35 protein-coding genes (1 of these 35 running past the window's edge) are annotated in these 40,869 nt (G+C 38.9%); 3 read left to right on the top strand and 32 right to left on the bottom strand.

The features are described 5' to 3' along the window. From I2F89_RS07735 to I2F89_RS07675, 13 genes are all read right to left on the bottom strand, one after another. The coding region (locus tag I2F89_RS07735) for an ABC transporter ATP-binding protein (protein WP_195514107.1) at positions 1 to 344 on the bottom strand (344 nt) is incomplete at its 3' end. Continuing rightward, positions 331 to 1,584: an efflux RND transporter periplasmic adaptor subunit gene (locus I2F89_RS07730; protein WP_195514105.1), complete on the bottom strand. Its 1,254-nt coding sequence runs from the start codon at positions 1,582 to 1,584 to the stop codon at positions 331 to 333. The genes I2F89_RS07735 and I2F89_RS07730, both read right to left, overlap by 14 nt. A gap of 64 nt (positions 1,585 to 1,648) precedes the next feature. After that, on the bottom strand, positions 1,649 to 1,879 hold the full coding sequence (locus I2F89_RS07725) for a hypothetical protein (protein ID WP_195514130.1): 231 nt from the start codon (positions 1,877 to 1,879) through the stop codon (positions 1,649 to 1,651). A gap of 233 nt (positions 1,880 to 2,112) precedes the next feature. Beyond that, positions 2,113 to 2,472, bottom strand: a complete 360-nt coding sequence (locus I2F89_RS07720) for an MmcQ/YjbR family DNA-binding protein (protein WP_195514103.1) — start codon at positions 2,470 to 2,472, stop codon at positions 2,113 to 2,115. A gap of 130 nt (positions 2,473 to 2,602) precedes the next feature. Then, a complete protein-coding gene (locus tag I2F89_RS07715; RefSeq protein WP_195514100.1) occupies positions 2,603 to 3,229 on the bottom strand; it encodes a pentapeptide repeat-containing protein in 627 nt (208 codons plus the stop codon). Between the two features lie 537 nt (positions 3,230 to 3,766). Beyond that, positions 3,767 to 4,921, bottom strand: a complete 1,155-nt coding sequence (gene fucO, locus I2F89_RS07710) for a lactaldehyde reductase (protein ID WP_229078067.1) — start codon at positions 4,919 to 4,921, stop codon at positions 3,767 to 3,769. 40 nt (positions 4,922 to 4,961) lie between these two features. Beyond that, the gene (locus I2F89_RS07705) at positions 4,962 to 6,746 is read right to left on the bottom strand and encodes an L-fucose isomerase (protein ID WP_195514098.1); all 1,785 of its coding nucleotides are present in this window, start codon (positions 6,744 to 6,746) and stop codon (positions 4,962 to 4,964) included. An 18-nt stretch (positions 6,747 to 6,764) separates the two neighbouring features. Beyond that, positions 6,765 to 7,856, bottom strand: coding sequence for an ABC transporter substrate-binding protein (locus tag I2F89_RS07700; protein ID WP_229078066.1), 1,092 nt, complete (start codon positions 7,854 to 7,856; stop codon positions 6,765 to 6,767). Between the two features lie 46 nt (positions 7,857 to 7,902). After that, entirely contained in the window at positions 7,903 to 8,910 is a 1,008-nt protein-coding gene (locus tag I2F89_RS07695; RefSeq protein ID WP_195514096.1) for an ABC transporter permease, read from the bottom strand. After that, positions 8,911 to 10,410, bottom strand: a complete 1,500-nt coding sequence (locus I2F89_RS07690) for a sugar ABC transporter ATP-binding protein (RefSeq protein WP_229078065.1) — start codon at positions 10,408 to 10,410, stop codon at positions 8,911 to 8,913. A gap of 20 nt (positions 10,411 to 10,430) precedes the next feature. Further along, entirely contained in the window at positions 10,431 to 10,847 is a 417-nt protein-coding gene (locus I2F89_RS07685; RefSeq protein WP_115357331.1) for an RbsD/FucU family protein, read from the bottom strand. Continuing rightward, entirely contained in the window at positions 10,840 to 12,312 is a 1,473-nt protein-coding gene (locus tag I2F89_RS07680) for a rhamnulokinase (protein WP_142433242.1), read from the bottom strand. The genes I2F89_RS07685 and I2F89_RS07680 overlap by 8 nt, the downstream gene beginning before the upstream one ends. A gap of 18 nt (positions 12,313 to 12,330) precedes the next feature. After that, positions 12,331 to 13,017 (bottom strand): class II aldolase/adducin family protein, encoded by a 687-nt coding sequence (locus tag I2F89_RS07675; protein ID WP_195514094.1) that lies wholly within the window; start codon positions 13,015 to 13,017, stop codon positions 12,331 to 12,333. A 183-nt stretch (positions 13,018 to 13,200) separates the two neighbouring features. Here I2F89_RS07675 and I2F89_RS07670 point away from each other — a divergent pair, with 183 nt between their 5' ends. After that, entirely contained in the window at positions 13,201 to 13,974 is a 774-nt protein-coding gene (locus tag I2F89_RS07670) for a DeoR/GlpR family DNA-binding transcription regulator (RefSeq protein WP_195514091.1), read from the top strand. Positions 13,975 to 14,083: 109 nt separating this feature from the next. Here the strand turns inward: I2F89_RS07670 and I2F89_RS07665 are convergent, their stop codons facing one another. The 8 genes from I2F89_RS07665 to I2F89_RS07630 all read right to left on the bottom strand — a co-directional run bounded on the left by I2F89_RS07665 (position 14,084) and on the right by I2F89_RS07630 (position 20,650). After that, positions 14,084 to 14,230 (bottom strand): hypothetical protein, encoded by a 147-nt coding sequence (locus tag I2F89_RS07665; RefSeq protein WP_185953861.1) that lies wholly within the window; start codon positions 14,228 to 14,230, stop codon positions 14,084 to 14,086. Positions 14,231 to 14,344: 114 nt separating this feature from the next. After that, positions 14,345 to 15,121 carry a DeoR/GlpR family DNA-binding transcription regulator gene (locus I2F89_RS07660; RefSeq protein ID WP_195514089.1) on the bottom strand — a complete coding sequence of 259 codons (777 nt, stop codon included), beginning with the start codon at positions 15,119 to 15,121 and terminating at the stop codon, positions 14,345 to 14,347. A gap of 68 nt (positions 15,122 to 15,189) precedes the next feature. Then, positions 15,190 to 16,236, bottom strand: a complete 1,047-nt coding sequence (locus I2F89_RS07655) for an alcohol dehydrogenase catalytic domain-containing protein (RefSeq protein ID WP_115357327.1) — start codon at positions 16,234 to 16,236, stop codon at positions 15,190 to 15,192. Beyond that, entirely contained in the window at positions 16,237 to 17,259 is a 1,023-nt protein-coding gene (locus tag I2F89_RS07650) for a Gfo/Idh/MocA family oxidoreductase (RefSeq protein ID WP_195514087.1), read from the bottom strand. A gap of 8 nt (positions 17,260 to 17,267) precedes the next feature. Continuing rightward, a complete protein-coding gene (locus tag I2F89_RS07645; RefSeq protein WP_195514079.1) occupies positions 17,268 to 18,644 on the bottom strand; it encodes a PTS fructose transporter subunit IIC in 1,377 nt (458 codons plus the stop codon). Between the two features lie 15 nt (positions 18,645 to 18,659). Beyond that, a complete protein-coding gene (locus I2F89_RS07640) occupies positions 18,660 to 19,106 on the bottom strand; it encodes a PTS sugar transporter subunit IIA (protein WP_195514077.1) in 447 nt (148 codons plus the stop codon). Continuing rightward, positions 19,106 to 19,789: a deoxyribose-phosphate aldolase gene (gene deoC / locus I2F89_RS07635; RefSeq protein ID WP_071866717.1), complete on the bottom strand. Its 684-nt coding sequence runs from the start codon at positions 19,787 to 19,789 to the stop codon at positions 19,106 to 19,108. The genes I2F89_RS07640 and deoC overlap by 1 nt, the downstream gene beginning before the upstream one ends. Before the next feature lie 477 nt (positions 19,790 to 20,266). After that, complete coding sequence (locus tag I2F89_RS07630; RefSeq protein WP_071866716.1) at positions 20,267 to 20,650, bottom strand: DUF7006 family protein; 384 nt, start codon at positions 20,648 to 20,650, stop codon at positions 20,267 to 20,269. A gap of 1,038 nt (positions 20,651 to 21,688) precedes the next feature. Here I2F89_RS07630 and I2F89_RS07625 point away from each other — a divergent pair. After that, the gene (locus tag I2F89_RS07625) at positions 21,689 to 23,176 is read left to right on the top strand and encodes a helix-turn-helix domain-containing protein (RefSeq protein ID WP_195514075.1); all 1,488 of its coding nucleotides are present in this window, start codon (positions 21,689 to 21,691) and stop codon (positions 23,174 to 23,176) included. Between the two features lie 250 nt (positions 23,177 to 23,426). Here I2F89_RS07625 and I2F89_RS07620 read toward each other — a convergent pair whose 3' ends face one another. From I2F89_RS07620 to I2F89_RS07605, 4 genes are all read right to left on the bottom strand, one after another. Further along, positions 23,427 to 28,304 carry a WxL domain-containing protein gene (locus I2F89_RS07620; RefSeq protein WP_195514065.1) on the bottom strand — a complete coding sequence of 1,626 codons (4,878 nt, stop codon included), beginning with the start codon at positions 28,302 to 28,304 and terminating at the stop codon, positions 23,427 to 23,429. A gap of 13 nt (positions 28,305 to 28,317) precedes the next feature. Next, positions 28,318 to 29,403: a DUF916 and DUF3324 domain-containing protein gene (locus I2F89_RS07615; protein ID WP_195514057.1), complete on the bottom strand. Its 1,086-nt coding sequence runs from the start codon at positions 29,401 to 29,403 to the stop codon at positions 28,318 to 28,320. Positions 29,404 to 29,478: 75 nt separating this feature from the next. After that, complete coding sequence (locus I2F89_RS07610; RefSeq protein ID WP_195514054.1) at positions 29,479 to 30,282, bottom strand: WxL domain-containing protein; 804 nt, start codon at positions 30,280 to 30,282, stop codon at positions 29,479 to 29,481. 22 nt (positions 30,283 to 30,304) lie between these two features. Then, positions 30,305 to 30,676: a hypothetical protein gene (locus tag I2F89_RS07605; RefSeq protein ID WP_074801954.1), complete on the bottom strand. Its 372-nt coding sequence runs from the start codon at positions 30,674 to 30,676 to the stop codon at positions 30,305 to 30,307. A gap of 265 nt (positions 30,677 to 30,941) precedes the next feature. Here I2F89_RS07605 and I2F89_RS07600 point away from each other — a divergent pair, with 265 nt between their 5' ends. Then, complete coding sequence (locus tag I2F89_RS07600) at positions 30,942 to 32,459, top strand: helix-turn-helix domain-containing protein (RefSeq protein WP_115357319.1); 1,518 nt, start codon at positions 30,942 to 30,944, stop codon at positions 32,457 to 32,459. A 216-nt stretch (positions 32,460 to 32,675) separates the two neighbouring features. On the opposite strand, the gene I2F89_RS07595 is transcribed toward I2F89_RS07600, so the two are convergent. The 7 genes from I2F89_RS07595 to I2F89_RS07565 form a co-directional block, all read right to left on the bottom strand. After that, positions 32,676 to 33,839: a hypothetical protein gene (locus I2F89_RS07595; protein WP_195514053.1), complete on the bottom strand. Its 1,164-nt coding sequence runs from the start codon at positions 33,837 to 33,839 to the stop codon at positions 32,676 to 32,678. A gap of 154 nt (positions 33,840 to 33,993) precedes the next feature. Further along, positions 33,994 to 35,127 carry a pectate lyase-like adhesive domain-containing protein gene (locus I2F89_RS07590; protein ID WP_195514051.1) on the bottom strand — a complete coding sequence of 378 codons (1,134 nt, stop codon included), beginning with the start codon at positions 35,125 to 35,127 and terminating at the stop codon, positions 33,994 to 33,996. A gap of 192 nt (positions 35,128 to 35,319) precedes the next feature. Then, on the bottom strand, positions 35,320 to 35,688 hold the full coding sequence (locus I2F89_RS07585; RefSeq protein WP_074802050.1) for a hypothetical protein: 369 nt from the start codon (positions 35,686 to 35,688) through the stop codon (positions 35,320 to 35,322). A 41-nt stretch (positions 35,689 to 35,729) separates the two neighbouring features. Continuing rightward, entirely contained in the window at positions 35,730 to 36,311 is a 582-nt protein-coding gene (locus I2F89_RS07580) for a hypothetical protein (RefSeq protein ID WP_195514049.1), read from the bottom strand. Between the two features lie 26 nt (positions 36,312 to 36,337). Further along, on the bottom strand, positions 36,338 to 36,856 hold the full coding sequence (locus I2F89_RS07575) for a hypothetical protein (RefSeq protein ID WP_195514047.1): 519 nt from the start codon (positions 36,854 to 36,856) through the stop codon (positions 36,338 to 36,340). A gap of 31 nt (positions 36,857 to 36,887) precedes the next feature. Then, on the bottom strand, positions 36,888 to 39,359 hold the full coding sequence (locus I2F89_RS07570; protein WP_195514045.1) for a BspA family leucine-rich repeat surface protein: 2,472 nt from the start codon (positions 39,357 to 39,359) through the stop codon (positions 36,888 to 36,890). Between the two features lie 267 nt (positions 39,360 to 39,626). Next, positions 39,627 to 40,869, bottom strand: partial view of a helix-turn-helix domain-containing protein gene (locus I2F89_RS07565; protein WP_195514124.1) — the 3' portion only. Its footprint extends 233 nt past the window's final position; 1,243 of the gene's 1,476 nt are visible here — the last part of the coding sequence; the start codon falls outside the window, past its right edge — the gene reads right to left on this strand; it ends in the stop codon at positions 39,627 to 39,629.

Genomic DNA, 40,869 nt, shown 5'->3' with positions numbered 1-40,869 from the left:
TTATTGACTTTTTTATACGTTAATGGCATTTCCACATTTTGCGAAACGGTTAATTTTGGCATGAGATTGAAATTCTGAAAAACAAAGCCGATTTTTGCATTACGAAAATCAGCCAATGAATTGTCCGCTAACGTTTTGACATCCGTTCCTTCAACGATATAATCCCCTGATGTAGCTGTATCCAGACACCCAATGATATTCATCAACGTCGACTTTCCTGACCCCGATGGCCCCATGATTGCGACCAGTTCTCCTTCATTGATTTGCAAAGAGATATCTTTAAGGACTTTTAGTTCTTTCCCGCCTTGCCAATATGACTTCTGAATGTTGTTAAGCGTCAACACTTGCACCAACCTCCATTCCCTCGACCATTCCTGTTTGAGGCAAAGCAAGCTGATCTTCAACAGTCAATCCTTCGATTATTTCTGCGAGTTCATTATCCATCGGATTTACCTTTACTTCATGCTCTTTGATCCGATCATTTTCTACTTTCCATACATAATATTTTCCATCTTTTTCCATGAGGTATCTTTGGTTGATGATCACTTTTCCTGGCACAAAATCTTTCGGTAAAACATTGACATACACATTGGAACCAATCAGTGGCATTTCTTCTTTTGGATCGATCTTAACTTTATAAGGAAACTTAGATAAATTAGGATTCTCTTCTTTTTGGTCCTCTTGTTTTTCATCTCCAGTTAAGTTTGCCACCTGTACAATATTTCCTTGCCAAGTTTTCTCTGGGTCTTTACGATCCATGATTTCAACTCGCTGATCGACAGCGACTTTTTCACGATCAAATTCAGTGACTTGACCATCCACATACAAGTTCGAATCATCAAGGATCTCCATAAAATTATCTTCTTTTTGACGTTCTTTTGATTGATTGACTAAGTCACGATTCAACGATTTGATTCTTCCTGAGTGATCAGCTGTCACTGTGTCTTCATTCAGTCGTTCTTTTTCGTTTTCCTGAAGTAACTGTGCCCTTCTTAGTTCTGTTTCGGCATTCTTCACTTCATTGTCGCCAGCAATAGCTTCTGCATGTAGACCTGTGATTTCTCCTTCTAATGCTTTGATCGTACTTTGTAACTCTTCCGATTTTTCTTTTGCATAATCCTGTCTTACTTTTCCAAGCTCTGCTACTTTTTGGTTATGTGCTGTCCATTTTTGATTTGCAGTCACTCGTGCTTGTTCTACTGCTCTCACTTTGATTTCTACGTCCATTTCAGCTTCCACAACTTTTCTCTGTTGATCCGTTTGGTATGTAAACAAAGGTTGCCCTTTTTCTACGACATCTCCTTCATTTACCAGAATATCTTTCACTGTTCCTCGTTCTGGATCAATTTTGATTTTGTTGCTATTGTTTGGCATGACTTTTCCTGCTAAAATCAAATTCGCCGCTTTCACCTCATCAATAAGGGATTTGACAGACCGAGCTTCAATATTTGTTTCTGAATTTTCTTCTTTTGTTTTCCCACTAGAAGCAACCAGACTGACCGCACCAACTACTAGTAAAACGGTGAGGACAGCTACTGGCAAATACCACTTTCGATTAAATTTTTTTCTTTTTTTTTTATTCATGTGTTTTCTCCCTCATTAAGATCAGTCATTAATAAAAATTGCGCTTAGAACATTCGATCCATACTTAATCTTCGTCTTTTTCCGACACTTGTTCATCAAACTCTTGAACAATCGTTCCATTATCCAAAACTTTTTCCGTCCCTTCCTTTCCATCAATGGTTACTTTTCGTTCACTTTTTACTTTTGGTATCTCTGACTCACTCGTATCTTTAGTCTCTGAACTGCATGCTGCTAAAAGACCGACAGAACATACTAATACCAGATAACCTTTATACTTTGTTCCTTTTTTCATCATGAAAAACCATCCTCTTCTATTTGTTTTAGTTATGTTTCTCTTGTTATATTTACTATCATACATAACAGACCTATTCTCTTTCTAAAGCTAATCTGTTTTTTGTGTAATTTTTTTGGTAATTTTTTTTGAACAAAAAGATAGCGCTTAAATTTCAAAAAAAAAAAAACAATCCAAACGATTGTTGGATTGCTTTTGGCTAAATAGAGATATTCTACTATTATTTTGATTTTTTATTAACCATTTGTTAAATCATAACTCTCTTTCAGCAGATAAAAGAGTTGCTTTTCTGCGACTGCGCCATTCAAAGCTACACTTATCCAATGGTTTTTGTTCATATGATAAGCAGGATAATAGCCTTTACTCTTTTTCAGGATGGAGATGATTTCTGGATCTGCTTTGACATTGACGAGGGGAACTTGACCTTCGCCTTCTATACCTAATTTGTCTTTTTCAACACATACGATCAAACCAAACCATTTACCTGTCGATTGATGGCGGAACACGATATAATCTGGAAATTTTCCAAAAGGATGATCCATTTGGACACCTTCCAAGGTAGTAGCAAAATTGATAAGTTTATCTGTCAAATCCATCGGTAAGTTCTCCTTTCTGCCAATAAACTAAACTGAGTGGTCATGAAACAATTTAACTATGCTCTAGGTTAATTCTAGGATGTATTCGATCAGATTGACTAATTTCTTAACATTGTTCGTTCTGTTTTATCTACTCAATCACCAACCCCAAACCCGCCGCAATAATGATCGCTTGTTCTTGATTGACGATCAGTCCTCGAAGTAGCTCCATAGATAGATTGATTTGAGAAAAAGTATTCGTTGTAACATCTAATCCTTTCAGTGGCGTATTGACCCAATTTGAGCCTGAAAGGTCATTGTTTTCTACTACTAGATCTTTCCAATTGCTATCAAAAAAATCAGTATTTTTCAATTGATTGTCGCTAAACCTGACAAACTTCATATTCGTGTAGCTAAAAGAAGAGAGATTTGCTACACACTCTTCGAAAACACAATCACGCAAGAAGCTGTCTGAGAAATTGGTTCCGGTCAATTTGCATTGCTTGAAATGCACACGATGAAAGCTTGCACCAAACCATTCTAAATTTGAGAAATCACACTTTTCAAAAATGACATCGCTACATTCAAACCGCTCCAACCGAGATTTTTGCATCGCTAATTTTTTGATATGGCTATTCTTCAACACGATATTGCGAGAACTAAGATAGCTTTGGTCTTCCCCTTCAGAAACAATACCTGAAAAGGTTGTTTCATCCTCTAAATAAAAGTTTCCCTCAACTAATTCGGGCAGCTCTGGAGAAGCAATTTTCTTTGCCATACATTCAGCTCCTTTCTATCTGTTTGTTTTACTATCCTTATCATAACAGAATAAAGAAAAGATGACGTGATTTATTTCATAGTTAAACTTGCTTTTACTCGTATCTCCTGATGAGCGATTTAGCTTTGTTCCCTGTAGGAATTTGACAATGAAATAGCTTTCACCGTACACTATAGTTAAAGAGTAACTTATTGATAAAATACAATATCTATCTTTCTGGAGGCTTATATTTTGACTAATTATCATTCCAAACCATTCACATTCCTACGCTTGGCATTATACACCCTTTGTAGTTTAAATTTATACTACCAATTCATCACAAATTCGATCTTTACTTGGGCACTTTATTTGCTTGCAATGGGATTTGTAGCTTATGACGTGTATGATATGATCAAGAACCGGAAATAATGAATCATCGAAAAGATTATTTTATAAATATAAAAGAATCAAGCTAAACTGGAATGTTTTAGCTTGATTCTTTTACTTTGTATTGGTGTACTAAAGTGCTTGATTGTTTATACTTTTCCCTTTTAGAAGTTACATCAAACGCTTATACAGTTCAATGATTTCTGGTACTGAGGTATCTCGTGGATTGCCTGGTGTACACACATCTCGAAAGGCATCTTCTGCAATACTTGGAAGATCCTCGATTTTTACACCTAGTTCTGAAATTGTTTCAGGTATGCCAACATCTTTACTCAGCTGAGCAATTGCTTTGCAAGCGCCATCACGTACTTCTGACAAGCTCATTTCAGCTGCATTTGGAATCGCCAACGCTTTAGCGATTTCTCGATATTTTTCAGCTGTAAAGTCCTTATTGTACCGCATGATTGTCGGTAGTAGGGTCGCACATGCCACACCATGAGGAATGTTGTACCAAGCGGACAATGGATGTGCCATACCATGGACTAAACCTAACCCAACGTTAGAAAATCCCATGCCGGCAATATATTGACCTAAAGCCATTTCTTCACGAGCTTCTATATCACCAGTGACTGAATGTCGTAACGAGCGCCCAATGATTTCGATTGCTTTTAGGTGAAGCATATCGCTCATCTCCCAAGCGCCTTTTGTAATCAATCCTTCAATGGCATGAGTCATCGCATCCATTCCTGTGGCCGCTGCTAATTCTTTAGGCATGCCCATCATCAAGTCACTATCCACAAAAGCAACCAGTGGAATATCATGTGGATCGACACACACAAATTTGCGGTGATTTTCTTCATCTGTGATCACGTAATTGATCGTCACTTCTGCTGCTGTACCAGAAGTGGTTGGAACAGCAAAAATAGGTAAAGAAGGATTTTTGGTGTTCGCAACACCTTCTAAACTGAGCACATCTGAAAATTCAGGATTCGTGATGATCATACCGATTGCTTTGGCTGTATCGATCGGTGATCCCCCACCGATTGCAATGATACAGTCAGCAGTTGTCTTTTTGACGAATGCTACCCCTTGCTTCACGTTTTCGATGGTTGGATTTGGAATGATCCCATCATAAATTTGATACTCGATTCCTTCGTTGTCCAATAGTTCAGTTACCTTTGTTGCAACCCCAAACTTGACAAGATTTTTATCAGTTACGATTACTGCTTTTGTGAACCCTCTATTCTTGAATTCTATAGGGATTTGAGCAATAGCACCTTTACCAAAATAAGAGGTTTCATTTAAGATCATACGATTCACTGTCATTTGTTTCATCCTTTCGTTCGTTCATGGGATTTTTTTCACTCTATTTATATAGCGGTCCGAAATACTCACAGGCACGATAATCAGCACTTTCAAGATCTTTTGTACCAAAACCACTAAAGACATGTGGTCTGAAAATTCGGTCTTCAGAAACATTATGCAAGGCAACTGGAATGTGTAACATACTTGCCAGTGTGATCAATTCATCGCCGATATGACCATGTACTGTTGCACAGTGATTCGATCCCCAATGGTTCATGACTTCATACACTGTTTCAAATCCTGGTAAACCTAAAATCGGTGCAAACCAAGTAGTCGGCCATGTTTTATCTGTTCGTTCATCTAAAATATGATGGATCTCTTCATCTAACACACAGGTATATCCTTCTGCGATTTGCAGTGCTGGGCCGACACCATCTACAATATTGAGTCGGATCATGGTAACTGGCATTTCTGCATTCGTTCTGAAGTGGGAGGAAAAACCGCCACCACGGAAATACTCATAATTTGCTCGACACCAATCTGTTGCTTTTAAACAACTATCGATATCTTCTTGTGTCATGTTCCAGAATTCTTTCATCGTTCCATTGCCGGTTTCATCTTTAGCTGCGGCTGTTCCATCTAAGGCAGATGCACCTGAATTGATCAAATGAAGAATACCATTCCTAGCATGACCAGTTAATGTTTTGCCAGTTGTCTTCTCCACAGATTCTGGACTCCAGTAGGTTCGAACATCTGAAAAAATAGGCGATTTGTTTGTCAATAGTGTCCCAAATAGCATAGAAGCTGCGTTCAATGTATCATTTTCAGTTGCAAAAGCTGTCACGGGTCGCGGACCGTTCCAGTCAAAAGTCGAAGCCATGATTGCTTCAGTGAAATCTCCATTCGGTAGCCAATCTGTCCACTGACGCTGACCTTGGAAGCCTCCTGCGATCGCATCACGTCCTCTGGCTTCTTCCTCCCATCCGAGTTCTGCTAAGTTTTCATTCCCAAACATGATATCGCGAATGATGATTGCTTGTTTGGCAATAAATTCCCAATCTTGATCCGCAGGGACGACTTTAGATTTTGTGATGATCTCTGGGAATTTTTTGCCTTCGTTGATATCGATTCCTTCTTGGCAATTCTCTTTGATCCAATCCAATGCTTTTTTGTATTCTTCTGGGTCATAGATCTCAAGCGTTATCCGACGTAGGATTTCTGTCATATCCACAAATTCGATCGGCATGCCTAAATATTCTGTGAAAAATTTGCTATCCACTTGTGAACCGGCGATCCCCATACAAGATGAACCGATATTCACGTATGATTTGCCCTTCATTTGACCGACAGCAAATGCGCCACGTGCGAACGATAGGATTTTACGTTTCACGTCTAGCGGAATGGTGTTGTCATCTAATTCTTGGACATCATGACCATAGATCTTAAATGCTGGGTAGCCTTTTTGTGCATATCCTGACATCGCGGCAGCAAGATAGACTGCTCCTGGTCTTTCTGTCCCGTTAAAGCCCCAAATCGCTTTGATCGTATCTGATTCCAGATCCATCGTTTCCGTTCCATAACACCAACTTGGCGTCACAGATAATGTCGCTATGATGTTCTTTTTCGAAAAGTGGTCACGTACTTTTCCTGCATCTCCGCGCCCACCAATTGTCCGATCTGCAATCACACATTGTACGGGGGTTCCGTCGGCATAATACAAACTACTCTCAATCAATCGCTTTGCTTCTTGCGCCATGGTCATTGTTTTTTCTTCTAAGGATTCTCTGACTCCTCCTTGGCGTCCATCAATCACTGGTCTAATACCGATTTTAGGATAATTCTTCATATGATCTATTCCTCCTATTTATTGATAAAGTAATTCTTGGATCTCTTGAGAATCAATATTGTCTTTGTTGTACCATTCCACACCGGTATCGACATCACTTGCTGGCTCTCCTTTGGCAGCTTTTACTGCTAAGGACACTGCCTCATAACCTATCTTTACAGGGTTTTGTGTGACTGATCCGTAAAACCGCTCATTTCGAATCGCATCTTGTTGCAATGCTCCCGAATCAAAGCCAATGGCAATCACTTTATCTTCTGTGATGCCAATGCGTCCACCTAGTCCATCATCCGCATTGATGATTGATTTTGCGCCATATTCATTCGAGCCGTAAACACAGATGATGTCCGATTTCTCAAGTAATGCTTGCGCCTCTGTTTTTCCGGCAGCATCGGTTACTTCAGCTGGCACGCGTAATTCGATCACTACTTTTGCATCCTTTTCTTGGATGTCATTTCTAAATTTATCATGTCCAGTGACTGCTATTTTGCCCTGACCAACCCCACTATCCGCTTCTAGCAATTCGACCATCTTATCAATAAATCCACCCGTTCTTTGTGAGATCGAAAGTGAATTCACTTCTTGAGAAACAATGCCGATTCGAGAGACATCATTTGCCGCAATTCGATCTTTGATTGCTTCATACGCATGTTCTGCGGCAATCGCACCAGCCTTATAATTGTCAGTGGCAGCGGTCGCCTTCACTGCGCCATCTGGTGCATCAGGAACACCTGAGTCAAAACCAATGATTGGGATCCCTTTACTTTGTGCTTGTTGTATCGCATCCAATTGCGCATTGGTATCTAACGCTGCTAATGCAATGGCTCCTGGATTTTTATTGATCGAATTATTCAACATCTCAAGTTGTTCTGCAATAGCTGTTTCATCCTTTGGTCCAACAAAGTTCATCCGAACCCCATGTTCATCTGCTGCTTGTTGGGCACCAGACTGTACCGCTTTCCAAAAATCATGTTGAAAGCCTTTGGCAACAACTTCGATCACCGTACCATCACCTGAATTTCCAGTGTCAGATGCGCTGTCCCCATTACTACAACCAATGATCCCAAATAAAACACTTACTCCTAGAACGAAACTCCACATACGTTTTTTCAATTTGATTACCTCCAAACGTTTTTTGTTCTAAAAAATAGATATTCGATTATTTTGCTTTCTTGCGATTCCGATAGATATCGACATAAACGGCAAGTATCACAACAAATCCAGTGATAAAAATTTGGTAATGAGGCTGTAGATCAAGATAAGGTAAACCAATTTTTAACACAGTCATGTTGAATACACCGATCATCGTTCCTAAAATCGAACCGACCCCACCGCTTAACGAAGTCCCGCCAACTACTACTGCCGCAATCCCATCCATCTCAAATCCCGCGCCTGCTCCTGGCATGATCGTGGTGTATGTTGCGGCATAAGCAATGGCTGCAAGTCCTGCAAAGAAACCGGCAATCACATACGCGGTTGCTTCACTTCGGACAATGTTCACTCCTGATAAGCGAGTTGCTTCACTATTACTCCCTATTGCAAAGATATATCGACCGATTTTTGTCTTATTTAAAACGATTGCTGCAATAATGCCCATAACGAGTAATAAGATGACACCAGTCGGGAAATTATTTCCCGTCCGAAAAATCGACTTGTACCAACCATCCCCACTATCTCGTAATGGGAATGTCTCTGTTTGGACATTTGAAAGAATCGAACTTAATCCCCGCGTGATCATCATCGTTCCTAGAGTAGCAATAAAAGCTGGTAACTTTAGTTTCGCCACCAACAGACCATTCAGCAGACCGAACGCTGTAGCCATTGCGATGATCGCTAGTAATGCGAGCCATAGCGGGGCGCCGAAACGGTTATAGATGACACCTCCTGTTATCGCTGCACACATCATATTCGTACCAATCGACAGATCGATTCCTCCAGTGATAATGACGAATGTTACCCCTAAAGCTAAAAAGCCAACGTAATAAGACGCATCTAATATACTGGTCAATGTATTGCTCGTACGAAAAGCTGGACTCATAAAAGCAAAGAATCCATAAATAAAAAATAAGACGATCAAAATGATCAATTGCTGCAATCCGATCCGATTAGTGATTGATTTTAGCCAACTGTTTTTTTGAGATGGTACATTTTCTAGTTGATTTTCCATCTAAACAACTTCCTCTCTCAATGTTGCATAATGTAGAATCTTTTCTTGTGTTGCTTCCGAGATTGCCAACTCAGCTGTTTTCTTTCCTTCACACATGACAATGACCCGATCGCTCATTCGCAAGATCTCTGTCAATTCAGAAGAGATCATGATGATCGATTTACCCATTTTCGTTAATTCTGTCATTAACTCATAAATATCACTCTTGGCGCCCACATCGATTCCTCGTGTTGGTTCGTCAAAAATCAGAATATCACTGTTTTGTTCTAACCATTTTGCAATGACGACTTTTTGCTGATTTCCTCCAGATAGATTACGAATCAGTTGTTTGCCTGACGGTGTTTTGATCTGAAGAGATTTTATATATTTTTTACTTTCCTGTTCAATTGCTCGGTCATCGATCAATGCGCCTCGAACATACTTATCTAAATCGGTCATGACAATATTATCTGCCACAGACATACCAACGATCACTCCATATTGTTTTCTGTCTTCTGATAGATAGCCGATGCCATGTGCCACTGCATCTTTTGGCTCTTGGATCTCGACTTTTTCTCCATGGATAAAAATTTGTCCACTATCTCGTGTATCGGCTCCGAAAATCAATCTGGCCATTTCCGTACGTCCGGCTCCCATCAGCCCAGAAAAACCAAGAATTTCTCCTTTTTTCAACTGGAAGTTCAAGTCTTTTACACGCTTGCCGATGCTCAAATTCTTCACTTCAAGTACTGTTTCAGCATCATCCGGTATCTCAGACTGGGATTTGGGATCTTCATAAATGACGCGTCCGACCATCATATTGATGATCTCGTCTTTTGTAGAAGATTTGGTGTCGATCGTCCCGATGTATTCGCCATCTCGCATCACTGTTACTCGATCAGTGATTTGTTTAATCTCATCCATCCGATGAGAAATGTATACGATTCCAATTTGACGTTTTTTTAAATCATCGATGATTTTAAATAGTTCTTTTATTTCTGAATCAGTAAGGGCCGCTGTTGGTTCATCAAACACAACGATTTTCGCATTCATTGAGATTGCTTTGGCAATTTCTACCATCTGCATTTTTCCTACGGTTAGATTTCCAACCTTCTCTTTTGGATCGATATCCATATTCAGCCGATCGAACAACGCTTGTGTCTGTTTGTTTATCTCATCATCATTCGTAAAAAAGCCTGTCATTGATTCTCTACCGATAAATACATTTTGCGCAACCGTCAGATGATTGATCATGTTCAACTCTTGATGAACGATGACCACTCCGGCATCCATTGATTCCTTTGGGCTTTTGAATGCCACTTCTGCTCCATTGTAGACGATCGAGCCAGTGTCTTTTCCATGAATCCCTGTTAAAATTTTCATGAGTGTCGATTTGCCAGCGCCATTTTCCCCCATCAATGCGTGAACTTCTCCTTTTTTCAAATGGAGTGCCGCATTTTTTAACGCTTGCACAGGACCAAAGTTCTTGGAAACATCTTTCATATCTAATATCGTCTCCATATTATCCCCGCTTCCTAAAATTATTTCACAACGCCTTTCTTCAAAAGAATATTTGCATAGATTGCTTCTTCCCCAGTTGCGACGATGGCATACGCTTGTTTTCCTCTCTCGTAAAAGGCCTGTCGTTCGATTGATTCAATCGATACGCCTTGATCAAGAAGCGCCTTATACTCCTCCCAAATCGCAGGTTTAGTCTCATCACCTTTAGCTACAGCCATCAATGCTACTGGCTGTTCGACGTATTGATCCAAAGGAAATAATTCTAAGATGCTTTTCAAGAGTTCTGGCATCGGTAGACCATCACAGCGTATGAGTTTTTTTGCATTGGAAGCAGCTGGATAGTTTCCGTCAGCAAGAACAATCTCATCTCCATGACCCATCTCCATCAGAACTTTGACTAACTCTGGTGATAAATTTTTAGGAATATTTTTAAGCATTTGCTTTCTCCCCCGATTTTAAAAGTTGTTGATACTTAGAAAACTGTTTATCCCATTCCCTTTTTTTGGTACTCGGAAAATAGGATTTGACCGCTATCAATTCTTTTATCCACTCTCTCACTTCCTTCACATCTTTAAATACGCCTTCTGCCAATAATTGCACCGAAATATTTCCAATAGCAGTTGCTTCCACTGGACCTGCGCTTACTCGCATATTGGAAGCATCCGCCACCATTTGACAAAGGATTTCAGCCTGGGAACCACCACCGACGATATTGACCGTATCAAACTCTTTTCCAGCAGCATCGATGATTTCTAAAATACAATACTTGTATTTCATTGCTAAACTTTCATAGACGCACCGCACCAATTCGCCATCTGTTTGCGGAATCCCTTGGTTCGTCTTTGCAGCATAGTGTTGGATTCGCTGGATCATATTTCCAGGAGCAACAAATGTCAGATCATCCGTATCGATCAAACATTTAAATTCCGATGCATCATCCGCCAAATTGGCAAGTTCAGAATAGGAATACACCCGACCTAATTCTGCTAAATTTCGTTTCACTTCTTGAATGATCCAGAGTCCAGTACAATTTTTTAGAAAACGCGTCGTGTGGTTGATTCCAGCTTCATTTGTTAAATTATAGTTATATGCCTTTTCGTTGATGATCGGTCTAGCTAATTCTGTACCGACCAACGACCAGGTTCCGCAAGAGATAAACAGAAATTCTTGGTTACAAGGTACACTAACTACTGCACTAGCGGTATCATGACCACAGACATTCACCACTTTTATTGGTGGTAATCCTAGATCTTTTTTTATCATTCCTAAAGGCTTCCCGGAAGATACCAATGGTGGAAATATGCTCTCCGAAAAAGCAAATGATTCTAGCACTTTCTCATCCCAACGACCAGTCCTCGGGTTGACTAATTGGGAAGTTGAGGCAATACTTCGTTCTGCAACTATTTTCCCAGTGAGTAAATAGTTGAATAAATCAGGCATAAACAAAATAGTCGCCACTTGATCAAACTCCGGATTGTTTTGCCGTTCTGCTAACAGCTGATAAAGCGAATTGATCTCCATCATTTGGTTCCCCGTTTGCTGATAAACATCTTTGAGCGGCATATACTTCTCGGCCTCCGCCAGAATTCCCTGCGTTCGAGGATCACGGTAGTTCACTGGTCGTTTGATCAATTGACCCGCGCGATCCAATAAGCCGAAATCGACGCCCCATGTATCGATTCCTAAACTATCGATCGAGTATTCATCTGTTGCTCGTCGAATGCCTATTTTTATTTGTTCAAATAAATAATCAATATCCCAGTAAAGCGAGCCATTTTCTTCCAAAGGATAGTTTGGGAATCGATGGATTTCTTTTAATACCAACCTACCGTCTTCGTAAATACCAATGATGGCACGCCCAGATGATGCGCCAAAATCAAAAGCGAGTACATTTTTCTTCAACGCTCTTCCCTTTCTTTCTCAGCTATATTTTTTATACCCAGGATGCTTGCCGGTCACACCATAATTTTTTCTCATTTCAAATAGCTTTTGAAGTTTTTCTTGTGGGATCTCAGCTTCTGCTTCACCGCCCAAAAGCATTCTTGCATGGAAAGAAGTTTTAGCAACTAACTCCAAAGTTTCCATACGATAATATGCAGTGATCACATCTGAGCCCATCGCTAATGCCCCGTGATTTTCGAGTAACAAGACATCATGTTCAGGTAAATAGGGCGTAATAGTCTCTGGCACTTCATCAGTCGAAGGAGTACCAAAAGGTGTGATCGGTACAGAACCAATAACAATAGCATTTTCAATCAATGAATAAGTGTCTAACGGGATTTGAGCTAAGGCAAACGCAGTTGCTACAGGAGGATGCGCATGAACGACTGAGCCAACATCTTCTCTTTCTTGATATACCCGTAAGTGCATTTTGATTTCGCTTGATGGCTTGTAGTCGCCATTTGCTACTAAAATTTCTCCCTTACGATTGATTTGGATCAACTTGTCCGGTGTAATAAAACTTTTACTAATGCCAGTTGGCGTACAAATAAAGATGTCTTCTGCTAATTTTGCTGAAACATTTCCATCATTGGCTGCTACCCATCCCAGCTGCCACATCTTGTTACATACATCACAAATCTGCTGTTTTACTAATTCTTCATTCATCATTGACCTCCACGATTTTATTTGTTACCGTTTACAACACCATTATAGTTGCTATCTTTTATTTGTGATGATTTAAACCGAAGATTGATTTTTTGTCATTAGTTTCGTTCTTTTTTATTCAGATATGTTCAAAAGTGTTCAATCACATGCTATACTCGACTAAACCAAAAAGGAGGCGCTTACATGGAATCAGAATTAAGGTTGGATGATATCATGGAGTTTCTGAGCAAAAAAAAACAAGCTTCAAATAAAGATCTCTGCCAACATCTGCACTGTAGTATTTCTACACTTAGGAGAGATTTATTGAAACTAGAAGAACGTGGTGCGATTAAGCGTACTCACGGCGGAGCTATTTTAACGAAAACAACGAATACCGAATTTTCTCACATCATACGACAAGCCTCGAACATCAAAGAAAAACAGATCATCGCTGATTTAGCTCAAGATTTTATTGCCCCTGGTATGTGTATTTTTTTGGATTCGAGTAGTACCGTCCAACAGCTTGTGCCTTTATTGAAAACAATCCCAAATTTAGTGGTGATTACAAATGGATTAAAAATCGCTTTGGATTTAAGTGAAGGGAAAAGTGAAGCATTGAAGGTTTTTATTATTGGTGGAGAAGTCAAAATAAATTCAAGTGCAGTCATCAGTAACTCGTATGAATCGCTCTTTGATTCTTTTCAATTTGACTTAGCATTTTTTTCATGCAGAGGATTAGATCGAGAAGGTGTTTATGAAGCAAGCTTCAGTCAAGCACAAGTAAAAAAAGAAATGATGAAACAATCGAAACAAACCATTCTTCTGATTGACTATACGAAATTTGGTTCCAGTCACTTCTTTAAAATTGGTGATTTCCTTGATTATAACGCTTTAGTTACAAATTGTGAGCCTAGCAAAAATTACTTAGCTACTTTTGATGATCATGGCTTGGATATCGTTTTTCCTTATCAAAATTAATGTTTGCTTCTAGCACACTTTTTTATACGATTTAAGAAATGAGAGTGGGTTGGTGGTACAGTCTTATCAGTTTGTGGTGGGAGAAAGTTCCTCCTTCTCCCACCCTTTTTTAAACTAATGCCACAGCTTCTGCTCTTTGACCTCTAACCGATTGCTTGTCAGTAAACTGTTCATTCGTGCGTTCATCAAGTGTTTGCGTCCAGAAAGATTTTTTGTATTGTCTATCTTGGCTAACGAATAAGACACTTACAAGCACCAACTCCTACGCAAAATAAGACGGCAGCCAAAAAATTGAACAAGCAATTTTCATGGACATCGTCTTATTTTAGTCAGATACTTCCGGAATGAGCACTTCGTTCCAGTATCCTTTCTATACGATCAATAAATTGATCCCTAGTGCATTGATTTCATTTTGCTGTTCTTGCGTAATATGGGCATCCGTGACTAAATAATCACAGTCTTCAGGTTTCGCAAATTGCTTGAAGCTGCGTTGATTGATCTTACTCGAGTCACTTAATACGATTTTTATGCGCCCAATATTGATCAAACTTTTCTTCATTTCTGCTGTTTCGTAATTAGGGGTTGAATAACCATAATCTTTATCAAATGAAGTGGTCCCCAAAATAACTTTATCTACGGAAAATCTAGCCAACCCAAGTGCTACGGAACTTCCTGACACATAAGGATAGCCATTTCGAATCGTCCCACCGATCACTTGTACTTGATAATTTGTTTTTTCACTTAATAACAAGGCAATCTCAAGATCATAAGTCAAGATCGTTAACTGTTTCAATGGACTAGTGATCAATTTTTCGACGAATGCACGGCAAGATGTTCCTGTATCAATCGCCAAGATGTCATTTTCTTCAATCAATTGAACCGCCTGTTCAGCAATTTTGTATTTTTCACTTGTCAACTCACGACTTTTCGGAATAATTTCAACACTTCGCTGAAATTCTCGTTTAATGACCCCACCGTGCGTACGTGTCACTAGACCTTCATTTTCAAGTTCTCGCAAGTCATTACGAATCGTTGACCCAGTCACATTGAAAAATTCTACAAGTTCTGAGACTTGCATTCGCTTTTTCTCATTGACCATATTTACGATTGATTGCTTTCTTTCTTCTGCATACAATTGATCGTCCATCTTTTATCACCTTTTTTTGTTTTGCTTCATTATAAAAGAAAATGAAAATGTAAGCAATAAAACGCCATTTACTCCTTGAAGATAATCACATTTTTTAGACCAACAGCATTCTTTGCATTTTCCAATGCTGAATCGAAGTCATCAATGGAATAGCGACTCGTAATCAACTCTTTTAGCGGGATACGACCATTCGCAACTAGCTGTGCAGAGGTTCGATAACTTATGAGACTAGCACGTGTACAACCAAAAACCCGTAACTGTTTATAGTGAAGGATATTCGTATTCAATTTCACTTCTTCTTTTTCCTTAGGTAATCCACCAAAAAACAGACACCGACCATTCATTGCCATATAGCTAAAACTTGCTTCTTGCGCTTGTGGAGCTGGTGCAGCAATAATACATAGATCGACTCCTTGATTGTTTGTTTCAGCAAATATTTTTTCTTTTAAGTTCTCAGACGTTAATGTCACAAGATCTGGGATGATCTTCTTCGCATCTGCTAAACGATCCTCTGATAGATCGTTCATCATGACTTTACTCGCACCTCTTGCTCGGACTAACTGCGCGTGCATGATCCCAATTGGTCCAGAGCCGATGATCAACACATTATCCCCTGGATTGTTCCCAGCAATCTCTTGTCCGTTGAATACACAACTGAATGGCTCAATCAGCGCTGCCTCTTCATAAGATAATCCATCAGGAATCAACGAGATATTTCCTTGACGTACTGCTTTTTCTGGAATCACTAAATATTCTGCAAAACCACCTGGAAGATTGATCCCAAATGCTTCATAAGTTTCACATAAATGTGTGTACCCGCGGACACATTGATCACAGATCCCACAGCCCATATTTGGTGCAATCGCTACGCGCATTCCTTTTTTGTAAAATTCCACAGATGCGCCTACCTCAATGATATCCCCCGAAATTTCGTGTCCCAAAGTCAATGGAGTTGTCTCGCTTGCTGTTGGATAGCCATTTTTATACATCCGAACATCGGTCCCACAGATCGAAGCTGCTCTGACCTTTACTAACACTTCTTTCTCCGTTATCTCTGGTCTGGGTATTTCATTTATTTGGATATTTTCTTTCCCTAATAATTGGACCGCTTTCATCTATTCTTTCACCTCTACAATTCTATTTTCTAACAGTGACGTCAACCCTGCGTTTACCAGTCGTACTGCCATCAATCCATCATAGCCTGTACATTGAGGTAGCGTGTCATTCAAAATACAATCAACAAAGGCTTGATCTTCTGCTACATAAGCTTCTCTGAAAAGATACATCCAACTGTGCATCGTCGGTCGTGTCAGCTGTTGATTATTAGTTGCCACTACGATAGTGTGCTTTCCTTGATCTCCGACTAATATGCTTCCTTTTGTGCCAAGGATCTCCGTCCGTGCATCATAACCATATTGAACATATTGTGCGCCATCGATCAATCCAAGTTTTCCATCTTTGAAGCGTAAATTCATTGCTACTGTGTCATAATACTCAGGAAATTCATCTCTCACTTCTGGCGAACGATAGTTGCCGCCATTCGCATAGATGCTACTCACTTCACTACCAGTCAGCCAACGTAACGTGTCAAAATCGTGACTATTGACCTCCCCAATCGGTCCATTACTTTGGTGGATATCATACATCCATGGTTTTGGTTCACTTGGTCCATGAGTCAAAGATTTTACCAATACGATTTCTCCAATGGCCCCGGAATCGACTACTTTTTTTGCCTCTAGAAAGCTCGCATCGAAACGACGCATGAAGCCAACTTGCAATTTCACCCGATTTTCCTCTGCTGCTTGTATGATCGCCAAACATTCAGCTTCGTTCATTGCTAACGGTTTTTCACATAGAATGTGCTTTTTTGCAGCCGCAGCTGCCAAAGCAATCTCCTTGTGATAGCTAGTTGGTGTAACGATCACAACTGCGTCTATCTCGGGATTTTGCATCGCCTCCCGATAATCTTCATAAATATATGGGCAATCCACTTCTTTTTGAGCTGACGCTAAGCTTTCCTTTGAGGGATCACATAGAGCGATCAATTTTGCATTTTCCACTCGTCGTGCAAAATTTTTGCCATGGATCATCCCGGCTCTACCTGTGCCTATCAAACATACTCGAATCATTTCTTTCATCCTGATCATTACCCCTTAGTCGCTTGTTGTTTCTGCGAGAATACTTTTACAGCTGTTATCAAAAATCCACTGACCATCGTGCCAATTGCTAACGCTAATACATATAATAGAACATTCTCTACTGCTCCCGGAATCAAGAAGACGAAGAAACCGCCATGAGGAACCGCGATCCCACACTGAAAAATCATGGACAACGCTCCAGCAACCGCAGATCCGACTGTCACTGATGCCAGTACACGTAGCGGGTCTGCTGCCGCAAAAGGAATGGCTCCTTCAGAGATAAAAGATAACCCCAAGACCCACGCTGATTTCCCAGCTTCACGTTCTTCCTTACTATATAAGTTTTTCCCTAAAATAGTTGAAGAGAGAGCCATCGCTAGTGGTGGTACCATGCCAGAAACCATGACTGCTGCCATGACTATGCTTGTTTCTCCAACACCTAAGTTTGTCAATGAAGCAACGCCAAAGAAATATGCAGCTTTTCCGATCGGACCTGCCAGATCAATTGCCATCATGCCGCCCAAGAGCAATCCAAGCAGCACTGAATTCATACCTGATAAATTATTCAACCAATTGGTAATTCCTTCATTAAGGGCTGTGATTGGGATACCTACGACAAACTTCATGATAAGCCCGACAAAAAGGACCGAGATAACTGGTAGGATCAACACTGGTAGTAATCCAGAAAGCGCAGGTGGTAATTTAAGAATTTTCTTCAACCAATAAACTGTATACCCTGCTAAAAATCCTCCCAATAATGCACCCAAAAATCCCGCATTCATTGTCGAAGCGATCATTCCTGCCGCCATTCCCGGAACAAGCCCTGGACGATCAGCGATCGAGAAAGCGATATACCCGCCCAAAACAGGCCACATCAAGCCCATGGTTATCCCGCCTAGCTCATTGATCGATGAAGCTAACTCACCTTCAGCATTGATACCGCCAAATGCAAAAGCTAATGCGATACATATCCCGCCGGCGACGACAAACGGGATCATATAAGAAACGCCGGTCATTAGGTGACTATAAACTCCGCTTTTTTCTGCCTTGGCTTCCGATTTTACCTCTGTCCCATTTGAATAGATAGCGGCGTTCAACGCACGATCAAGTAAATCATCTGGGTGATTGATTGCTTCTGTCACATCTACTTCCAATAAACGCTTGCCATTGAAACGATCTTTATTTACTGAAGTACTTGCTGCAATCACAACAGCATCTGCTTCAGCGATCTCTTGCTCGGTCAAAACATTTTCTGCTCCAATCGATCCTTGTGTTTCTACCTTCATTTCAATCTGTCGTTTTTTGGCAGCTATTTCTAAGTTCTCAGCTGCCATATACGTATGTGCAATGCCAGTCGAACAAGAAGTAATTCCCACGATTTTCATTTTCCCAGCCCCTTTCTATTCAAAAATCTGATAGATTTCTTCTACATCAGTGACAGCCATCAACTTTTGGCGCACGTCCTCATGCATTAGTTTACGAGATAATTTACTTAAAATTCTTAGATGCTCATCATTGGACGTTTCGGGTACAGCAATCAAGAACATCAGATGAACAGGTTTTCCATCCATTGAATCGTACGTGATCCCTGCTTGGCTTCGCCCAAATCCCAACGCAGGTTCAGTCACGGCAGCACTCTTTCCATGAGGAATCGCTATACCAAAGCCAATCCCTGTCGTACTTTCTTCTTCTCTTTTCATGACCGCATCAAAGTAAACGCTATCATTTCTTACTACACCTTTTTTGACAAAAGTGGTTGAAAGCTCATTGATTGCCGCTTCCTTTTCTGTTGCTTTCAACTCAAAATTTACAAAAGCCGATTTTAATAGATCTCGAATTTCCGTCATCAATCTGCTCCTTCTAACTGTTTATATTCTTCGATGATCTTGATACCAGCGCTTGTTCCTAAACGTTCAGCCCCTGCTTCTACCATCTGAAGTGCTGTATCTAAGTTACGTATCCCTCCTGCAGCTTTCACTTTCACTGTTTCACCGACCACTTTTTTCATTAACCGTATATCTTCTACTGTTGCACCTCCTGTACCAAACCCTGTTGATGTTTTGACAAAATCAGGCTTTACTTCCTTAGCAATTTCACAAACGGCTATTTTTTCCTGATCTGTTAAATAGCAATTTTCTAAAATGACTTTACTAATGATGCTACCTTCACGAGCAGTATTGACAATCGCTTTCATTTCTTCACGAATATAGTCGCTATCTCCTTCTTTTAACTTACCGATATTGATGACATAATCGATTTCGTCTGCACCATTTTTGATTGCGTCCTCTACTTCAAAAACTTTTGTCTCAATTGTTGTTTGCCCTAATGGAAAACCAATCGCAGCGCCCACATGCACATCGCTATCTCGTAAATAATTACGACACATCGCTACAGGATAAGAATTGATCGCAACCATTTTAAATCCGTAGTTATCCGCTTCTTTACAAAGCTGTTCAAATTCTTCTTTTTGAGCACCAGCCTTCAATAATGTGTGATCTACCATGTTCGCTAATGTTTTTAACTCGATCATTTGCTTGCTCCATTCTTTATTCATTTTCACTTACGGTTATATGCTATCATTTAATTTTAAATTGTCAATATATAAAAGCAAATAAAAATATTAGGTTAGTCAATTTCGTTTTTTTAATCTTTCAATTTAAAACAAAAAAATCCCTAGACGATAGACCCCTGAAAAAACTGTCAGTGGATTCTATCATCTAGGGAATGTTGTTATATGATCAATGAAAATGATGGTTATAGCTATCTATGGTTACAAAATGATTGGAATAATGAAGGATCTCTAGTCACAGAGGTCGAGGCAAGCTAAGGGAACAGAAGTAACCTCTACTTATTTCTCGAGATTAACCATTTCTGTCCCGCTCTTTGTTCTTTTACTTGCGATTGGCACACCTTTGTTAACCGTTTGTTTAGTTTTCTCTGTCATGACGTACATCTTTTTGTACCAAAATAATTCATTTAGCTTTTTATCAATGAATCTCAAGCTCCCTCAAGATTCACTAAGATAAATCAACTGCCAAGGTACTGAGTGGTTCATGTCAAGACCTGTTAATTCTCTGTAAAAACATTTTTTATCTTTGGCGATCATCGAAATGATTTCTGATTCTGTCATCCCTAATTCTTCACATAAACTTTTGTTGGTACTTTTGATCAATTCTAATAGGATCTGTAGCTGTGCATCAATATCTAATAATGTTGCTAATTTCAGAAAAAGAGTGGCATCTGTTTGCTGATAAGTCATTAGGAATTTTGTTCGTAAATCAAGATAAAATTCAAACATTTCTGGATGTTTACTGATAAAAGAATGATTGATTACTCTCTGATCATAATAGGCCAAGTATTCTTCAGGCGTTTCAATTCTTTTCGTTTCCATTCGCTCCCTCCTTAAAACATTAAAACCTACATTAATGTTTCTTTTAAGATTTATTTGTCAGATTGACCAAATTTAATTACGCTTACATTTTGATACTTCACTCAAGAAAATAATTACAAAAAAATATATCTTTCTTCACAGATTATTTTTATATTTACTCATTAATGAAAGTAACAGATTCTATATTTTATGTGTTCCATAATAACATTTAATGCAGAGAACATCTTACTAGATCCAAATCAGTTTTCCCCATTACTTGAAAATTGTTTATGTGAGACTACCTTAAGAACAAGCCTCTTTCGTCTCAATAATTAACAAACAAATTGAACTAATAACACTCCTAATTTCTAACTTCTTCATGCAATTTTACAGTATTCAAATAATACTTCAATTGAATAATTTCATAGTTTTCTGAAATTTATAGATTGTTGTCATTAAGTTATTTTAATATAGTTATTAGGTAATATTAATTATCAATCTGAAAGCGATTTGTTTTTTTACCTTACGCTAGTGCAAAAGTGGATCGCTAAAAATAATAGAAAGGACGAATATCCGGTAATTAATGGTATTTGTAGCTCGTTTATCTACTGAACACTTTGAACCACTATCAAAAACTGATCATAGAAGTGAAACCAACGACCATTTGATACTGATTAAAATAACCATGTAAAATCGAACGCTCCAATAAGCAAATAAAAAACGTTAACCTTTCACTCAAAAGATAACATAAGTTACTTTTAATTTATATGAATGTCCACTACTCAATTTGAACATTACTCTCATATTCAACATGTAAGAAACTTAGATCTAATGAGTTCCTAACTAAATGAATACTATGATAAAAGCAATTCTCCTTTACTCTTTTATTAAAAACATACATCTGAAAATATTCTAACTTTTTTTGAATTTCTATCTCACTTGTTAACAAATAAGAAATTGGAAAATTCCAAAAATATATCTTTAACTTTCGCAATGGATACAAGCCTATGTTCTATTTTCTATTCCCTAGAAAGATTTAGATAGGAGGTAAAAGTTCTATTGAAAAATTTTCAATTAAATTTTATAACAGATAAAGTAAAATTACGTTGGTTCCAAATCTTGAAAGAGTTAGAGTCTACTGGAATCTGTACGACAGCCCAACTGATTGGCATGACAAACAGTACAGCCAGGACATTAGTCAACGACATCAATTATTTGAGAGAATATTTCGAGAACGTCGCGGATATCCAATCCTCGAAACAAGGTTATTCTTTAAACATCCATTCTTCAGAAACCTACCTAGAAAAAAAAAGAGCGATTCTCGAAGATGAACCACTCTTTATTATTCTTGAACAAATTTTTTTCAACGAACTTCAGTCTATTTATGATTGGGCAGATTATTTTCATATCTCTGAGAGCACGATGATCACGTACGTTAAAAAAATTGCAGATCAAGTAAAAGAATTCAATATCACCCTTGAGCTAAATCCCGTCAATTTGGTCGGATCAGAAGCCGATATTCGAAATTTTTATTTTGCTTTCTATTATGAATCAGATATTACACCCCACACGGTTTTCCCATCAATTGCGACGCAAGAAGTAGTGATTAAAATTGTTAACCTATTGGAGCGTCCTAATCAAAAAGTTTCTTCATTTGGTTATTTTAGTTATTTATTATACCTCTCTATTGAACGGATATTATGTGGTTGTATGGTGGAACTCGACCCTGAATTAAAAGATATTGTCCTTAATGATCCAGAGTTTCACCGACTTTCACCTGCCTATTCGATTGTGAAAGATTATTTTAATATTGACCTAACACAAGAAGAAGCCATTTTTATTTTTAGTTCTGTTTTATGCCGTAGAGGTATCGAAAATCCGAAACAGGAAAAATATTTTTGTGAAAGGTATAATCGATGGCCTAGAATAATAGCGCTTACAAGCGACTATTATCAAATGATCAAGAGAAATACGCACACACAAGCACACGAGTTAATCTTATTAGAATCTTTTTTCACGTCCATCAAGCTACGTAGTCTATTGTCTAAAAGTGGAAATAAAAATATCCAAGATACCAATGAGTATGCCAAAACCTTGTTTAGCAATGAATATAAAAAAAATCGAGCTTTTTTAGAAAAAAATCCCTCCTTCCATCATTTGTTCTCTGATGATCATTTGGACGATATCTGTGCTAGTTTAACGATATTCACTGAGTCAATCAAAGAAAAATATTGGAAAAACCCTACGAATATCGCATTTATTTTTGAAGGAAACGAGTATATCAGTCAACATCTCGAAGCCTTAGTTCGAAAATATTTAGGGGGATTTCAAAATATCTACTTTCTTCGTCCAAATGAGCTATGCGCCTCTTATATTGAAAATCATGAGATCGATCTCTTAGTCACGAATTACAATGAATACTTGACATTTTCTTCGTTAGGTCTAGAATGTCTTTTATTAAAAACAGTACCTGATGCCTCAGATTGGAAAAAATTACTAAATAAAATTGATCCTCAATTATTACAAAAATTTAGAACGCAACATTAGTAAAACTTACAGTTATTCATTTTTTCTACTGCATAATGTGGTGATCCAAACAAGTAAATACAATTCCACCGACTCGGAGTAGATGGTCTTCCGACGACTCTTTCAGTGCATTTATATTTATACTTATAATCATCACTTGCCACATCTTACATCTAAAAAAGGAATTCAATTGACCTTAATGTACCGATCAATTGAATTCCTTTTTATGTTTTTTTTCATTTCCAGTCGATTTTAATCACCACTGACTGGTTCATTCTATTCGATTTTTAGGAGTGGCTTGAAACGAGTAATTGATGTGCGTCGTATAGTTTGTTGCTTTTGCATTTGCTGTATTCGGCACATTTAGAAAGATACTGCTCTCTTTATTCGAATCATCCCCAAAATTATAAAACCATGTTTGCTTCTCTATGAATAGATTGGCATCGATCAATTGGATACTATTATTATTAGGAATCAAGATCCCACTCGTGCGGATGATACCTAAATTATCTTCATTGCCGATTTCTCCAGTGCTTGAAATGGCTTGTCCATTTTTCCAACTAAGTTGTGCACCTTTCAATTCACCTGTTTTTTGATTAGAAAATTGTTCTTCTTGTTTGATGAACAAACTCCAGCCACTTATTTCTGATACCGGTCGCTCATCTGTCACCTGAACAAAATTCGGTCTGGAAGTTCCCTGCTCCGTACCGCCTATCTGACTCGGTAATGCATGGTACGTTTGTGTTTTAGTCGTAAGCGGTTGGGTCCCAAAGTCCCAATTACTTGCTTGATCGATCGTTAGCTCTCCATCGACCATACCACCGACAATCAATGTGGTAGCAGGAACAAACGTTGCATCCCGAAATGCTAATGGCGTTTTCGGATTGATGTTTCCTACGTGATTATTCGTCTCTGGTGGATTCATGACACCCGCTTCACTAGCAGAACCTTGGCGATCTCTTAAGAAGACTTGGATGACATCATCTACTGCTAAGTTTAATTTCTCAACAGCAATCCTGATATCCCCTTTATCATCTATGGTAATGAGGGTAGGATCGATTGTTTCTCCATTATGAGTCGCCGTAACCTCTACCTCAGGATCGTCGGAATGACCTGAAATAACCCGCGCATTTGCCGGAACTAAATGATTGGAAAAAGTCGCAGGTGAAGGTGGTATGATAGGAAATACGGTGACATCTTCCACTTCATACACATTTTCAAAATCGCCTTCCATTTCACCTGCTAAAACCTCAACATCTGTGATACGTACAAGATCGCCTGGTTGTAAATATTCGTCAAGTTCGATTTCAAAAACGCCGCCTTGTGGCTCTTCATCATAGATACTAATACCTGGTTTTTCCGCTGTGTGACCATGTGTCAAGGTTTCGTATGTCTGGATCACTGCCCCATCTCTTTCGATTTCCACAGTTACCTTCACTTCATCTTGCCACGCGGGGCGGCTGTCATGGAGACCAACTGGCATACGGATCAACCCGTGGATTTTTTTATCCGCATTCGTCGGTACTCTCAATTCATTTACGATTGCCCAACGTGCATTGTTTGAGCTGAGTCGAGAATAAGAAGTTAAACCCGATGAACCAAATGCATCAAAATCGAAACGTTCTGCTGGTTCCATTGAAGTGAGCGTAGAAAAGTTAGTGCCAGAGAAAGTATAATCCATATTGTTCGAGTGAAGATAGGGATCGGCATCTAAGTCTGTACCATCTTTCCAAACAGCAAAATCACTTGCAGTAGCAGTTAAAGTGGAGCTCGCAATATTACTAAAAATATTCCCGCCACCTACACGATTATTCCGATAGTCCATAAATAGCGGATTATCGAAATTCACAGTAGTTGAACGACCACGAAAAATACCTGCATTTGCGCTTGCCGTACGACCGGAAGCTTCAAAATAACCTAAATTACTCACTCTGATCTCACCATTTCCACCGACGGTATTTCCACCGGCCACTGTCGCATCACTCATATCCAATGCGGGACCATCATTCGCATAGATTCTTACTTCTGAACCCGGATCATTGACAGAAAACCCATTATTTGATCCCGCAGTATAATGGATTCCTTGGTTTCCACCACCTGTATTCCCATCGTGAGCAATACCAGTCCCCTCATTGACTACTAACAATCGCCCCGCATTACTAACAGTCACTTGATTATTACTGCCCCACATCCGGATTGCTGGCGCCATTTGCGCTGCACCCCCTGCGTTACCTTTTCGCTTAGTCACGGTCATATCTCCACCATTGATATTGAATTGATAGCCACCGTGCGTCGTTCCTGTATTATTTGGACCGGAACGTAAAAATCTTAAAGTAGCATTCGCATTATTTGCTTCAAGTTGTCCAGAAGGACCTGAATCTAACTTTAATGTCGCCTTGCTATTTACATTGAACTGTCCATTGATTCCTTGTAATACTAATGCAGAGGATGAGTTCGCCCAAAGTGTGATATTTGCTGAATCGGATGCTCCTACAATTGGCTCACGCCCAATTTTTTCTGTTTCTTCTTCGCCTAACTTCACAGTGGATACACCATTTACAGTGGTTGCGATATAGTTACTTTTCGCATTGATACTTGTCTCTTTATTCTCTGCGAGGAGTTTGACATAATCACCATTCAATTGTATCGCTGTCGCTGCTTGCGTTTCCGCAGTTAACTTTCCGCCTTGATTAAGTGATAAAACAGCATTCGCACCGTCTAAGCGAATCCCTCTCTTCGTACCCGAGCGGACCAATACATCCACGCTAGCTCCTCGAGTAATTTCCATGGTAGGAGCATTTCCCTTTAAATAGATACTATTATTCGTTATGACAGTGTCAGCTGAATTAGTACTTGGAACTGCGACGGATAGTTGTGATTGGTTGTCAACAACCATTTTTGCTTGATTTCCTTGAAGAGAGACATTAGCAATTGCTCCGCCTTCATTTTCTACACTCATATTACTTTGGTTATCTAGGGTAAATAAACTAGTTTCACCTGTCAGAAGAACAGCTCCACCGGTACTTGTTGATTTCGTTGTCAAGTCACTTCTATCTAAATGGACAGATGGCTCAGCCCCAGATAGTTCCACCGCTCTTCCTGTCACTGTCTGTATGTCAGCTTTAGAATCTGCAAATGTAATACCCGTTTTCTTTCCTTGTAAATATATGCCATTTCCTGTTCCACTGTTGACTGTCAGATTCAGTTGAGCATTTTCTGAAAGAGTTGCTTTTGCCTCTTCCCCATAAAGTCCAATCAAACTATTCGCACCTGCGGTAGATACTAACGCACCTTGAACGTCTAGCGTTGCACCATTTTGCATACGTAACGTAGAATTTTTACCTAATGTGGTGGTGCCGAGTTGATTGATATCCTCGGTTCGGTTCCCTGTATTTGTAATAGCAACAGCACTATTATCAACAGTTAACATCGCTTCTTGATTCAACAATCGAATACCTGCCCCAGTTGTCGCAGTCATCTTCAAATCACTGTCATTGATCGTCATTGTCGGCGTTGTACCAGTCATTGTCAGCCGATTGCCTGTACTAGAGTTGATCGTTACATTACTTGAGTCATTTACTTCAAAAGTTGCATCGTTTCCAGACATGACTAGACTATTTCCTGTAGTCGATTGGATTACCGCCGTTGATTTAGCTATGTTGAATGCGCCATTTGCACCTGTAAGGTTGATGGAATGCGCTGTATTCGATTGACTTTGCCATTGACTACCTGATGCCACATCAATTGTTGGGTTTTCCCCTGTCATGATAATTGCCTGTCCACCTGTAGTTGTCGCATTTAACCTTCCATTTTCCAGCTCAATGCTCGACTGATTCCCTGTCATCGAGAGCGCATTCCTACTTGTAGCGTCTGACGAAGTAGATGCTGCACCATCCGCTTGGATTTGTAAGTTACCGTTGTTTTTAACAGAAACTGTCGCATTGCTCCCCGTAAAATAGACGGAATTTTGCAAAGCAGTTGTTCCACTGTTCGTAATAAACAGTTCTGCTCCGTCTGCGACGGTCAGTTTAGCATTCGCTCTCGTAAATGCCAACGCAGAATTTTGAGTATTCCCCAGCTTCACGACTGCCTGATTTTCTACGATAAATTCTTTTGTCGTAAACAGCGCGCCTGGTAGATTGATCCTATTATCTATGGTTAACTCACCGCCAGTTATTCGTACCACTGCGCTTGAGATATCAGCTACTCTAAAATAATTGATCGATGAGCTGTCTCTTGAAACATCTTCCATTTGAAGGGTCCAATATTCACCAGACGATTGCCCGATAACAAAGGGATTGGTATCTGTTTTATTAAGAAAAGTATTTTCAATTCTTAAAGTTTTGCTCTCAGTAGTCGTCAATAAACGCACTTGTCCGGTGCCGATATTCAAAGTATTCATTTGCCCATTGATTTTTAGCGAACGATCAATGTCTAAGTTTTCTGGACTGATAACTGAACCTATATCGATCGAACGTTCTAAATTGATGATAGAAACCTCTGGATTGGCGAGTGCACTTAAAAATTCTGCACGAGTCGAAACTGGTACCGTTTCTCCTTGAAAGACATTTTCTTCGTCCTGTTTCTCTTCCGAGCGATTTCTTTCTTCCTTTGGTTCGTCGTTTTCTGACTTTTCTTCTCCTGAAGAATGATTCGGCTCAGCCTTCGTGATTTCTACTTTAACAGTCGCCGTTTCTCCTACAGTTACTGAATAGGTTCCTGCTTCTGCAAACATCACAGGTACGGTAAATTCTTTTTTCGGAGTTTCTGATGATAGGAGCCACTGGTCGAATGCTTCATCATAACTGCTACTCATCCCTGAGGACAATTCATCTTCAATGATCTCAGCAGTTGACGGAAGTTTGATTGCTACGTTGTCCACTTCTTCTGTACTTATAAACGAAAGGGTAGTTACCGTCTTTTCAGTTCCCTTTATTACCGCTTGTTCAAAAGAAAAAGCGGGTGTCAACGACTGGGTATCCTTCACTTCAGATGATTTTGTCGGTTGACTATTACTATTTAGCGTGTTTAAAGGTTGACTCCCTTGATCGATTGTCTCTGCAACAGCGAGGAAAGGTATACCCAAAGTATATAGTGCAAAGATTGAAATACTTATTTTAGTCATCATTTTACATACTTTTTGACGCATTGGTCCTCCTCCTCTAGTCATCTGTTTTATTTTCTGAAAGGGTATCCATATATTTTTCTTGCATTAGTTTTGCTTTTTTCTTATTTTTGTATGTCGTATAGGCGAGTACACTAATAATGATCACGATTAGAACGATTGCTGCAATCAACCACCAGTTGGTATCTTTAACGGAAACATCTGATTGGTTCAAGCGTCTTGCTTCGTCTGCTGTCACATCAAAAGTTTCTTCCCAAGACCATTCATGTTCGCCAGAGCGAGCCGTCATATTCAGCACATATGTCCCGCTTCTAAAACGTTCGCCATTGAGTGAGATTGGAAAATTAAAATTGGAGTTAGGTGCCATTTGCATCATCTCCTCTGATGCTCGATATAAAATCGTATCAGATCCTTCTCTACGTATCGAGGCTTCCACACTTAGTTCATTCACAAAAGTAGGTAAGAAATTCTGGATCGTCGCACTAAAGGCGTTTCTATAATTGATTTGATCCGCAAATACATCTAAAAGTGCCAATTCTGGAACAATCGTTTGTGTACGATCATTACTCGCTACGACACCAATCACATAAGAAAAAGAATTGATGATCTGCATTCCTTTATCCTCAGAATCCTCTTCCTCTTCTTCTTGTGCCACTTCGCTTAGTTGTAAGCCACCGGCTAATAATCCTTCTACCTCATCCTGAGGCATAGTGAGGGTTGTTACGATCCGTTTTTCCTCTCCTGCTTCTAAACGAATGGGTTCATCTTCGACATCCAGTAAGTCCTTCATTTCCACTTTTAATGTAGGATCGGGCTGGTCCGTTTCTCCGCCATATTCAACCACACCATTGATATTTGTGTAGGCAGTATGAGCTGTGATCGAGAGATCGATCGGGATATTTCTAACATTTTTCACCACTAACGTGAGTTCTTCTGTTTCTCCTGGTTGCAATTCCACATCAAAGTAGCCTTTATCATCCCCAAATTGACTTTCAGGCGTAATGGTGCGAACACTAAAATTTAGTTCACCATTGGCAAATACCTCTTGAGAAAAACCAACAAACCCGATTATTACATAAAGCATAACCAGAAAAGATGCTGTAAACTTGTTCAATAAAGGCATAGTTATCTCCTTTCTAAAAAACAACGATGCTGACTGCATCGTTGTTTTTTATCAACCTTTCAAATCTCTAGCTAGTTAATTGATATTTGCCGGTGTTGCAGACAATGTCCATAATAAATTAGTCGTATATTTGGAATTAGCATCTGTACGTGTTGTGCCAGGTACATTTAATTGTACAGAAGGATTAGCCAATCCTCCATCTACTTCACTGTCTTGCACTAAGTTGGCTTTATCTCCCCACATGGCAGTACTTAGTCCATAGCCTATGTTACTTCCGGCAGTCATGATTACGCGGCTATTTTCCGGAATCAACGTGAAACCTGAATTTATCGTTGGTAATTCGTCACTTGTATTTTGAGCTGTCCCATTTGCAAACGTGACTTGAGCACCACTTAAGCTTCTTTCCCCATTCGTAAATTGTGCTTCTTGTTTCAATGCCAGATTCCAACCTGTTAGGTCTTCACGTAAGTCACGTACTTGAGCAAATTGTGCACGGGCTGCTTGATTTGTCGCTTCATTGACCCATGGGCTATTCATATCAGGATTAGGAAAGTCAGTTGATTCTTCATCGATGTCAAACCACCAAGCCGCAGCTGGATAAGATTGATCTAATGCTGAATTTTGACGTGAACCAAAATCATAATCGCCAACGTATGCAATTGCGAAAGCACCTTCTTGAGTAGGAGGTACGATGACTTCTTCTGGTCCTGGGTTTGGATCAATTGTTTCACCGTTCTCCTCGTCCGCTTCACGATATTGAATCTGTCCATTCGTTTTTAGTGTTCCATCCTGATCTGTATCGTCTGCATGAACAACCATACTTCCTGTTGCTAGACTTGCTAATAACACTGACATTGATACTAGTTTTAATGCTTTCATTTATTCGTTCTCCCTATTTGTTTTATTTTTTTGTAAAACATCTACTTGATAGTGCGACTTGCTCGTTTATTTTCTTATCTCTTCGTTTTAACCAAGTTCGAATGACCCATAAAAGAATTAGTAGACCCAGCAACCCGTAACTTGGTATCACTTGATTTAATTTTGGTAATTGTCCATTCACCTGTACATATTCGTCTCTATCTGAGGGTTGCGCCTGCTCTTCAGAAGGTGGTTGTGGTTTAGGGTCCCCTTCATAATCGATTTCTCCGTAAAACCCTACATTCTTATTCGTTTCTACAGAGGAGCCTTCTGCCGCAAAGATTTGAACTGGTTGATAAAACATCCCAAGAAACAATAAAATAGTCCATAACAAATACCAAGGCTTCTTTTTCACATTTATTTCATTCCTCCTATTCTAGATAACTACATTTATTTTCTTCTAAATAACATTTTTATGACTCAAGTTTGTTTTTTAGAAGAGTACATTATATACTTTAAACAACGCACGTATTCTTTCGCAATTAGCGTTTTTCACCATACTCTGAAATTATTACTATTTACTAATTATACTTAACAGATATACTTTACTTAAAGTTAGCTACACCTAAAACAAAGAATCAACTACCCTAAACTAAACTGATCTATGAGAGGTGGGTACATTGAAAACATTCCAACTGAATTTCATTACCAATAAACCCCTGATACGATGGCTTCAAATCCTCAATGAATTTGAAAAGAATGCTTGTTGCAACGCGAATGACTTAGCAATACTTACTGAGAGCACTTCTAGAACAATCGGTAAAGATATCTGTCAGATCCGAGATTATTTTGAGGATTCGATCACGATTGAATCTACCCATCAGGGGTATATATTCAAACAATTGAAATTAGTCACTTACGAAGAGAAAAAAACTGCTTTACTTGAGAACGAGCCACTTTTTTTAATTCTTGAGAAAATTTTTTTTGCTGAATTATATACCCTTGACGATTGGTCCGATCAGTTACATCTCTCTAAAACGACACTCTTGAAATACCTCAAAAAGATCCAATCACAGTTAGTTCATTTTGATTTGGACATCACGTATGATCCCGTAAATATCATTGGTCAAGAAGCAGATATACGACATTTTTTTTGCACGTTTTTCTATGAATCTGAAATCACTCCTCACACCATCTTCCCATCCGTTTCCGCTCAGCAAGCGGTGAATGAAATCAGTTGTCTGTATAAGAATGACTTCTATCGAAATACCTCATTTTTCTTATACACTTACTTACTTTATATCTCGGTTGAACGATTCATGCAGGGAAATACAGTGAACGTAAATAACCACTTACGCTGTGTCTTGACTGATCGGATGCAACAAGTACATGCCGAAAAAATAAATGACGTAATTGAAAAATATTACGGCATCCGTTTACCTGAAGATGAACTGATTTTCTTATTCTGTAGCATTATTACACAGAGAAAAATGAGTGATATCATTGTTGAAAAACAGTTTTGTTCAACATACAATCAGTGGCCAGAAAGCAAGCGACTTGCAGAAGATTTTCTAGAAATATTAGACTGTAGCGATGAAAATAAGCTCGTCAATCTGACCTTTTTAGAATCTTTTTTTACAACGGCGAAACTGAAAGAATATTTGTGCATTTCTGCTAATCGAAATACGCAAGATATCAATCGATTTATTCAAAAAATCTTCCCGAATGAGTGTCGTAAGTACCAACATTTTCTAGAAAACAGCTCGGATTATCATTCGCTATACTCTCATGACTTTTTAGTAGATTTCACTTCTAACTTAGTGATCTACGTCGAAACCATTCGAGAACGCTACTGGAAAAACAAAAAAAATATTGCCTTTCTTTTTGAAGGCAACAATCATGTCATCCAGTTCATTGAAGCCATATCGAATAAATATTTTATGGAATATCAATATGTGTTCTATCCAAACGCTAGTGAAGTAAATAAGAACTATCTTCTTAAAAATAAAATTGATTTTTTGATCACTAATCATCCTGAACATGTAGAAGAATTCCAAGAAGTAACAGAATGTATTCTTTTTCGGTCTATTCCTTCTGCTTCCGATTGGAATCGCTTACTCGAAAAAATCAATCCGAAAATCATCAATCAATATTTTTTAGCTGATAAAACGAGCTTTCCCTCATCCATATACGAATGATAAATCCACCATACTCCAATGGCCTTTCGAATGGGTCTTTGCTAAGCAGATTTTAACTATGTCTACGATTACTCCTAACCCTGGCTTACGATTATTTTATCAGCACCTGTATCATGAAATGCTTGTTGTTTAGATTTGCAAATATGTATCGATTTTTAAGACAAAAAAACTCCCTCAAATGGAAATAATCTTTGAGGGAGTAAAAACGTGATAACGTTAGTCGTTCATTGATTCAGTTGAGGGAAATGTATCTGGGTACAGCTGACTAGCACTTCCAGCAGTATACTCTCGATAACCATTGAACCCTAAGAAATTCTGTGTAAAGCTATTGATGTTCGAAGAAACCACTTGACTCCCATTTGCACCACTTAACTGTGTTTGTAGATGGGCTGTCCAAGCATGAGTCGGTGTTGGTCCAAAATTATTATTCGCCCAAAAAGCATTTCGAACGGCATTGATCTGGATATTTGTTCCTAACGTATGGATCAATGGACTAGAATAAGCGGCAGAACCTGTTTGTCTTAAATGGATTTGGTAAGGATTATCAATTGTTAAATGTCCAGATCCAAGGACTTTTACTACTGGCTCGCCACCAGTATGATCTGCTTTAAATGTTGAGAATTCCCCCACATACATCCGACCATTTGTTGAAATTTGTACAGGTGATAAAATATTCGAATTGACAGTCAAACTGCCGTTGTTGATCACATTCAATTGATTCGCCACGATGGCTTCATTCATGATCACTTGGGAGCCAGAGTCGATTTGCACTAGACCATCTGTTCGGATAAATGGTTGTTGTCTCTGTCTTGTTTGTTCATTCCCAACAACCAACGTATTCCCAGAAAAACTTACTGTTGAACCAGAGACACCTTGTACAAATGGTTGTCTGACTTGGTTTCCGTTTGTAACAATTGGTCGATTCGAGTTAGAGTGAAAATGAACATGTCCACCAAACCCTACATGTAGGGAATGATTATTATTCATATTGATAGTCGAATTATTGAGGAAATTGATTGTCACCGCTCGATTGACTGTGTTTAGACTAGTTAAAGCGCTATTGAAACTTGAGGTGACATTGATTACTGATACATTTGAATTATTGATGGCACTTCTAAATCCAGACCATGTTCTTACGGATGCAGTTGTGCGATTTTGATCATCTACAAAAAATTCCACGTCCTCATCATTTGTAAATGTTTCCCCATACATTGATAACGTTTCCCCATCTTTCAGAAGAACACCACCAGCAGTTTCGCCTTCTGTCAATGATTGTGCTTCTGGTACGATTTCACTTGCAGCGACATTCGTTACTGAAATTGGGCCAGCAAGGAGCATACCGCTTAATAATAAGGTACTCATAAGAGTCATTCGTTTCATTTTCTTTCCTCCATTCATTTGATAATTTAAGATTAACGAAGAACTCACATTGAATCAAAAGTGTTTTTTCGTGACTATACGAAATTTTTTAATTGATTCTTTTAAAGTTCTTCATAACCTTTTCTTTCATTTTCTTTCATTTTTTCCACTCATCTTACTCCGGGAATGTCTCAGGATATAGTGGCATCTCCATTCCAGCAGTATATTCTCGATAGGAATCAAATCCTAAAAAATGATTTTCAAAACTAACTGAATTTGAACGAAGAACTTGCGAACCATGGGGGCCACCAAGTCGTGTCTGTAATTGACTATTCCAAACATGAGTAGGACGAAAACTCATATTATAATTTTCCCAAAAGGCATTTCTCACGGCATTGATTTGCATCAGCACGGCAGAAGAATCGATCAATGGTGCGATAAGCCCACCAAAACCCGTCTGTCGTAGATGGATACTGAGTGGATTATCAAAAAAAATCTCCCCGCCAGTCATTTTGATCACTGAGTGACTCCCCCCATGCCTCACTTTTAACGAAGAAAATTCACCGACTCTAATCGTCCCATTGATTCCCATTTTTATAGGTGTGATTTCATGTGCGCGTAATTCTAAATGACCATAGTTGATCACAAATAAATCATTCGCTTCGATTGCTTCATGTATCCTTACATTGGAGCCAGACGGAACCTCAATCAATCCTTCTGTTCGAATAAAAGGTTGCTCTCTCAGTTCAGTTGAAGCATCTCCGATGACCACTTCTCCATTCAGACGAATCGTACTCCCATAAGAACTTTGGATAAATGGTTGCTTTAATTGTTTTTTACTAACAAATATAGGCGACTTGGCGTTCGCTTTGATTTCTAAAACAGAGTTCTTTGCCAATTTAAGTGCATGATTATTTTCCAAATCTATACGAGCAGCATTGATAAAATTGATCGTCAATGGGCGATCAATCGTATCCAACGAATGAAAGCTGCTATTGAAACTAGCTACCACGTTGATAACGCTAACATTCCGATCGTTGATAGCATTTCGAAATTGGTACCACGTTCTTACTTCCGCTGTTTTACGATTTTCCTTGTTTACGACATAGTACGCCCCATCTTCACTGATAAAATGATGGACGTTATCGGCTAATGATTCACCATCCTCAAGCAGCCTACCTCCAACTGATCCTCCTTCCTCGTCCGCAGAAACATGTGTCGCTGCTTCAATTCTTGATGTAAATACAAAAGGGGAGTATATCATTTTTCCTAAACACAATACCAAACTGAACCACATGATTTTTTTCATAAATCCCACCGCTTTCCTTTAGTAAAATAATCATACAGGAAAGCTAAATAGAATAACAAAAGTGTTTTTTCTGCGAATCACGAATTCTTCTATTTTTTATAGCTAGAAGTTTTTTCCCCTTTCGCACACACAACCCATAAAAAACGAAGAAACCAATAAGTACCTTTCACTGAAAGGCACCTATTGGTTTTTTTAGTAACTATTTTTTTTCGGATCGTTGTCACACGAACGCTGATTCTTTAAGATTGCGAGAACAAGCCAGCCTACCACAAGCAAATAGCCCAGCCACAAGAAACGGTGACTACTCAAAGCATTTGTCTTTGGCAGATTCCCTTGTTTTAGTTGTGAGATATCTGCGACAAGGGTGTGGTTTTTGTCCTCGTTTCCATGTGATCCATTGATCGCTTCATCTTTTTCTTTTGTACTAGCGCCTTCCCCGATTCGTCCGGTAACAGTTACTTGTCCTGTTATCGTATCTGCGACGACTACTTTATTCAGCAAACCGTTCGAGATAATGAGGAATAAACTCGCAATATAAAACAATTTCATTCTTTTTATCATTTGATTTATCCCTTCTTTTCTGGGATTTCAGTGATTCTTTTTTATGCTACGTTAGGTGAGAAACTCAAAACTAATTTAAACGTTGGGTTTAATTCCGCTGAAGCATTCACGGGTGTTGCTTTACCAGTGAATCCAAATTTCCCTGCATTCACTCCATCATTTCCTTGTAGTCTGAAAAGTTCTGATGCCGTTATCGTTGGTTCGCCATCTTCAAACAAATCAATTGTCGTCACATTTGGTGCCCCCACCGTATTTACGCTCAATAAATCTACTTCTTTCATATTCACTGGCGTCTCTACATCAGAAACTGAAGCAATCACGCCAACAGCAGAATTATTCGTAATCGTGTGTTCAGGTGACGTAATTGTGGTATGATTTGAGGCTTTTGTTGTGTAAAATAAGGCGGTTGTTGGAATCGTCACATTGATCCATTGATCCAAATCCTCAGGATTTGGTCCAGGTGTCGTATTATCGAATTCACCGATGATCCCCCGTACAAGAACGTCTCCTGACGTCTCTCCTTCACGCCCGTCAATCACTTGCTCTGCTCCTACGATTGTCCCAGTTGCCATGATCCCTGCGATTGTTGCTGTACTTAGAAGTGCTGCTACTATTTTTTTCATCTAAATTCTCTCATTTTCTTTTTATTTTAGTTATTAACAATAATCATTACTTCCGCTTCAGTGACCCCTTGTTTTTCTTTCGTTTCAGGGTCATAGATATTAACGGTGGCTTTAGCAGGATACTCTCCTTTAGCTAGTTGTTTTTCCAATTTTACATTTTCTACGAATTGGTTCGGATAGATGGCACCAGAAGAATAAATCAGCTCGTCACTAGATATTAAAGAAATATCTACTGTAATCGGATAAACATTCGTCCCAGGATTGACAATCTCGATCGAGCCTTCACTCTGTCCGTTCTCAAAGACGGCTTCTGGATTGATTTGTAATGTAAAATAATTGGCATCGGCTACTTCTTGCGCACGTTCCGCCAAGCGTTGATCAGAGGCATCACCAACTGCTGGTAAAAGATCCGCACTGATCAATGGCACCTGATCTTTTGATTGATTGAAATAATAGGCAAGACCACCGGCAATCAACGAAAATAGTAAAAACCACAAGAGCCATTTACGCTTATTCTTATTTTGTGCTTGGTTCGTTTCCTCCAATGGCTTCACCTCCTTGATAACTATTTTTTCTTTAAATTCGTGGGACGAATCTTAACACGATTCGGTAATTAGGCACGAGCGTGTTCTCGTAATAGCCTCCTTGCTCAATCTCAGGATTATCAACCCACCGTGGATAATCCCCATAAAAATCTCCTGATAAGGAAAGGGGTGTACGATCTCCTTCTGATAAACGAATCAGATGTTGCTCTGGCATCGTTGCGTATAACTGTTTTTTGACCTCTGGAGTTTGAATATTCAAGCGCAACAATGGCTTCGTAATATCCTCATAACTAGGATCCTCCACATCACTTTCTACATAGTCAAGTGGATCTTCCCCTTCTTTCAAAAGAACGATTCCAGCAGGATCATCAATAGCAACTTGGTTGATATACGTATCGACAGCTACCGAAGATTGGTTGTGGATCTCATAGGTTTGGCTCTCAAACTGGCGGTTCGATTCTTCTCCGTCATACAATGATTCAAAGATCATTTTGACAGGGATCGTTACCCGCAAATGTTCAACTTTTGAGGTCAGATCGATACCGATCGTCATCTGATATGCTTTATTGCCGACTTCAAGAATAGCGTAGTAACTTCCGTCTTCTTTACTATCTAACGAAAGATCTGTCTCAATGATGCGAAAATCATTGGTCATGTCTTCTTCAGATAAGATATTTCTTGCTTGCGCACGACTTTCTTGGAGAATGAGCGCATGTAATGCTTCAACAGTAGCTAACTCGTTGATCTTAGAACGATCTAAGGTAAAGTTATTGCTCCGATAATCAATACCTTTGATGACTGTTTGCTCTTCTGTCACATCCCCAGTTGTATCCCCAGAAGGCTTTGACAGTTGGATTTCGACCGTTGACTCCGTTTCAAGACGTTCCATTTCTGCTAAATTGATTTGGAAGGAACGAACTTTCTGTTGGTTATCTTGATAGTCTCCCCAGACAATACGAGGAGAATCTTTTTCAAGAACAATCGTATTTCCTTCTGTGTTTTTATAGGTAATCGTCAAATGATCCACCGATTCTGTGGCATGACCGTGAATCGCTACAGATTGGTCACTCACAGGGTCCAGTTTGGCAATGAGTTGTTCAGGCGGAACTGGCTCCCAGATGTAAGTACCTGGATAAGTGCCATCATAGTTATTCATAAACTCGGTTGAGTTTTCAAACGCGATAACCCCCGTTTCGCTCGTTAAACTTTCTTCTAAAACCCACCGTCCTGTATATTGATCAGTTATTTCAATCTGTGGCAAATTTGTCGAACCAACTGATGACGCGGTTAGGAAAACCGTTTTTTCTCCCAGAACGATTGTCTTTAAAGGTGTATTATTAAACATAGCTAAAACAAAAATGCTTCTTGCTATATCCCAATTACTGATATCTAATTTTGTTAAAGACGTTGCACCATTGAACATATACACAGTAGAAACTAAAGCGGAGGTATTCCAATTACCTAAATCTAGTTCTGTGATTGAGCTTGCCGATTGGAACATGCCACCCATATCTGTGACATTTGACGTATCCCAATTACGTAAATCTAATTCTCTTAGATTTGATGTACCGGAAAACATCATCTGCATGTTTTCGACATTTGAAACATCCATTCTATCAATATTCTCGATTATTTCCAGATTTCGCAAGTCTATAAACAGAGCCCGTGAATTTTTTGGTAATATTACTTGATCTTCCACGATGATTTGCTTAACTGAAGAATGGGTTTTCCAAGGTGCATCTGCTACTGCGCCTGCTTCCCCACCATATAATGTGATTGTTTCAGTTCCCTTCTCATATTCCCAAGGGACCGTTCCCCATAGATTCTGTTTAGGCTCGTAAGTATAGACAACCGTTTGTTCTTCAACCCTAAAAGTCCCAGAGGCATTTTCGTGAGTCTTGCTCAATTGCCAACCACTAATGCTTAACGCTTCGGTTGTGTAGGTTTGATCAACTAACCCAGTCAGCACTCTAGGATTGGCTAATTGATTCCCTGCCTCATCTTCATGCTTTACAGTAATATTCCCACCTGGAACCGATTCATAGACTGCACGAATCACAGAGTTTCCAGCTCCATTTTGGCTTACAGCAAGATCTGGGATATTTGGACTAAATATGAATATTGGACCTGAAACGACTTCCCATCGTAAAAATCGGTAACCGGGATTGGGGAACGCGTGCATATTACCCATGCTCTGTCCTACCTGGAGCCATACCACATTCGATCCTGACGAATCAGTTCGTCTAGGATTACCACCAGCTGGTGGACTTGCAACTAATTCTAAACGATACTCAGTCGTACGATTACTTCCCTCTTTACTATTTTCTAATTCTTCTGATTCTTCTGTCTTTTCTGGATGTTCCGAAATCGCTGTTACTTCATGATTATCAGAAGAACTTGACTGATCAGCCGCATAAGTGAGTTGAAACGGGAGATGGTGCAAAAGCAAAGCCATGATCAATAATAACTTTCCAACGATTTGGCTAATTGTATTTATGTTCATACCACTCCTCCTAGTATTTGACCTACTGCATTATTCTTATTAGAAACTTATAGCGAGCAACGTTTAGACATTCTTTTTATCAACTGTCATTTCTTGTGGGCTCGAAGATAACTCTTTTCCCAAAAATTCTGTAAGTCAATTTGCATGTTTATTACTTCACTAAGATTACATTGATTTTTTAATGAAATAAAATCATCTATTTCATTAACGTCTGAAATAAATGAAAAAAAACAGTCGCTATTTTTATTAGCAACTGTAAGAAAAACATTAATTATAGGTTTTACGATAAGGATTTATTTTTCTTTCTAGTCGTTGCCAATCATGATCATCTGGAACAGCTTTCAACAAGAGAAAATCGCTCTCAATGATGTAATCTAAAAGATAGCGATTGTAGTTTGTCACAATCAAATCAATATGTGCGGCGTTCAATACTTCTTCTGCTAGATAATAAAGCGGTAAAAAAACTAATGTATGTTTACTCCCAAATTGTTGGCGTACACGAGTTATAATTTGTTGACAAACAAAATGATCCCCTTCCAGAAGAAAGTAAATTGTTTTACTTGGTAAATAAAAATCGAAAATTAAATTACTATAAATCGTTAAACTCACACTTATATCTTCCATGTATTTTGAAGAAATAGAGTAGTTTTTCCTTTCTTTTTTTAAAAAACCTAAATTCCGCTGATAATTCTCATTATCTGAGCGTATAACTGCTTTTTTTATCTCTATCGCCTCTTTATTTAATACAGGTGATAACAAATCATTTATTTTTCTAGAGAGAAAAAACGAACGTAAGAATGTTGTGATTTTTTGATCAATATTTTGGGGGAAATCAAATTCCTTTAGATATCGATTCGTGAGTTGAGAAATTTCTGTGCCTTCATGAAAATCTTTATAAAACTTTTTCTCTGATTCTTCATGGTCTAGGGTACGTTTACAGATAGTGACTAAATAAATCCAAGCGAATTCTTCTTTTGATAATTCGACCTTATAAAGTTTCTTGATATCCTCTTTCAAAGAATGAAGGAGAGAGAAATTCTTTGCTTTGTATGCTAATTTCGCCAATTTTCTAGGAATCTCTATAGAAAAACCCAGTCCTGCACGTTTGATTGCGATAAAAAATGTATAATAAAAGGCTGCCGGCGTAGTTCCAGATCCAACCTCATCTTGGCCCAATTTATTGCTTAATTTTTTTAAAACCAATTCATGTAATTCAATATCAGGAACAAGCGTATAGGGGGTTTCTACCCCTTCATAATAAAAATCCTTGAAGAATTTTCGTAAATTTGCTTCTCTTCCTTCAATCGACACTGGATTAGATACCCACTCTAGTCCATAACTCTCTAAAACTGCGGTTGATCGGTTCAATAATCGCCGAAAGGTACTCTCAGAAAAATGATAGAAATGTGCAAGTTCATCGATATTTGACAATTCCCCTAAAAAAATATTGCCGATAATTTCAAATAAACATTCATTTTCTAATAATTGTTGTTTTCTTTCTTGGTATATC

It is taken from the genome of Enterococcus sp. 1001283B150225_161107_E12 (genome assembly GCF_015556925.1).
Taxonomy (GTDB): Bacteria; Bacillota; Bacilli; order Lactobacillales; family Enterococcaceae; genus Enterococcus_B; species Enterococcus_B mundtii.
Note: the sequence above shows the minus strand (reverse complement) of the source record. Positions and strands in the feature narration are given on the sequence as shown.

Excerpts from the sequence above, each read along its gene's own strand:
- I2F89_RS07590 (WP_195514051.1), bottom strand. The coding sequence starts at position 35,127 with ATGAAAAAAATCATGTGGTTCAGTTTGGTATTGTGTTTAGGAAAAATG.
- I2F89_RS07670 (WP_195514091.1), top strand. The coding sequence starts at position 13,201 with ATGGAATCAGAATTAAGGTTGGATGATATCATGGAGTTTCTGAGCAAA.
- I2F89_RS07660 (WP_195514089.1), bottom strand. The coding sequence starts at position 15,121 with ATGGACGATCAATTGTATGCAGAAGAAAGAAAGCAATCAATCGTAAAT.
- I2F89_RS07650 (WP_195514087.1), bottom strand. The coding sequence starts at position 17,259 with ATGAAAGAAATGATTCGAGTATGTTTGATAGGCACAGGTAGAGCCGGG.
- I2F89_RS07615 (WP_195514057.1), bottom strand. The coding sequence starts at position 29,403 with ATGCCTTTATTGAACAAGTTTACAGCATCTTTTCTGGTTATGCTTTAT.
- I2F89_RS07725 (WP_195514130.1), bottom strand. The coding sequence starts at position 1,879 with ATGATGAAAAAAGGAACAAAGTATAAAGGTTATCTGGTATTAGTATGT.
- fucO (WP_229078067.1), bottom strand. The coding sequence starts at position 4,921 with ATGACAGTGAATCGTATGATCTTAAATGAAACCTCTTATTTTGGTAAA.
- I2F89_RS07690 (WP_229078065.1), bottom strand. The coding sequence starts at position 10,410 with ATGGAGACGATATTAGATATGAAAGATGTTTCCAAGAACTTTGGTCCT.
- I2F89_RS07570 (WP_195514045.1), bottom strand. The coding sequence starts at position 39,359 with ATGAACATAAATACAATTAGCCAAATCGTTGGAAAGTTATTATTGATC.
- I2F89_RS07640 (WP_195514077.1), bottom strand. The coding sequence starts at position 19,106 with ATGACGGAAATTCGAGATCTATTAAAATCGGCTTTTGTAAATTTTGAG.
- I2F89_RS07610 (WP_195514054.1), bottom strand. The coding sequence starts at position 30,282 with ATGAAAGCATTAAAACTAGTATCAATGTCAGTGTTATTAGCAAGTCTA.
- I2F89_RS07685 (WP_115357331.1), bottom strand. The coding sequence starts at position 10,847 with ATGCTTAAAAATATTCCTAAAAATTTATCACCAGAGTTAGTCAAAGTT.
- I2F89_RS07655 (WP_115357327.1), bottom strand. The coding sequence starts at position 16,236 with ATGAAAGCGGTCCAATTATTAGGGAAAGAAAATATCCAAATAAATGAA.
- I2F89_RS07630 (WP_071866716.1), bottom strand. The coding sequence starts at position 20,650 with ATGGAAACGAAAAGAATTGAAACGCCTGAAGAATACTTGGCCTATTAT.
- I2F89_RS07695 (WP_195514096.1), bottom strand. The coding sequence starts at position 8,910 with ATGGAAAATCAACTAGAAAATGTACCATCTCAAAAAAACAGTTGGCTA.
- deoC (WP_071866717.1), bottom strand. The coding sequence starts at position 19,789 with ATGATCGAGTTAAAAACATTAGCGAACATGGTAGATCACACATTATTG.
- I2F89_RS07620 (WP_195514065.1), bottom strand. The coding sequence starts at position 28,304 with ATGCGTCAAAAAGTATGTAAAATGATGACTAAAATAAGTATTTCAATC.
- I2F89_RS07675 (WP_195514094.1), bottom strand. The coding sequence starts at position 13,017 with ATGAATGAAGAATTAGTAAAACAGCAGATTTGTGATGTATGTAACAAG.
- I2F89_RS07595 (WP_195514053.1), bottom strand. The coding sequence starts at position 33,839 with ATGAAACGAATGACTCTTATGAGTACCTTATTATTAAGCGGTATGCTC.
- I2F89_RS07720 (WP_195514103.1), bottom strand. The coding sequence starts at position 2,472 with ATGGATTTGACAGATAAACTTATCAATTTTGCTACTACCTTGGAAGGT.
- I2F89_RS07645 (WP_195514079.1), bottom strand. The coding sequence starts at position 18,644 with ATGAAAATCGTGGGAATTACTTCTTGTTCGACTGGCATTGCACATACG.
- I2F89_RS07715 (WP_195514100.1), bottom strand. The coding sequence starts at position 3,229 with ATGGCAAAGAAAATTGCTTCTCCAGAGCTGCCCGAATTAGTTGAGGGA.
- I2F89_RS07705 (WP_195514098.1), bottom strand. The coding sequence starts at position 6,746 with ATGAAGAATTATCCTAAAATCGGTATTAGACCAGTGATTGATGGACGC.
- I2F89_RS07585 (WP_074802050.1), bottom strand. The coding sequence starts at position 35,688 with ATGATAAAAAGAATGAAATTGTTTTATATTGCGAGTTTATTCCTCATT.
- I2F89_RS07580 (WP_195514049.1), bottom strand. The coding sequence starts at position 36,311 with ATGAAAAAAATAGTAGCAGCACTTCTAAGTACAGCAACAATCGCAGGG.
- I2F89_RS07730 (WP_195514105.1), bottom strand. The coding sequence starts at position 1,584 with ATGAATAAAAAAAAAAGAAAAAAATTTAATCGAAAGTGGTATTTGCCA.